Source organism: Streptomyces sp. NPDC029216 (genome assembly GCF_040648015.1).
Lineage (GTDB): Bacteria > Actinomycetota > Actinomycetes > Streptomycetales > Streptomycetaceae > Streptomyces.
Genome location: NZ_JBEZWL010000001.1, coordinates 57,672 through 113,546 on the forward strand (window position 1 = coordinate 57,672; position 55,875 = coordinate 113,546).

52 protein-coding genes and 1 riboswitch (2 of these 53 running past the window's edge) are annotated in these 55,875 nt (G+C 71.3%); of the genes, 24 read left to right on the plus strand and 28 right to left on the minus strand.

The window, feature by feature from the left end; translation table 11 throughout:
- Window positions 1-219, minus strand: the 5' portion of a protein-coding gene (locus AB0F18_RS00255; RefSeq protein ID WP_362052775.1) for a GNAT family N-acetyltransferase. It extends 663 nt beyond the left edge of the window; 219 of the gene's 882 nt are visible here — the first part of the coding sequence; its start codon is at window positions 217-219; the stop codon falls past the left edge of the window.
- Window positions 220-387: 168 nt separating this feature from the next.
- Here AB0F18_RS00255 and AB0F18_RS00260 point away from each other — a divergent pair, with 168 nt between their 5' ends.
- Complete coding sequence (locus AB0F18_RS00260; RefSeq protein WP_362052778.1) at window positions 388-1,011, plus strand: HAD-IB family phosphatase; 624 nt, start codon at window positions 388-390, stop codon at window positions 1,009-1,011.
- 147 nt (window positions 1,012-1,158) lie between these two features.
- Window positions 1,159-2,364: a globin domain-containing protein gene (locus AB0F18_RS00265; protein ID WP_362052781.1), complete on the plus strand. Its 1,206-nt coding sequence runs from the start codon at window positions 1,159-1,161 to the stop codon at window positions 2,362-2,364.
- Between the two features lie 31 nt (window positions 2,365-2,395).
- Here AB0F18_RS00265 and AB0F18_RS00270 read toward each other — a convergent pair whose 3' ends face one another.
- The 4 genes from AB0F18_RS00270 to AB0F18_RS00285 form a co-directional block, all read right to left on the minus strand.
- Complete coding sequence (locus tag AB0F18_RS00270) at window positions 2,396-2,875, minus strand: NUDIX hydrolase (protein ID WP_362052784.1); 480 nt, start codon at window positions 2,873-2,875, stop codon at window positions 2,396-2,398.
- Window positions 2,876-2,936: 61 nt separating this feature from the next.
- Window positions 2,937-3,845 carry a LysR family transcriptional regulator gene (locus AB0F18_RS00275; protein ID WP_362052787.1) on the minus strand — a complete coding sequence of 303 codons (909 nt, stop codon included), beginning with the start codon at window positions 3,843-3,845 and terminating at the stop codon, window positions 2,937-2,939.
- A gap of 176 nt (window positions 3,846-4,021) precedes the next feature.
- Window positions 4,022-5,188 (minus strand): cystathionine gamma-lyase, encoded by a 1,167-nt coding sequence (locus AB0F18_RS00280; protein ID WP_362052790.1) that lies wholly within the window; start codon window positions 5,186-5,188, stop codon window positions 4,022-4,024.
- A gap of 9 nt (window positions 5,189-5,197) precedes the next feature.
- Window positions 5,198-5,578: a phage holin family protein gene (locus AB0F18_RS00285; RefSeq protein WP_362052793.1), complete on the minus strand. Its 381-nt coding sequence runs from the start codon at window positions 5,576-5,578 to the stop codon at window positions 5,198-5,200.
- A gap of 93 nt (window positions 5,579-5,671) precedes the next feature.
- Here AB0F18_RS00285 and AB0F18_RS00290 point away from each other — a divergent pair, with 93 nt between their 5' ends.
- From AB0F18_RS00290 to AB0F18_RS00305, 4 genes are all read left to right on the plus strand, one after another.
- Window positions 5,672-5,989 (plus strand): cupin domain-containing protein, encoded by a 318-nt coding sequence (locus tag AB0F18_RS00290; RefSeq protein WP_042810190.1) that lies wholly within the window; start codon window positions 5,672-5,674, stop codon window positions 5,987-5,989.
- A 167-nt stretch (window positions 5,990-6,156) separates the two neighbouring features.
- Window positions 6,157-6,375, plus strand: a complete 219-nt coding sequence (locus tag AB0F18_RS00295) for a DUF5326 family protein (RefSeq protein ID WP_362053123.1) — start codon at window positions 6,157-6,159, stop codon at window positions 6,373-6,375.
- A gap of 182 nt (window positions 6,376-6,557) precedes the next feature.
- On the plus strand, window positions 6,558-7,304 hold the full coding sequence (locus tag AB0F18_RS00300) for a helix-turn-helix domain-containing protein (protein WP_362052796.1): 747 nt from the start codon (window positions 6,558-6,560) through the stop codon (window positions 7,302-7,304).
- Between the two features lie 97 nt (window positions 7,305-7,401).
- On the plus strand, window positions 7,402-7,854 hold the full coding sequence (locus AB0F18_RS00305) for an SsgA family sporulation/cell division regulator (RefSeq protein WP_362052799.1): 453 nt from the start codon (window positions 7,402-7,404) through the stop codon (window positions 7,852-7,854).
- 42 nt (window positions 7,855-7,896) lie between these two features.
- Here AB0F18_RS00305 and AB0F18_RS00310 read toward each other — a convergent pair whose 3' ends face one another.
- On the minus strand, window positions 7,897-9,303 hold the full coding sequence (locus AB0F18_RS00310) for a YibE/F family protein (protein ID WP_362052802.1): 1,407 nt from the start codon (window positions 9,301-9,303) through the stop codon (window positions 7,897-7,899).
- Window positions 9,304-9,375: 72 nt separating this feature from the next.
- Window positions 9,376-9,520, plus strand: a riboswitch (TPP riboswitch).
- On the opposite strand from AB0F18_RS00310, the gene thiC reads away from it, so the two are divergent.
- Both thiC and AB0F18_RS00320 read left to right on the plus strand, forming a co-directional pair.
- Complete coding sequence (gene thiC, locus AB0F18_RS00315) at window positions 9,515-11,302, plus strand: phosphomethylpyrimidine synthase ThiC (RefSeq protein ID WP_362052805.1); 1,788 nt, start codon at window positions 9,515-9,517, stop codon at window positions 11,300-11,302. It overlaps the preceding riboswitch by 6 nt.
- Window positions 11,303-11,421: 119 nt before the next feature.
- Entirely contained in the window at window positions 11,422-12,471 is a 1,050-nt protein-coding gene (locus AB0F18_RS00320) for an aldo/keto reductase (RefSeq protein ID WP_362053126.1), read from the plus strand.
- 71 nt (window positions 12,472-12,542) lie between these two features.
- Here AB0F18_RS00320 and AB0F18_RS00325 read toward each other — a convergent pair whose 3' ends face one another.
- Window positions 12,543-13,631 carry a glycosyltransferase gene (locus AB0F18_RS00325; RefSeq protein WP_362052808.1) on the minus strand — a complete coding sequence of 363 codons (1,089 nt, stop codon included), beginning with the start codon at window positions 13,629-13,631 and terminating at the stop codon, window positions 12,543-12,545.
- A gap of 508 nt (window positions 13,632-14,139) precedes the next feature.
- The gene (locus tag AB0F18_RS00330; RefSeq protein WP_362052811.1) at window positions 14,140-14,370 is read right to left on the minus strand and encodes a hypothetical protein; all 231 of its coding nucleotides are present in this window, start codon (window positions 14,368-14,370) and stop codon (window positions 14,140-14,142) included.
- Window positions 14,371-14,517: 147 nt separating this feature from the next.
- Here AB0F18_RS00330 and AB0F18_RS00335 point away from each other — a divergent pair, with 147 nt between their 5' ends.
- Window positions 14,518-14,946, plus strand: a complete 429-nt coding sequence (locus AB0F18_RS00335) for a hypothetical protein (RefSeq protein ID WP_362052814.1) — start codon at window positions 14,518-14,520, stop codon at window positions 14,944-14,946.
- On the opposite strand, the gene AB0F18_RS00340 is transcribed toward AB0F18_RS00335, so the two are convergent.
- The 3 genes from AB0F18_RS00340 to AB0F18_RS00350 form a co-directional block, all read right to left on the minus strand.
- Window positions 14,903-15,733, minus strand: a complete 831-nt coding sequence (locus AB0F18_RS00340) for a hypothetical protein (protein WP_362052817.1) — start codon at window positions 15,731-15,733, stop codon at window positions 14,903-14,905. The genes AB0F18_RS00335 and AB0F18_RS00340 overlap by 44 nt on opposite strands.
- A gap of 150 nt (window positions 15,734-15,883) precedes the next feature.
- On the minus strand, window positions 15,884-17,122 hold the full coding sequence (locus AB0F18_RS00345) for a metallophosphoesterase (protein ID WP_362052820.1): 1,239 nt from the start codon (window positions 17,120-17,122) through the stop codon (window positions 15,884-15,886).
- A gap of 232 nt (window positions 17,123-17,354) precedes the next feature.
- Window positions 17,355-18,470: a LacI family DNA-binding transcriptional regulator gene (locus tag AB0F18_RS00350; RefSeq protein WP_362052823.1), complete on the minus strand. Its 1,116-nt coding sequence runs from the start codon at window positions 18,468-18,470 to the stop codon at window positions 17,355-17,357.
- Window positions 18,471-18,832: 362 nt separating this feature from the next.
- On the opposite strand from AB0F18_RS00350, the gene hisC reads away from it, so the two are divergent.
- On the plus strand, window positions 18,833-19,912 hold the full coding sequence (hisC, locus tag AB0F18_RS00355; protein ID WP_362052826.1) for a histidinol-phosphate transaminase: 1,080 nt from the start codon (window positions 18,833-18,835) through the stop codon (window positions 19,910-19,912).
- A 3-nt stretch (window positions 19,913-19,915) separates the two neighbouring features.
- Here the strand turns inward: hisC and AB0F18_RS00360 are convergent, their stop codons facing one another.
- Window positions 19,916-20,284 (minus strand): cyclophilin-like fold protein, encoded by a 369-nt coding sequence (locus AB0F18_RS00360; RefSeq protein WP_362052829.1) that lies wholly within the window; start codon window positions 20,282-20,284, stop codon window positions 19,916-19,918.
- A gap of 214 nt (window positions 20,285-20,498) precedes the next feature.
- Between AB0F18_RS00360 and AB0F18_RS00365 the strand changes: the two genes are divergently transcribed.
- From AB0F18_RS00365 to AB0F18_RS00380, 4 genes are read left to right on the plus strand one after another with little or no spacing between them, the layout of a single operon-like run.
- On the plus strand, window positions 20,499-22,004 hold the full coding sequence (locus tag AB0F18_RS00365) for a cytochrome ubiquinol oxidase subunit I (protein ID WP_362052832.1): 1,506 nt from the start codon (window positions 20,499-20,501) through the stop codon (window positions 22,002-22,004).
- Between the two features lie 18 nt (window positions 22,005-22,022).
- Window positions 22,023-23,024: a cytochrome d ubiquinol oxidase subunit II gene (gene cydB, locus AB0F18_RS00370; RefSeq protein ID WP_362052835.1), complete on the plus strand. Its 1,002-nt coding sequence runs from the start codon at window positions 22,023-22,025 to the stop codon at window positions 23,022-23,024.
- Between the two features lie 46 nt (window positions 23,025-23,070).
- Window positions 23,071-26,610, plus strand: coding sequence for a thiol reductant ABC exporter subunit CydD (gene cydD, locus AB0F18_RS00375; protein ID WP_362052838.1), 3,540 nt, complete (start codon window positions 23,071-23,073; stop codon window positions 26,608-26,610).
- A 37-nt stretch (window positions 26,611-26,647) separates the two neighbouring features.
- Complete coding sequence (locus AB0F18_RS00380; RefSeq protein WP_362052841.1) at window positions 26,648-28,384, plus strand: GAF domain-containing protein; 1,737 nt, start codon at window positions 26,648-26,650, stop codon at window positions 28,382-28,384.
- A 33-nt stretch (window positions 28,385-28,417) separates the two neighbouring features.
- Here AB0F18_RS00380 and AB0F18_RS00385 read toward each other — a convergent pair whose 3' ends face one another.
- Window positions 28,418-29,308 (minus strand): Cof-type HAD-IIB family hydrolase, encoded by an 891-nt coding sequence (locus AB0F18_RS00385; RefSeq protein WP_362052844.1) that lies wholly within the window; start codon window positions 29,306-29,308, stop codon window positions 28,418-28,420.
- Window positions 29,309-29,412: 104 nt separating this feature from the next.
- Between AB0F18_RS00385 and AB0F18_RS00390 the strand changes: the two genes are divergently transcribed.
- Window positions 29,413-30,315: an LLM class flavin-dependent oxidoreductase gene (locus AB0F18_RS00390; RefSeq protein ID WP_362052847.1), complete on the plus strand. Its 903-nt coding sequence runs from the start codon at window positions 29,413-29,415 to the stop codon at window positions 30,313-30,315.
- A gap of 42 nt (window positions 30,316-30,357) precedes the next feature.
- Here AB0F18_RS00390 and AB0F18_RS00395 read toward each other — a convergent pair whose 3' ends face one another.
- The gene (locus tag AB0F18_RS00395; protein WP_362052850.1) at window positions 30,358-30,897 is read right to left on the minus strand and encodes an RNA 2'-phosphotransferase; all 540 of its coding nucleotides are present in this window, start codon (window positions 30,895-30,897) and stop codon (window positions 30,358-30,360) included.
- A gap of 132 nt (window positions 30,898-31,029) precedes the next feature.
- Between AB0F18_RS00395 and AB0F18_RS00400 the strand changes: the two genes are divergently transcribed.
- A complete protein-coding gene (locus tag AB0F18_RS00400) occupies window positions 31,030-31,815 on the plus strand; it encodes an aquaporin (protein WP_362052853.1) in 786 nt (261 codons plus the stop codon).
- Window positions 31,816-31,919: 104 nt separating this feature from the next.
- Here AB0F18_RS00400 and AB0F18_RS00405 read toward each other — a convergent pair whose 3' ends face one another.
- The 3 genes from AB0F18_RS00405 to AB0F18_RS00415 all read right to left on the minus strand — a co-directional run bounded on the left by AB0F18_RS00405 (window position 31,920) and on the right by AB0F18_RS00415 (window position 35,698).
- On the minus strand, window positions 31,920-32,834 hold the full coding sequence (locus AB0F18_RS00405) for a MerR family transcriptional regulator (RefSeq protein WP_362052856.1): 915 nt from the start codon (window positions 32,832-32,834) through the stop codon (window positions 31,920-31,922).
- Window positions 32,835-33,041: 207 nt separating this feature from the next.
- Window positions 33,042-34,817: an SDR family oxidoreductase gene (locus AB0F18_RS00410; protein ID WP_362053129.1), complete on the minus strand. Its 1,776-nt coding sequence runs from the start codon at window positions 34,815-34,817 to the stop codon at window positions 33,042-33,044.
- Window positions 34,818-34,822: 5 nt separating this feature from the next.
- The gene (locus tag AB0F18_RS00415) at window positions 34,823-35,698 is read right to left on the minus strand and encodes a M24 family metallopeptidase (protein WP_362052859.1); all 876 of its coding nucleotides are present in this window, start codon (window positions 35,696-35,698) and stop codon (window positions 34,823-34,825) included.
- A gap of 217 nt (window positions 35,699-35,915) precedes the next feature.
- On the opposite strand from AB0F18_RS00415, the gene AB0F18_RS00420 reads away from it, so the two are divergent.
- The 5 genes from AB0F18_RS00420 to AB0F18_RS00440 all read left to right on the plus strand — a co-directional run bounded on the left by AB0F18_RS00420 (window position 35,916) and on the right by AB0F18_RS00440 (window position 40,169).
- Entirely contained in the window at window positions 35,916-36,911 is a 996-nt protein-coding gene (locus AB0F18_RS00420; RefSeq protein WP_362052862.1) for an ABC transporter ATP-binding protein, read from the plus strand.
- A complete protein-coding gene (locus AB0F18_RS00425; RefSeq protein ID WP_362052865.1) occupies window positions 36,901-37,788 on the plus strand; it encodes an ABC transporter permease subunit in 888 nt (295 codons plus the stop codon). The genes AB0F18_RS00420 and AB0F18_RS00425 overlap by 11 nt, the downstream gene beginning before the upstream one ends.
- Window positions 37,785-38,696, plus strand: a complete 912-nt coding sequence (locus tag AB0F18_RS00430; protein WP_362052867.1) for an ABC transporter ATP-binding protein — start codon at window positions 37,785-37,787, stop codon at window positions 38,694-38,696. Before AB0F18_RS00425 ends, AB0F18_RS00430 begins: the two co-directional genes overlap by 4 nt.
- Window positions 38,697-38,711: 15 nt before the next feature.
- Window positions 38,712-39,431, plus strand: a complete 720-nt coding sequence (locus tag AB0F18_RS00435) for an ABC transporter permease (RefSeq protein WP_362052870.1) — start codon at window positions 38,712-38,714, stop codon at window positions 39,429-39,431.
- Window positions 39,432-39,515: 84 nt separating this feature from the next.
- Window positions 39,516-40,169: a rhomboid-like protein gene (locus AB0F18_RS00440; protein ID WP_362052873.1), complete on the plus strand. Its 654-nt coding sequence runs from the start codon at window positions 39,516-39,518 to the stop codon at window positions 40,167-40,169.
- Window positions 40,170-40,347: 178 nt separating this feature from the next.
- On the opposite strand, the gene AB0F18_RS00445 is transcribed toward AB0F18_RS00440, so the two are convergent.
- From AB0F18_RS00445 to AB0F18_RS00485, 9 genes are all read right to left on the minus strand, one after another.
- Complete coding sequence (locus tag AB0F18_RS00445) at window positions 40,348-41,160, minus strand: HAD family hydrolase (protein ID WP_362052876.1); 813 nt, start codon at window positions 41,158-41,160, stop codon at window positions 40,348-40,350.
- Entirely contained in the window at window positions 41,157-42,434 is a 1,278-nt protein-coding gene (gene serS / locus AB0F18_RS00450) for a serine--tRNA ligase (RefSeq protein ID WP_362052879.1), read from the minus strand. Before serS ends, AB0F18_RS00445 begins: the two co-directional genes overlap by 4 nt.
- 535 nt (window positions 42,435-42,969) lie before the next feature.
- Window positions 42,970-43,905 carry a prephenate dehydratase gene (gene pheA, locus AB0F18_RS00455; protein WP_362052882.1) on the minus strand — a complete coding sequence of 312 codons (936 nt, stop codon included), beginning with the start codon at window positions 43,903-43,905 and terminating at the stop codon, window positions 42,970-42,972.
- A 42-nt stretch (window positions 43,906-43,947) separates the two neighbouring features.
- Window positions 43,948-45,234 carry an iron uptake transporter deferrochelatase/peroxidase subunit gene (efeB, locus tag AB0F18_RS00460; RefSeq protein ID WP_362052885.1) on the minus strand — a complete coding sequence of 429 codons (1,287 nt, stop codon included), beginning with the start codon at window positions 45,232-45,234 and terminating at the stop codon, window positions 43,948-43,950.
- Window positions 45,235-45,239: 5 nt separating this feature from the next.
- On the minus strand, window positions 45,240-47,249 hold the full coding sequence (locus AB0F18_RS00465) for a copper resistance protein CopC (protein WP_362052888.1): 2,010 nt from the start codon (window positions 47,247-47,249) through the stop codon (window positions 45,240-45,242).
- A 22-nt stretch (window positions 47,250-47,271) separates the two neighbouring features.
- A complete protein-coding gene (locus AB0F18_RS00470) occupies window positions 47,272-47,799 on the minus strand; it encodes a copper chaperone PCu(A)C (RefSeq protein WP_362052891.1) in 528 nt (175 codons plus the stop codon).
- Complete coding sequence (locus AB0F18_RS00475) at window positions 47,796-48,449, minus strand: SCO family protein (RefSeq protein ID WP_362052894.1); 654 nt, start codon at window positions 48,447-48,449, stop codon at window positions 47,796-47,798. The genes AB0F18_RS00470 and AB0F18_RS00475 overlap by 4 nt, the downstream gene beginning before the upstream one ends.
- 117 nt (window positions 48,450-48,566) lie before the next feature.
- Window positions 48,567-49,292: a YcnI family protein gene (locus AB0F18_RS00480; protein WP_362052897.1), complete on the minus strand. Its 726-nt coding sequence runs from the start codon at window positions 49,290-49,292 to the stop codon at window positions 48,567-48,569.
- Window positions 49,293-49,406: 114 nt separating this feature from the next.
- On the minus strand, window positions 49,407-50,222 hold the full coding sequence (locus tag AB0F18_RS00485) for a hypothetical protein (protein ID WP_362052900.1): 816 nt from the start codon (window positions 50,220-50,222) through the stop codon (window positions 49,407-49,409).
- Window positions 50,223-50,549: 327 nt separating this feature from the next.
- Here AB0F18_RS00485 and AB0F18_RS00490 point away from each other — a divergent pair, with 327 nt between their 5' ends.
- The gene (locus AB0F18_RS00490) at window positions 50,550-51,029 is read left to right on the plus strand and encodes an ATP-binding protein (RefSeq protein ID WP_362052903.1); all 480 of its coding nucleotides are present in this window, start codon (window positions 50,550-50,552) and stop codon (window positions 51,027-51,029) included.
- A gap of 60 nt (window positions 51,030-51,089) precedes the next feature.
- Here the strand turns inward: AB0F18_RS00490 and AB0F18_RS00495 are convergent, their stop codons facing one another.
- Complete coding sequence (locus AB0F18_RS00495) at window positions 51,090-52,556, minus strand: aminopeptidase P family protein (RefSeq protein WP_362052906.1); 1,467 nt, start codon at window positions 52,554-52,556, stop codon at window positions 51,090-51,092.
- Between the two features lie 170 nt (window positions 52,557-52,726).
- On the minus strand, window positions 52,727-54,325 hold the full coding sequence (locus AB0F18_RS00500; RefSeq protein ID WP_362052909.1) for a PP2C family protein-serine/threonine phosphatase: 1,599 nt from the start codon (window positions 54,323-54,325) through the stop codon (window positions 52,727-52,729).
- 419 nt (window positions 54,326-54,744) lie between these two features.
- Between AB0F18_RS00500 and AB0F18_RS00505 the strand changes: the two genes are divergently transcribed.
- Together AB0F18_RS00505 and AB0F18_RS00510 are read left to right on the plus strand one after the other, a co-directional pair.
- Window positions 54,745-55,473, plus strand: coding sequence for a bifunctional DNA primase/polymerase (locus AB0F18_RS00505; RefSeq protein WP_362052912.1), 729 nt, complete (start codon window positions 54,745-54,747; stop codon window positions 55,471-55,473).
- A 136-nt stretch (window positions 55,474-55,609) separates the two neighbouring features.
- Window positions 55,610-55,875: the 5' end (the start) of a hypothetical protein gene (locus tag AB0F18_RS00510; protein ID WP_362052915.1), read on the plus strand. It continues 295 nt past the right edge of the window; the window shows 266 of its 561 coding nt (coding positions 1-266); the start codon lies at window positions 55,610-55,612; the stop codon falls past the right edge of the window.

Consider the following 55,875-nt stretch of genomic DNA (forward strand, 5'->3'; position numbering starts at 1 on the left):
CTTGGCCAGGGTGTCCCCGTAGCCGGTGACGACACAGGCCGCGGCCAGTCCCCGGCCGTCGGGCGCGTCGACGCCGTATCCGGTTCCGGCGGTGAGGAGCAGCCCCCACTTGTGGTCCTCGCGCGGCCAGCCGCGGTCCTGGGAGAGGTCGGCGCAGTGACGGAGATCGTCCAGGGTCAGCGCGCGGATCGGCAGATCGGTGAGCAGAGGTGGTGTCACCGGCCCAGAGTGGATCATCGGCGCGCGGGGCGTCCAGGGGATTCCGGGATCCGGTCGGTCGATGTTTCTCCCCCAGCTACCGCTGGGAGGTGCCCCCAGTGAAACGGGTCGACGTTTCACGTGAAACATGATGCTTCGCGCCGAACGCAGCGGTTAGCCTCGACGGCTATGACGCTGCTGCACCTGTTCGACCTCGACGGAACCCTGATCCACGGCTCGGCCGCCCCGGTCGAGATCTCCCGGCAGCTCGGTGTGGAGTCCGAGATCGCGGAGCTGGAGAGGGCCTTCGGCGCCCGGGAGATCGGCCCGCAGGAGTTCTCGGTGGCGGCGCGCGCCCTGTGGGCGGACCTGACGCCCGCGCAGGTCCGGGCGGCCTTCGACGGGGCCCCGTGGCTGACGGGGATCCGGGACGTCTGGCGGGAGATCCGGGAACGGGGGGACTACTGCGCGGTGATCTCCCTGTCCCCCTCGTTCTTCGTCGAACTGCTGCTGGAGTGGGGCGCGCACGCCGCTCACGGCTCGGTCTTTCCGGCGGTGCCCTTCACCCGGCCCGTCGACGTGACGGGGATCCTGACACCCGAGGGCAAGCTGCGGGTCGCGGACCGGCTGTGCGAGCGGTTCGCGGTGACCCGGGCCGACTGCGTCGCGTACGGGGACTCGATGACCGACGCGTTCCTCTTCGAGGCGCTTCCGAGGTCGGTGGCGGTGAACGCGCGCCCGCATCTGGCGGCGCGCGCAACCCACGTCTACGAGGGCCTCGACCTCAGGGAGGCATACCAGCTCCTGGGGTAGACGCGCCCGGGAGTCGGAGCATCTTAAGGGGATAGTGGGTTCGAAACGCGGTTTTTCTCCATTCCCCCGCAGCACTCTCGGTCGGCTGGCACGCTGTGAAACCCGGAACCACGGATTCGACGCCGTGGCGTGTGAGACCCGACCGAGATGCTCGAAGCGAGGCACCGCATGGACCTTCCGCCCACCAGATCGGCGAGACCGACGGGCTGGATACCTTCCGGGGGCGGTGCGACCGAACCCTCCCCGGACGCCGTCCTCATCCGCCGGACCCTTGCCGAGATCGCACCCGTCGCCGACAAGGTGGCCTCGTACTTCTACGCCCTGGTCTTCACAGGGCATCCGGAGGTGCGGGAGATGTTCCCCGCGGCCATGGACGCCCAGCGCGACCGGCTGCTGAAGGCGCTGCTGACCGCCGCCGAGCACATCGACGACCCGGCGGTGCTCACCCCCTACCTGCGCCGGCTCGGCACCGGGCACCGCAAGTACGGCACCATGGCCGCGCACTATCCGGTGGTCGGGGAGGCGCTGATCGGGGCGCTGGCCCGGTACGCGGAGCTGACCTGGGGACCGGAGACCGAGGCCGCCTGGGTGCGCGCGTACACCGCGATCTCGCAGACGATGATCGACGCCGCGGCGGAGGACGAGACGAGGGCGCCGGCGTGGTGGCACGCCGAGGTGGTCTCGCACGATCTGCGCACCTCGGACATCGCCGTTCTGACCGTCCGTCCCGACCAGCCGTACCCGTTCCTCGCGGGCCAGTACACGAGCCTGGAGACCCCGTGGTGGCCACGGGTCTGGCGGCACTACTCCTTCGCCTCGGCGCCGCGCGCCGACGGGCTGCTGTCCTTCCACGTCAAGGCCGTGCCGGCCGGCTGGGTCTCCAACGCCCTGGTACGGCACGCCCGCCCGGGCGACGTCCTGCGGCTGGGCCCTCCGGCCGGGTCGATGGTGGTGGACCACAGCACGGACAACGGGATGCTGTGCCTGGGCGGGGGAACCGGCATCGCGCCGATCAAGGCGCTGATCGAGGACGTGGCCGAGCACGGTGAGCGGCGGCCGGTGGAAGTCTTCTTCGGGGCGCGCAGCGACAACGACCTCTACGACAAGGACACCCTGCTGGGCCTGCAGCGCTCCCACCCGTGGCTGTCGGTCCGCCCGGTGATCGGGGAGGGGATGGCGGGGCAGCTGCCGCACGCGGTGGGCGAGCACGGGCCCTGGAGCTCGTACGACGCCTTCATCTCGGGGCCGCCGGCGATGATCCGCAGCGGTGTGGACGAGCTCAAGCGGATCGGGATCCCCGGGGAGCGCATCCGCTACGACGCCCTTGAGGAGCTGGCGGGCGTGGCCGGCTGAGACCGGCTTGGGCCCGCCCGCCCCGGTGTGCTCAGCCCAGGTCGGGGGCGTGCATGGCGCGCACCCCCTCGATGTTGCCGTCGAGGTAGTGGCGCAGCGAGAGCGGGACGAGGTGGACCGCGGCGATGCCGACGCGGCTGAAGGGCACGCGGACGATCTCGTACTCGCCCTGGGGGTCGTCGACTTCGGGGCCGTGCCGTCGGCCCGGGTCCATCGATTCGAGGTGGCAGACGAAGAAGTGCTGCACCTTCACCCCGGTCACTCCCCCGGAGGCGATGTGCTCGACGGTGTCGACGAAACAGGGCACCACATCGGTGATCTTGGCGCCGAGCTCCTCGTCGAGTTCTCTGTGGAGGGCTTCGACGACGGTGGCGTCGGAGGGCTCCACGCCGCCGCCCGGGGTGAGCCAGTACGGATCGACGCCGGGCTTGGTGCGCTTGATGAGGATCAGGTCGTCACCGTCGAGCAGGATCGCGCGAGCGGTGCGTTTGACCACGGGACGTTCGGTCATGGGAGAAGAGTGGCCCGCGTCCGGGCATCTGAAACGCGCCGTCGTCCGAAACACGAGGGGCTCACCAGTGCGCCGCGGCGCGCAGCAGGCGGTCGTGGGCGCGGGCTAGGTGGGCGAGGGCCAGGCTGCCGGTCCGTACGACGAGGAACCAGGTGCGCAGCGGGGGCACGGCGGGCTCCAGCAGGGCGACGACCTGGCCGCGGTCGAGGGCGTCCTGGCACAGGTAGCGGGGCAGGACGGCGAGGCCGGCGCCCGCCCGGACGCACTCCAGCACGGCCCGCAGGTCGGGCGCCACGACCGTGGCGGTGGTGTCGGCCACCGAGCCGGGCACGGAATCGAACACGGCGGCCCAGTAGCGGGAGACCAGCGGCAGGCTCTCGTGGACCTCGACGACGGGGATCCCGTCGAGGGCCTCGGGGCCCTTGGTGAGCGGTTCGCCCGGGCCGGCGAGGGCTGCCCAGTAGGGCGCGGCCACCAGCACCTGTTCCTCGTCACAGAGGGCGTCGGCCGTGAACGGTCCGCCGCGCGGCCGGGAGGTGGTGACGACCAGGTCGTGCTGTCCGGCGGCGAGCCCGGCGAGGTTCTCCTGCGTGTCGGCCGCGAAGACCGTGCGCAGGGTCTGCCCGTGGCCGACGAGGGGTGCGAGGGCGGGGAGCACCCGCAGGCTCAGGAACTCGGGCGGCCCGGCGAGGTGCAGGGTGCGCAGGGCTCCGGCGGCCTGCCGCTCGGTCTCGGCGATCCGCAGCAGGGCGTCCAGGTGCGGGGCGGCCTTGTGGGCCAGTTCGTCACCGACGGCGGTGGGGGTGACGCCGCGGGCGCGCCGGTGGAACAGGGGACGGCCGAGCTGCCGCTCCAGGGTGCGGATCTGGGAGGTGACGGCGGGCTGGGACAGCCCGAGGAGCGTGGCGGCCCGGGTGAACGAGCCGGCCCGGTGCACGGCGACGAAGGTGCGCAGCAGGGCCAGGTCCATGGCGGCCCCTCTCAGTGGGGGCCTTCAACTATAAATATGCCGATAGGTTCCTGTCGTTACCGTGATTGGACTCTGACGCTGAGTCAACTAGCCTTGACCGCGTGGTTCTTGCGGGCAGGGAACCCGGGCGGTCCGAGCCACCAGGGGGGAGGCTCGGACCGCTGCCCCGCGGCCGGTCAGGCCCCGGAACCAGCGTGATCAAGGGCCCGGAGCACGTCCGCGACCAGGTCCCGGGGGTCCTCGGCGCCGGCGGAGAACCGGATGAAGCCCTCCGGCACGGCGTCGCCGCCCCAGCGTCCGCGCCGCTCCGCGGTGGAGCGCACCCCGCCGAAGCTCGTGGCGTCCTCGACCAGGTGCAGAGCGGTCATGAAACGTTCCGCGTGCGCGCGGTCGGGCAGGGTGAAGGAGACCACCGACCCGAAGCCGCTCATCTGCGCGGCCGCCGTCTTGTGGGAGGGGTCCGAGGGGAGGCCGGGGTAGCGCAGCCCGGTCACCTCGGCGCGGTCGGCCAGTGCCCCGGCGACCGCCAGCGCGTTGGCCCACTGGCGCTCGGCCCGCAACTGGAGGGTGGCCAGGGAGCGGTGGGCCAGCCAGGCCTCCATCGGGCCGGGGACAGCGCCGACGATCTTGCGCCAGCGCCGGATGCCCGCGGCGAGTCCGGGGTCGCGGCAGACGACGTAGCCGAGCAGCAGGTCCCCGTGGCCGGTGAGCCCCTTGGTGCCGCTGGCGACGGAGAAGTCCGCGCCCAGCTCCAGCGGCCGCTGCCCGAGCGGGGTCGCGAGGGTGTTGTCGACGGCGACCAGGGAGCCCGCCGCGTGCGCCGCCTCGACGAGGCGCCGTACGTCGCACACGTCGAGCCCCGGGTTGGAGGGGGTCTCGATCCACAGCAGCCGGGCCCCGTCGAGGGCGGCGAGCTGCGCGTCCCCGCCGGTCGGCGCGGTGCGCACCCGTACCCCGTACGCCTCCAGCTGCTCCCGGACCAGGGGCAGCGCCTGGTAGCCGTCGTCGGGCAGGACGACGGTGTCCCCGGCGCGGGCCTGCGACAGGAGGACGGCGGAGACCGCGGCCATGCCCGAGGCGAAGACGATCGTGTCCACGTCCTGGCGGCCGGGCGCCTCCAGTTCGCCGATCGCTCGTTCCAGCAGGGTCCAGGTGGGGTTGGTGTCGCGGCCGTAGGTGTACGGGCCGGCCACCTCGCCGGGGAGGTGGAAGTGGGCGGCGAAGACGGGTCCGGGCAGCGGCGGCTCGTTCTTGACGGGTTCGGGCAGCCCGGCGCGCACGGCCCGGGTCCCCTCGCCGTACCGGACCGATGCGTCCGCTTCGCCCGCGGGGTGTCCGTTCACGGGGCTCACTCAGTCCTTGTCGGGCAGGACCAGGTTCAGGGCCCAGGAGACGATGGAGATGATCAGCCCGCCGAGGACGGCGGTCCAGAAGCCGTCGACGTGGAAGCTGAGGTCGACCTGCTTGGCGACCCAGGAGGTCAGCAGCAGCATCAGGGCGTTCACCACGAGGGTGAAAAGGCCCAGGGTCAGGATGAAGAGCGGGAACGAGAGCAGCTTCACCACGGGCTTGACGATCAGGTTGACCAGGCCGAACACGAGCGCGACCAGGATCAGTGTCAGGGTGCGGCGCCCGAGGCTGCTGCCGTCGTCGAGCGTGATGCCGGAGAGCAGCCAGATGGCGACGGCCAGGGCCCCCGCATTGGCGAGCGTCTTGACTACGAAATTCGTCATGTGTCTGATCGTGGCAGAGAACACTCGGCTCGGGCATCAGCAGATCAGCGGATCCCGGGGCACCACTGGGCAAGGGCAAGGGGCACAGCGAACATGAAGGCCTTCCGGCTGGACGAGCTCGAAGCGGAGCGGGCCGCCAACGACGGCGCCTACCTGCAGTTCCTGCGTGAGCGGAACATGTCGGTCGGGCTCTACTCGCTCGACGCGGGGCAGAGCGACCCGCAGCAGCCGCACCGCCAGGACGAGGTGTACTTCGTGGTGAGCGGCCGCGCCTCGATCACGGTCGGGGAGGAGACGACGACGGTGGCCAACGGCAGCGTGGTCTACGTCCCGGCGGGAGTGCCGCACAAGTTCCACCACATCACCGAGCCCCTGAAGGTGATGGTCGTCTTCTCCCCGCCGGAGGCCTGAGGACCCCGGAGCCCTGAGGGTCGGCCCCCCGGTCCCCCTAGGGGGAGGGTCAGGGGCTTCCGGGGGCTCGTGGACCCCCGGCCCGTTCTTCCGCCTCCTAAGCTCGAAACCAAGGAAGACGCCGGGGAAACGGGCGCGGACGAGGAAGAGGTAGGGACATGGACGGGATCCGAGCGATGTTCGCGGGCACGCCGTGGTGGGTCAAGTGGGTCGCCGTTCCGCTGCTGGCACTCTTCGTCTTCGGCGGCATCATCACCACGATCATCGGCACGCTGATCGGTTTCGCCTTCAAGGTGCTGCTGTTCGCGGCCCTCGTCGGCGGCCTGGTCTTCGTGGTCAAGAAGTTCACGGGCAACGGCGCGAAGAGCTCCACCGACGGCTGGTAGGCCGCCGCGCCCGAGGGGCACGGACATTGCGCCAGGCGGGCGAACATGGCCCCCCAAACCCCTCACCCTGCGGCAATCGGTGGATAGGCTGGCAATCCGTGCCGTTCCCTGGGCGCCGGCGGGCCCCCGGGCCCGCCGCCACGCCTGGGGGGTGAGCTTTGTCTCCGGTCCACAATGCCGGTGTGCCGACGCTGATCGGATCGGTGCAGAGGGCTCTCAGGCTGCTGGAAGCGGCGGCCTCCCATAGTGGGGGAGCCCCGGCGAAACAGCTGGCGCGCGAGGCCGGGCTCCCGCTCCCCACCGCGTACCACCTGCTGCGCACCCTGACGCACGAGGGCTATCTGCGCCGGGAGGGCGGGGTGTTCCTCCTCGGCGACGCCGCCGCCCGGTTGGGGCACGGGGGACTTCAGCAGAAACGTCGCAGCATGATCCTCGACTCGCTCGCGCACTTCCGCGACGTGGTCGGGGCCCCCGTCTACTTCGCGGTCTACCGCGAGGGTGAGATCGAGGTCGTGGGTGTCTCGGACACCCCGGCGAACCCCGCCTGCGAGGAATGGGCCGACTTCCGCGCCACCGCCCACGCGCACGCCATCGGCCAGTGCCTGCTGGGGCAGTTGGACGAGAAGACGCGCAGGGACCACTACGACCGCCACCCGGTCGAGAGCATCACGCCCTACACGGTGCGGGACATGCACGCCCTGGAAGAGCGGATCGGCGCCCTGGAGCGGATGCAGCCGGTGATCGAACGTCAGGAGTACGCCCTGGGCACGGTGTGCGCGGCCATCCCGATCACCGCCGGCGACACCGCCGCGACGATGGCCATTTCTCTACCTGTGCACCAGGAATCTCGCTTGCTGTGTGTAGTCGATCGACTACGGAGTGAAGTAGGCGCGCTGTTGAGCACCCTCTCCTTCTCTATCAGTATCTGAAAACTCACTCCTTGTGATCTGCTTGCGCTTCCACCACCCTTGTCAAGAGGGCCCTGGGGGATCATTCCTGGCCACTTCCACTACAGCGGGGTAGGCAATGCGCGAGTCGGTACAGGCAGAGGTCATGATGAGCTTCCTCGTTTCCGAGGAGCTCGCGTTCCGGATCCCGGTGGAACTCCGGTACGACGCCCGTGACCCCTATGCCGTACGCCTGACCTTCCACCTTCCCGGAGACGCCCCGGTGACCTGGGCGTTCGGCCGGGAGCTGCTCCTCGACGGCATCAACAGGCCGTGCGGCGACGGCGATGTGCACATCGCCCCGACCGAGCCGGGAGAGCTCTCCGACGTCCACATCCGCCTCCAGGTCGGCGGCGACCGGGCCCTCTTCCGGGCCGGCGCGGCCCCGCTCGTCGCGTTCCTCGACCGGACCGACCGGCTCGTTCCGCTCGGTCAGGAGCGCAGCCTCGGCGACTTCGAGGAGACCCTCGACGAGGAGCTCGGCAGGATCCTCGCCGAGGCGCAGCAGCAGAACGAGCAGAACGCGGGCTGAGCGGCTCCGATCCGGAGCCCCTCCTTGCCCCGCCCCGCCCCGTCAGCGCTTGCGCCGCCGGCCCCGGCCGCCGCGGGCCGGCGCCGCGGCGGCGGCGGGGCCGGGCCGGTCCGCGGAGACCACCAGAGCGGCCAGCGCCGTGGTCACGGGCACCGAGGCCACGAGTCCGATCGAGCCCACGAGGGTCCGTACGATCTCCTCCGCCACCAGCTCGCTGTTGGCCACGGTCCCCATACTGCTGTTCGCGATGGAGAACAGGAGGAGCAGGGGCAAAGCCGCGCCCGCGTAGGCCAGTACGAGCGTGTTGACGACGGACGCGATGTGGTCGCGTCCGATCCGGATGGCGGCCCGGTACAGGGCGCGCGGGCCCATGTCGGGGTCGGCCTGGTGGAGTTCCCAGACGGCCGAGGTCTGAGTGACGGTCACGTCGTCGAGTACGCCGAGCGATCCGATGATCACGCCTGCGAGCAGCAAACCGCTCATGTCGATGTCCGGGTAGAGCCCGTGGATCAGGCCGGTGTTGTCGTCTGTGTTCCCGCTCAGGAAGGCCCAGCCGATGAACAGTGAGCCCAGCAGGCCGATCAGCAGCAGCGAGACCAGGGTGCCGAGCACGGCGACCGAGGTGCGCGCGGTCAGTCCGTGGCACATGTAGAGCGCGATCAGCATGATCGCGCTGGCCCCGACGACCGCGACGACCAGGGGATTCGAACCCTGCAGGATCGCCGGGAGGATGAAGAGGGTCAGCACCCCGAAGCTGACCACGAGGGCGATGAGCGCGAACAGCCCGCGCATCCGGCCGACGACCACCACCGCGACCGCGAAGATCCCCGCGAGCAGGGCCACCGGGAACTTCCGGTTCAGGTCGATCACGGAGTACTGGAGGTCGCGCGGAGCGTCCGGCGCGAAGGCGACCACCACCTCCTGGTCCCTCTCCAGCTGCCGTGGCGCACCCGGCTGGACGATCTCGAAGAAGACGCGGCCCTTCTCCGGCCCGGTGGTGACCTCGACGGTGGCCCTCTTGCACGCGCCGGTCTGCCCCGGCCGCGCCTCGCGCCCCTCGGGGGTGGAGGTGCCGCCGGTCGGCGGTGCCTGGGCGGCGTTCACCGCCTTGCAGTCGACCTCCGAGAGGGCGACGACCCGGCCCTGCTGGGTCTGGCGGTCGAAGCCCACCCCGGTGCGCTCGTGCGCCGGGGCGCCGCCGGGCCACAGCACCACCAGGCCGACGAACACGGCGACGGCGAAGGGGATCAGGACGGCGGAAATCACCTTGCGCAGGTGCTTGGAGACCGGGGCCGCCGGCCCGTGGCCGTGCCCATGGCCGTGGCCATGCCCGTGGCTGTGGGAGGGACCCTGTGGAACGCCGGCCGCGTGCCCGTGGGCCGCGTGATCGTGACCGGTGTGGCCGAAGGGCTCTGTGGGCTCGTTGGGGGGCTGCGGCGAGGTCGTCACCGGCAGATCATCGCAACAGATGAGGGGGCCCACTATTCAGCACGCCACAGATGACGCTAGCGTGGGGGCTACTTTGCACAACGCGGGAGCTCGGAGCACCGGGCTGAGAGGGCGCTGATCACCGTACGCGCAGGAGATTGCGTACGGGAGGAGGCTGCGTCGACCGCCGAACCTGTTACCGGGTAATGCCGGCGTAGGGAGATCAGGTCTCATGACCATTCAGGACGCACGCACGCCTGCCGCCGGCCAGAACGCCGACGGCCAGACCGAGCGCCAGCCCGGCTGGCACAAGGGATACCTGGCGGGTTCCCGCCCGGACATCCGGGTGCCGGTCCGCCAGGTCCACCTCACCAACGGCAAGGACGTCACGCTCTACGACACGTCCGGTCCGTACACCGACCCGCAGATCGAGACCGACGTACGCCGCGGCCTGCCGCCGCTGCGCGAGAACTGGATCATCGGCCGCGGTGACACCGAGGAGTACGCGGGTCGCCCCGTCCGCCCCGAGGACGACGGCATCAAGCACACCTCGCCCCGCGGCGGCCTCAAGAACCTCGACGCGGTCTTCCCCGGCCGCCCGCGCCTGCCGCGCCGGGGCCGTGGCGGCCAGGCCGTCACGCAGCTCGCGTACGCCCGCCGGGGCGAGATCACCCCGGAGATGGAGTACGTCGCGATCCGCGAGAACGTCTCCCCCGAGGTCGTCCGCGAGGAGATCGCCGCGGGCCGCGCGGTGCTTCCGGCCAACGTGAACCACCCGGAGATCGAGCCGATGATCATCGGCAAGAGGTTCCTGGTGAAGGTCAACGCCAACATCGGCAACTCGGCCGTCACCTCCTCCATCGAGGAGGAGGTCGACAAGATGACCTGGGCCACCAAGTGGGGCGCCGACACGGTCATGGACCTCTCGACCGGCCGCAACATCCACACCACGCGTGAGTGGGTCCTGCGCAACTCCCCCGTACCGATCGGCACCGTGCCGCTCTACCAGGCGCTGGAGAAGGTCGACGGCCGTGCCGAGGACCTGACCTGGGAGATCTACAAGGACACCGTCATCGAGCAGGCCGAGCAGGGCGTCGACTACATGACGGTCCACGCCGGCGTGCTGCTCCCGTACGTGCCGCTGACGGCCCGCCGCAAGACCGGCATCGTCTCGCGCGGCGGCTCGATCATGGCCGCGTGGTGCCTGGCGCACCACAAGGAGAACTTCCTCTACACGAACTTCGAGGAGCTCTGCGAGATCCTCGCGGCGTACGACGTCACCTACTCGCTGGGTGACGGCCTGCGCCCCGGCTCCATCGCCGACGCCAACGACGCGGCGCAGTTCGCGGAGCTGAAGACGCTGGGCGAGCTCAACACGATCGCCAAGCGGCACAACGTGCAGACGATGATCGAGGGCCCGGGCCACGTCCCGATGCACAAGATCAAGGAGAACATCGACCTCCAGCAGGAGATCTGCGAGGAGGCGCCGTTCTACACGCTCGGCCCGCTGACCACGGACGTCGCTCCCGCGTACGACCACATCACCTCCGGCATCGGCGCCGCGATGATCGCCTGGTGGGGCACCGCGATGCTCTGCTACGTGACGCCCAAGGAGCACCTGGGCCTGCCCAACCGGGACGACGTGAAGACCGGCGTCATCACGTACAAGATCGCTGCCCACGCGGCGGACCTGGCGAAGGGCCACCCGGGCGCCCAGGAGTGGGACGACGCCCTGTCGGACGCGCGGTTCGAGTTCCGCTGGGAGGACCAGTTCAACCTGGCCCTCGACCCGGACACGGCCCGTGAGTTCCACGACGAGACGCTCCCGGCCGAGCCGGCCAAGACCGCCCACTTCTGCTCCATGTGCGGTCCGAAGTTCTGCTCGATGAAGATCTCCCAGGACATCCGCCGTGAGCACGGCGGCGACCTGAAGGCCGAGGAGATCGAGGCGGGCATGGCGGAGAAGTCCGCCGAGTTCGCCGCGTCCGGGAACCGCGTCTACCTGCCGCTGGCGGACTGAGCCGGCCGGAGGGACCGGCCCGAGACCTCATGGGGGGAGTCGCGGGCCGGTCCTGACGGGCTGCCGGAAAGGTCTTGCGTTGAAGTGCACTCCAGCTCCTAGAGTGCGGCCGCATGACCATGCGATACCGGAATTTGGGCGGGACCGGCATAGAGGTGAGTGCCCACTGCCTCGGCACGATGATGTTCGGGGCGGTGGGTAACCCGGACCACGAGGACTGCGCGCGGATCATCCACGCCGCGCTCGATCAGGGCATCAACTTCGTGGACACCGCGGACATGTACTCCGCGGGCGAGTCCGAGGTGATCGTCGGCAAGGCGCTCAAGGGGCGGCGTGACGACGTCGTGCTCGCCACCAAGGTCCACTTCCAGATGGGGGAGGGCCGCAACCGCAGCGGGAACTCGCGGCGTTGGATCGTCCGCGCCGTCGAGGACAGCCTGCGCCGGCTGGACACGGACTGGATCGACCTCTACCAGGTGCACCGGCCCGACCATTCGACCGATGTCGAGGAGACGCTGTCCGTCCTCGGCGACCTCGTCCGCGCCGGAAAGATCCGCGCCTTCGGGTGCTCGACCTTCCCCGCCGAGGAACTGGCCGAGGCCCACCACGTCGCCGAGCGCCGGGCTCTCCCCCGGTTCCGGACCGAGCAGCCGCCGTACTCGATCCTCGCGCGCGGCATCGAGGCCGACGTACTGCCGGTCGCCCGGCGGTACGGGATGGGCGTGCTGACCTGGAGCCCCCTGGCCTCGGGCTTCCTGAGCGGGAAGTACCGGCTCGGCGGGCCGGTCGACCTGACCTCGGGGCGGGCCAAGCTGACCCCGGCCCGCTTCGACCCGGCCATCCCGGGCAACGTGGCCAAGCTGGAGGCGGTGGAGAAGCTCGTCGAGATCGCCGACGATCTCGGCTGCACCCTGCCGGAGCTGGCCGTGGCGTTCCCCGTCGCGCATCCGGCGGTCACCTCGGTGATCATCGGCCCGCGCACCATGGAGCAGTTCGAATCGCTGGTGAAGGGGGCCGGGCTGGTCCTCGACGACGAGGCGCTCGACCGGATCGACGCGGTCGTGCCGCCGGGTACGAATCTCTACCACCCGGACGGTGTCTGGCTCCCGCCGGCCCTCACGGACGCCACCCAGCGGCGGCGCCCGCTCGGAGAACGGGCCGCGGGCTAGGTCGGCGTCGGGCGGGATGTTTCACGTGAAACGCCGGGGGTGTTTCACGTGAAACATCGGACGGTGGGTGGTCAGGTCCTCACCAGGTCCCGCGAGCCCAGCTTGCTCCGCGCGAAATCCAGGTTCCCGGAGACGCGCTCGCGGTGTTCGTCGGGCAATTTGCCCTCACTCAGCAGACGCTCACAGCACTCCAGGGACTCCCGGTACTCGCCGATCCAGTAGGCGGCGATGGCGAGCTCGTCGAGGGCCCGCCACTCGTGCCAGGCGTACTCCACGAACAGGATGTCCTCGGGGTAGGGGATGCCGGCTGCCGTCTTGGCGAACATGTAGGCCAGCGGCCAGCGCCGCTCCACCCGGCAGATGCCGGCGAGGTCCCCGATCGCCTCGGCGCGTGAGGGCCGGCTCTCGTACGCGCGGAGGTAGCGGTTCATCACCTCGGCCGCCGGCCGGCCCAGGGTCGCGGCGGCCCGTGCGGCGTAGACCTGGGCCAGGTATGTCTCCTCGTAGAAGCCGACCATGCCCGCCCGGCGGTCGTAGGCGGCGAGGGACTTCTCCGGCTCTCCCGCGTCACGCCAGCTCTGGCCGAGGTAGAACATGTAGCGGGAGTTCTCGGGTTCCTTGATGAGCCCCTGTTCGAGGACTGCCGCGTCGCGCAGGTACTTCTGCCGCTGGCCGCCCTCCCGGAGGCGGGCTCCGCCTCCGATGCTGAGGATGTTGGCTCCTTCGAGCAGCCCGAGGCTGTACTGGGCGCCGCAGTCGATGTACTCGTGGAGCACGCCGACGTACCGCCAGGGCAGCCGGGTGGCGACGAGCGCCGACCGGTAGTGGATGATCGGCCCGTCGTGCAGGGCGATCTGGTATGCGTCGAGGGTCAGTTCGGGCATCCGGAACCCGGGCTTTACCTCCATCGCGTCGTCGGCATCGATGAACAGCAGGTAGTCGGCGCTGGAGCGGGCGAGTTCGATCGCCTCGGTCCGGCTGCCGTCGAACCCCTTCCAGGGGCGCTCGTAGAGGGTGCCGGGGATGTCGCTGAAGCAGTCCCGGATGACGTCCTGGGTGCCGTCCGTCGAGCCGGTGTCCACGATCACCCAGGTGTCGATCAGGGGACGTACCGAGTCGAGGCACTTCCGGATGGTCGGAGCCTCGTTCTTGACGATCATGTTCAGACAGACTGTTGGTTTCACGGGTCCCGTCCGCTGGTGTGGGCCGTACGTTGTGGCGGATGGCCGGGTCGGATGGATCGTCCGGGACTCTAGGGAGCGGGCGCGGCGCGCCGGTGGGCGGCGCGCCGGTGGGCGCGGGGGAATTCGCAGTCGGCAACGGGACCTGGGGTCTGGGACCTGTTCTCGGTGGCCGCTGAAATGATCAGTAAGGCCGCGGTCCGGCGGGGGCAAGCCGACTTGGACCGGTTGGCGGCACTGGGTAGGCCGATCTGCTGATAACGGGGGGCGTGTCCAAGGGGTTGCGTAGGCGATCCATGATCACCGGGGGAAGCTCGACCCCGCGACCGGGACCCGATTGTCCCAATTTGGCCTACTTCCCTCAAGGAGCGCTCTTTGAGTCGTGAGCACCGGCCCAAGGCCATCCTCCTCGGCCCCCTGCCCCGGAGCCGGGCCTGGATGGCGGGAGGCGCCCTGGCCTCGCTCTCCCTCGTGCTGGCAGGCGTCGTCAGTCCTGTCGCCGCCTTATGCGCAGCAGGTCAGACCTGCGGTGACGGCGGCCGGTCCGGCCGCCCGCGGTGGCGGTGACGACTGCGAGGAGGGGTCGCACGACCACGACCACGGCAGGCCGCTGCACGTCCAGCTGCTGGACCGGTACCTCGGTGGCGGTGGCGGTGACGACGACGGCGACGGCCGCGACCACGACCACGACCACGTGCAAGCCCGGTAACGGCGCCACGGGCCCCACCGGCCCGACGGGCCCGACCGGCCCCACGGGTCCGAAGGGTGACACCGGCGCGACGGGGCGACCGGCGCGACGGGTGCGACGGGTGCCACGGGTGCGACCGGTGCCACGGGTGCGACCGGCGGGTGCACGGGCGTCTCCGTGTACAAGCCCAGCGCCACCGAAGAGGTCAAGGGAGTCATCATCGACGGCCAGGCGTGGGCCGGAATCCGCAGCCTCACTCCCACTCCGCCGTCCGACTTCGAGTGGAACGAGCTGTCTGACAACGACGGTTACCCCGCCGGGGCGTGCGGCATCGCGGTCAGCGACCACAACAACATGACCCACGTCGAGGTCGTGGCTCCCGACCCGGACACGGGCCTCACGACGGTCTACGAGACGGACTGCGACGTGGTCCCCGGCGACCTGCCCACCCTGACGTGCGACAACGCCTGGACCAAGGCCCCGCACACCGCATGGGCTGACCCCGGCGGAACGAACGCGGTAACCCAGCACCAACCCACGCGGCCCGGCCCGCCCCCGGACATCAGTCCGGGCGGTGGTCCGGGCCGCCGAAGTCCGGGCTCGTGAAGTCTGGGCTGGAGTAGCCCGGCCTCGGGGCGGGCGTCCCGTCGGACGGGCTGGTGAAGTCGGGCCGGGTGTACCCCAGGTGCGGGATGCGCCCGGCCCCCGGCGTACGGGGCACCGGATAGCCCGTCCCGGCGGTCGGATCGGCCAGCGCGTCGCGCAGGAACGGCATGATCCCCCGCTCCAGCAGCGCGTTGCGCCAGGCCTCCCGGGCCCGCGCGAGCTCCTCGGGTATCGGCACGCTCTCCTCCGCGGCCACCTCCGTGGAGCTGTTGCGGAGGGCCGCCACCAGCAGCGAGATCACCGCGAAGACCAGCGCGACCACGGTGAGCCCGCCGAAGAGCCAACCCGCCGTCAGCATGGTCTGGGCAAAGGCCGGTTCGGGCTCGATCGTCGCCTTCAGGCTGTACCCCACCAGCAGGAAGATCAGCATGGCGGTGCCCGCCAGGACCGGCGCGAGGACGGCCACCACGGCGCTCACCCCCGCCCCGGTGCCGTCCTCCCGGGTGCCGTCCTCAGCGGTGTCCTCGTCGGTGTTCCCTCGGCCCGACAGGACGCCGTCGCGCAGTTCCTCCCGGACCTTCACGTAGTGGGCGTACTCGGCGGCCGCCGCGGCGGTCAGCAGCGCGATGGCGCTCAAGGCCATGGTGCGCAGCTGTTCGGCGTTCAGCCGTTCGCCGAGGGCGGCGAGCTCGGGCCGTTCGTCCGCCGTGCGCAGCGCCTCGTCGAGGAGCCGGTCGAACTCGGGTCGGTCTTCGGTGAGCAGGTGCGGACCGCTGGTCATGTGCATCCCCCGATGCTCCGTACGAGCCGGTATGCCCGCGTAGACCCCGGGCGCCGGCCCAAAACGGAGGAGAGCCTGCTACGGATAGGGCGATGGTAGAGCGACCCGGCCATGGGGTGACAGGGACTTTCGGGAAATACCCCGCTCGGTGAACGCTCAGTCGCGCAGCGGCAGTTGTTGGACCAGCAGTTTGCCCGCCATCGTCACGCCGCCGTCCATCGCGATGGCCAGTCCGTCCGCGTACACGTGCGGACCGTCGACGTCCTCCGGCCCGTGCCCCTCGTCGCCGTCCTCGGTGCCCACCTCGCCGAGCAGGTACGGGATGGGGCTGTGGCCGTGCACGACGCGGCTGCCGCCGTAGGTGGCGAGGAGCTCGCGTACGGCCTGCGGGCCCGTCTCCTCGTCGCGGAAGGCGAAGCGCTTGGTGAACTTGCGGAACAGGTCCCAGGTGATGTCCGCGTCGTGGCGGTTGAGGAGCTCGTGGATGGTGTCGTTGACGTCCTCGATGGAGTCGCCGTAGTCCAGGTACGCGGTGGTGTCGGAGTGCAGCAGCAGGTGTCCGTCCGCGAGGGTGGCCGCGTCCAGCCGGGACATCCACTGCAGGTGGACGTCCTCCAGGCGCTCCATGTCGGTGCGCTGGCCGCCGTTGAGCAGCCAGGCGGCCTGGAAGGTGGCGGTGCCGGCACCGGAGTTCACGGGGGTGTCACCGAACCGCTTGGCGCCGATGAGCAGCAGCTCGTGATTGCCCATCAGGGCCTTGCAGTAGCCCCCGGCGGCGGCCGCCTCGGCGGACAGCCGCATGACGAGGTCGATGACCCCGATGCCGTCGGGGCCGCGGTCGGTGAAGTCGCCGAGGAACCAGATCCGGGCGTTGCCGGCGGACCAGTGGCAGTCGGCGTCGATGAGGTTCTGCGCCTGCAGCTCGTGGATGAGCTCGTCGAGGTAGCCGTGTACGTCGCCCACGACGTAGAGGGGGCCGGGGCCGTCGCCCGGGGCCTCCTGGGGGACGTACTGGACCTGGACGGTGTCCCCGGGGCCTCCCGTCGCGCCGCGGCCGATGATGGGCAGGTCGCGCTGGGTGGGCGTGTAGCCGTCGTCGTCGGCGGGACCGTCGGCGGGGAAGTCCGCCTGCTCGGCCTGACGCTGCTGCGGGACGGTGTCCGGCGCCGGGTACGCCGCGGGGGGCGCGGCCGGGTAGTCGGCGTGCTCCGCGGTGTAGCGGGGCCGCGGGTCGGCGGGCGCCTCCTCGTAGTACGCGGGGTACTCGCCGTACACGGGCGCCTCGCCGGGCAGGCCGGCGGACACGGCGTACGGCGCGGGTTCGTTGACGGGCACCCGGAAGTCCCGCAGCGTGTCCGTCCGCATCGCGGGTCCCTGACCGGCCCCCTGAGTCATCGACCCCTCCACCACCGTCGCGCTGCCGTACACCTGCGGACCCTGCTCACCTCCGGGGCGGAGGGTCCGTGATGTCGTGCGCCCATCATAGGAATGCGGCTCGCGCTCTGTGACGCACCAGGGGTGGTGAATCCTGGGCGGAACCAAACCTTCCTGATGTTTTCGCCCGATATGAGCGTTGTTGAAATCCGTCGGCGGGGCTGTCGGCCCCGCCGGTACGGCGGTCCGGCGGTCAGTCCTGGGAGGGCGAACGGGGCGGGCTGACGGTGGTCCGGGGGGTTCTGCGCTGCGAGGACGTACGGATGATCAGCTCGGTGGGGACGACCTGTTCGACCGGGCGCCCGGTGTCGACCCCCTCGATCGCGTCGATCAGCAGCTGCACGACGGCGGTTCCGATGCGGCGCGGCTTGAGCGAGAGCGTGGTGATGGGCGGCTCGGTGTTCGCGTAGACGGTGGACTCGCTGCAGCAGACGAGGAGCAGGTCCTCGGGGACCCGCAGCCCGTAGCGGCGGGCGGCGGCGAGGAGGTCGGTGCCGTTCGGGTCGAAGAGCCCGTAGACGGCGTCGGGGCGGTCGGGCCGGGCGAGGAGGCGGTCGGCGGCGACGGCGCCCGCGCAGGGGTCGTGGGCGGGGTAGGACTCGTAGACGGGGTCCTGGCCGACCCGCTCGCACCAGTTGAGGTAGGCGGTCGTGGAGAGCCGGGTGTAGGTGTCGGTGGTGGTGCCGGTCAGCAGCCCGATACGGCGGGCTCCGGCGGCGGCGAGGTGGTCGAGCAGGCCGAGGACGGCGGCCTCGTGGTCGTTGTCGACCCAGGCGGTGACGGGGAGGGTGCCGGCGGGCCGGCCGTCGGAGACCACGGGCAGGCCCTGGCGGACGAGCTCGCTGACGACGGGGTCGTGGTCGGAGGGGTCGATGACGACGGTCCCGTCGAGGGCCACGTTCGACCAGACGTCATGGCGTGAGGTGGCCGGGAGGATGACGAGGGCGTAGCCGCGGGCGAGTGCTGCGGAGGTCGCGGCCCGCGCCATCTCGGCGAAGTACGCGAATTCGGTGAAGGTGAAAGGTTCATCCCCGTACGTCGTCACGGTCAGGCCGATGAGGCCCGACTTGCCCGTACGGAGGGTGCGGGCGGCGGCGGAGGGGCGATAGCCCAGCCGGTCGGCCACCTCGCGAACGTGGCGGCGGGTGGCGTCCGGCAGCCGTCCCTTGCCATTGAGCGCGTCGGAGACGGTGGTGATGGACACGCCCGCCGCGGCGGCCACGTCCCTGATGCCGGCCCGGCCCTGTCGGCCGCCGGCCCGCCGGCTGGTCTCGGTCCGGCTCACGTGATGCTTCCCTGCTGCTGTCATGGCGAGCCGATAGTAGGGCTCGGAGGGCTGGGCGGTTCAGGTGCATATGCACGGGTTGACAGGCACGATTCTGCTTGGTTCGCCACCCCCAATGACCTTGGAATTGAAGGTATTTGGCGATTTGGGCTAAGGGTGGGGCCTGTCGGCGGGTACGAGCATGCCAAAACGCGGCTGTCCGGGGCCGGTCGCAACTCACCTGCACGAGGGACGCGCGCCACGGCGCAGGCCACCGGCGCGCGCATATATGCGCGCGCTCCCCCTGTGTTCCTGGCGCCCGCCATTCTCGGATCGGCGGAATCCTCATAAGGTGAGCAGTATTGAGTCGACGGAGACGTCGACGGGACGGTCGAGGAGGACCTGCGGTGAGCGAGAAGAGCCCGAAGCTGCGCGCCGAGCTGGACGGCATCCCCACCTACAAGCCCGGCAAGCCCGCCGCCGCGGGCGGGGCCGTCGCTTTCAAGCTGTCCTCGAACGAGAACCCCTACCCGCCGCTGCCGGGGGTCCTGGAGACGGCGGTGGCGGCCGCGGGCCGGTTCAACCGCTACCCGGACATGGCGTGCACCGGCCTGGTGAACGAGCTGGCCGAGCGGTTCGGGGTGCCGGCCGAGCACATCGCCACGGGTACGGGCTCGGTGGGCGTGGCCCAGTCGCTGATCCAGTCGACGGCCGGCCCGGGCGACGAGGTCATCTACGCCTGGCGGTCCTTCGAGGCCTACCCGATCATCACGCAGATCTCGGGCGCGACCTCGGTTCAGGTGCCGCTGACCGACGGGGACGTGCACGACCTGGACGCGATGGCCGCCGCGATCACCGACCGGACGCGGCTGATCTTCGTTTGCAATCCCAACAACCCGACCGGCACCGCGGTGCGCCGCGCCGAGCTGGAGCGCTTCCTGGACCGCGTCCCCTCGGACGTCCTGGTGGTGCTGGACGAGGCGTACCGCGAGTTCGTCCGCGACTCCGACGTGCCGGACGGCATCGAGCTCTACCGCAACCGCCCCAACGTCGCCGTGCTGCGTACGTTCTCCAAGGCCTACGGCCTGGCCGGCCTGCGCGTCGGCTTCGCGGTGGCGCACGAGCCGGTCGCCGCGGCGCTGCGCAAGACCGCGGTGCCCTTCGGTGTCAGCCAGCTGGCGCAGGACGCGGCGGTCGCCTCGCTCCGCGCCGAGGACGAGCTGATGGGCCGGGTCGGGGCGCTCGTGTGCGAGCGCAACCGGGTGCACGAGACGCTGCTCGCGCAGGGCTGGACGGTCCCGGACACCCAGGCCAACTTCGTCTGGATGCGGCTGGGGGAGCGGACCGCCGAGTTCGCGGCGGCCTGCGAGAAGGCCGGTGTGGTGGTCCGGCCCTTCGCGGGCGAGGGCCTGCGGGTCACGATCGGTGAGACCGAGGCGAACGACCTCTTCCTGCACACGGCGGAGGCCTTCTTCAAGGAGCTGTAGTCGTCAGACCAGTTCCACGCGGATGGGGTCGCCTTCACGGATGGTGGCCAGGAGGCGGGGGTCGCCGTCGAACGAGCCGAGCACGTTGCAGGGGCTCGCCAGGCGGCACTCGCCTCCGCGCGAGATGGGCGTGGGGCCGTAGGGCAGCGCGAGCGCGTCGCCCTCGGTCCAGAAGGCGACCGTGCCGGGCTCCACGACCTGCCGGGCGTCGTGTTCCAGCCCCACGGAGACGCCCGTGTCGAAGTAGACCTCCTCGCCCCAGGTGTTCGCCGAGGCGGAGATCGGCAGGGCCGCGGCCAGAGCCTTGCTGGTCGGCGTGTCGTCGAGGGTTGCGGTGAGCAGGCCCGCAGGCCAGGAGATTCGAATCTGCATGGCCATATTCAACAATCTGTTGAATTTCTTGGCTAGGGGTCTGGGGTGCGGGTCCATGAGGGACCCCCCGCCCGTTTCCGGCCGGAGCTCGTAGGACATAATGCTTGTGAATGTGAACGCGTTCACAAGCGTGTCCTGCTTCCTCCCGGTATAGGGGGGAACCCGCCAGGCAGACTGCCCGCTGTGACCACGGCGACGACAAGGAGCAGACGACGTGGACCTAGCTTTGGCGCCTGAGACATTGGCGCGCTGGCAGTTCGGCATCACCACCGTCTACCACTTCCTCTTCGTTCCACTCACGATCTCGCTCGCCGCGCTGACCGCCGGCCTGCAGACCGCCTGGGTGCGTACCGAGAAGGAGAAATACCTCAGAGCCACGAAGTTCTGGGGCAAGCTTTTCTTGATCAATATCGCGATGGGTGTCGTCACCGGCATCGTCCAGGAGTTCCAGTTCGGCATGAACTGGTCCGACTACTCGCGATTCGTGGGAGACATCTTCGGGGCGCCACTGGCCTTCGAAGCGCTGATCGCCTTCTTCTTCGAGTCCACCTTCATCGGGCTGTGGATCTTCGGCTGGGACAAGCTGCCGAAGAAGATCCACCTGGCCTGCATCTGGATGGTCTCCCTCGGCACCGTCCTGTCCGCGTACTTCATCCTCGCGGCGAACTCCTGGATGCAGCACCCGGTCGGCTACCGCATGAACGAGGAGCGGGGCCGGGCCGAGCTCACCGACTTCTGGCGCGTCCTCACCCAGGACACCGCGCTCACCCAGTTCTTCCACACCATCACGGCCGCCTTCCTGGTCGGCGGCGCCTTCATGGTCGGCATCTCCGCCTTCCACCTGGCGCGCAAGAAGCACATCCCCGTGATGCGCAGCTCGCTGCGGGTCGGCCTGGTCGTCATGATCATCGCCGGCATGGGCACCGCCCTCAGCGGAGACATGCTCGGCAAGGTGATGTTCAAGCAGCAGCCGATGAAGATGGCCGCCGCCGAGGCCCTCTGGGACGGCGAGGCCCCCGCGCCCTTCTCCGTCTTCGCCTACGGCGACGTCGACAAGGGCCACAACAAGGTGGCCATAGAGATCCCGGGCGTGCTGTCCTTCCTCGCCAACAACGACTTCGACTCCTTCGTCCCGGGCATCAACGACGTCAACAAGGCCGAGCAGGAGAAGTTCGGCCCCGGCGACTACCGCCCCAACATCCCGGTCGCCTACTGGGGCTTCCGCTGGATGATCGGCTTCGGGATGGCCTCCCTCGGCATCGGCGTGCTGGGGCTGTGGCTGACCCGTAAGCGGTTCCTGCTGCCGCCCGCGCTGCGCACCGGAGAGGACGAGGTCCCCCATCTCGTCCTCTTCAAGAAGGCGCTCAGCCCGAGGTTCTCCCAGCTCTACTGGCTCGTCGCGCTCTGGACCATGTGCTTCCCGCTGCTCGCCAACTCCTGGGGCTGGATCTTCACCGAGATGGGCCGCCAGCCGTGGGTGGTCTACGGAGTGCTGCGCACCCGGGACGCCGTCTCGCCGAACGTCTCGCAGGGCGAGGTGCTCACCTCGATGATCGGCTTCACGCTGCTCTACGCCGTCCTCGCCGTGATCGAGGTCAGGCTCCTCGTGAAGTACGTCAAGGCCGGCCCGCCCGAGCTGACCGAGGCCGACCTCAACCCGCCCACCAAGGTCGGCGGGGACGACAGGAACGCCGACCGGCCCATGGCCTTCTCGTACTGAGACAGGAGGGAGAACACCATGCAACTGCACGACGTCTGGTTCGTACTCATCGCCGTTCTGTGGATCGGCTACTTCTTCCTGGAGGGCTTCGACTTCGGAATCGGCGTACTCACCAAGCTCCTCGCGCGCGACCGCGCCGAGAAGCGGGTCCTGATCAACACGATCGGTCCCGTCTGGGACGGCAACGAGGTCTGGCTGCTCACCGCGGGCGGTGCCACCTTCGCCGCCTTCCCGGAGTGGTACGCCACCCTCTTCTCCGGCTTCTACCTGCCGCTGCTGCTCATCCTGGTCTGCCTCATCGTCCGCGGTGTCGCCTTCGAGTACCGGCACAAGCGGTCCGAGGACCGGTGGCAGACCAACTGGGAACACGCCATCTTCTGGACCTCGCTGATCCCCGCCTTCCTGTGGGGCGTGGCCTTCGCCAACATCGTGCGCGGAGTGAAGATCGACCAGAACATGGAGTACGTCGGAAGCCTCTTCGACCTGCTCAACGTGTACTCGCTCCTCGGCGGGCTGGTCACCCTCACCCTGTTTACCTTCCACGGCGCGGTGTTCGCCTCGCTCAAGACGGTCGGTGACATCCGGGACCGCTCGCGCACGCTGGCGACCCGGCTGGGCGTGGTGACGGCCGTGCTGGCCCTGGCCTTCCTCATCTGGACCCAGGCCTCGCGCGGAGACGGCCGGAGCCTGATCGCGATGGCCGTCACCGTGCTCGCGCTGATCGCCGCCATCGCCTTCAACCTGGCGGGCCGTGAGGGCTGGTCGTTCGCCCTGTCCGGGATCACCATCGCGGCAGCAGTCGCGATGCTCTTCCTGACGCTGTTCCCGAACGTCATGCCGTCCTCGCTGAACGAGGCCTGGAGCCTCACGGTCACCAACGCCTCGTCCACCCCGTACACCCTGAAGATCATGACCTGGTGCGCCGGTGTGGCCGCTCCGCTCGTGATGCTCTACCAGGGCTGGACGTACTGGGTGTTCCGCAAGCGGATCGGTACGCAGCACATCGCCGACGCGCACTGAGCCGCGCGCGTCACCCCTGTCCGACCCTGCCGAGGGGATGTTTCACGTGAAACCGATCGACCCGCGCCTGCTCCGGTACGCCCGTTCCACCCGTCTCTTCCTGGGGGCGGTGGTGGCCCTCGGGCTCGCCGGGGCGGGGCTGGTCGTCGGTCAGGCGATGCTGATCGCCGAGATCGTGGTCGGCGCCTTCGAGCAGGGCCTCGACGCCGGCGCGCTCCGGACGCCACTGCTGCTGCTCGCGGCGGTGGCGCTCGGGCGTGCGCTGGTCGTCTGGCTCACGGAACTGGCCGCTCACCGGGCCGGCGCGGCGGTCAAGTCGGAGCTGCGCGGCCGACTGCTGGACCGGGCCGCCGATCTGGGACCCGGCTGGCTCGGCGGCCAGCGGACCGGATCGCTCGTGTCGCTGGCCACCCGGGGGGTGGACGCGCTCGACGACTACTTCTCCCGCTACCTGCCCCAGCTGGGACTCGCGGTGGTGGTGCCGGTGGCGGTCCTCGCCCGGATCGTCACCGAGGACTGGGTGTCGGCGGCCATCATCGTCGTCACCCTTCCGCTGATCCCGCTGTTCATGATCCTCATCGGCATGGCCACACAGAGCCGGATGGACCGCCAGTGGCGGCTGCTGTCCCGGCTGTCGGGACACTTCCTCGACGTCGTGGCGGGGCTCCCCACGCTGAAGGTCTTCGGACGGGCCAAGGCGCAGGCCGAGTCCATCCGCAAGATCACCGACGACTACCGTCAGGCCACGATGCGCACGCTGCGCATCGCCTTCCTGTCCTCCTTCGCCCTCGAACTGCTCGCCACCCTGTCCGTGGCGCTCGTCGCGGTGACCATCGGCATGCGCCTCGTGCACGGGGAACTGGACCTGTACACGGGGCTCGTCATCCTCATCCTCGCGCCCGAGGCCTACCTGCCACTGCGCCAGGTGGGGGCGCAGTACCACGCGGCCGCCGAGGGGCTGGCCGCCGCGGAGGAGATCTTCGCGGTCCTGGAGACACCGGCCCCCGCGGCGGGCGGCGGGGCCGCCGTACCCGCCGCCGGACCGCTCATCGAACTCGACGCGGTCGAGGTCCGCTACGAGGGGCGGGGTGCCGCCTCCCCCGGCCCCGTGTCCCTCGCCGTCGGGCCGGGCGAGTGCGTGGCCCTCACCGGGCCCAGCGGGGCGGGCAAGTCCACCCTGCTGAACGTGCTGCTCGGGTTCGTCTCGCCGACGGCCGGGCGGGTACGGATCAGCGGTACGGACCTGGCCGATCTCTCCCTCGAACAGTGGCGGGAGCGGATCGCCTGGGTGCCGCAGCGTCCCCACCTGTTCGCCGGAACCATCGCCGAGAACGTCCGCCTGGCCCGTCCGGAGGCCGGGGACGAGGCGCTGGAGGCGGCATTGCGGGACGCCGGGGCCTGGGAGTTCGTCTCCGCCCTGCCGCGCGGGACGCGGACTCCGCTTGGTGAGGGCGGGACCGGCCTCTCTGCCGGTCAGCGCCAGCGGCTGGCCCTGGCGCGGGCGTTCCTCGCGGACCGGCCGGTGCTGCTGCTGGACGAGCCGACGGCGGCCCTGGACGGGGAGACCGAGGCTGAGGTCGTGGAGGCCGTACGACGCCTCGCGGTCGGGCGGACCGTGCTCCTCGTGGTGCACCGGCCCGCCTTGCTGGCGGTCGCCGACCGGGTGGTGGCGGTGGGCGAGGGCGCGGGGGACGGCGCGGCGCGGGCCGCGGCCCCGGTCCCGGCCGCCGCGCCCGCCCCGTCCGCGTCAGCGGGGATGTCCGACCCCGGGGAGTGGATCCTCGGAGCCGCCCGGGAACGGGCCGCCGGTGAGGGCGCGGACTCGGGCGGCGGCGATCCGCTGCGCCGGGTCCGGGCCGTGGCCTCGGCCTGGCAGGGCCGGTTCCGGCTCGGGCTGCTGCTGGGGGCGCTGGCCGTCGGGTGCAGCGTCGGGCTGATGGCCGTGTCCGGGTGGCTGATCTCCCGGGCGTCCGAACAGCCGCCGGTGCTGTACCTGATGGTGGCCGTCACGGCGACGCGGGCCTTCGGCCTGGGGCGGGCCGTCTTCCGCTACGCCGAGCGCCTGGTGTCGCACGACGCCGTCCTGCGGATGCTCGCCGACCTGCGGGTGGCGGTGTACCGGCGGCTGGAGCGGATCGCGCCTGCCGGACTGCGCGAGCAGCGGCGCGGGGACCTGCTGTCCCGGCTCGTGGCCGACGCCGACGCCCTCCAGGACTACTGGCTGCGCTGGCTGCTGCCGGTGGGCACCGCGGTGCTCGTCGGTACCGGATCGGTGGCCTTCACGGCCTGGCTGCTGCCCGGGGCGGGCGCGGCGCTCGCGGTGGGGCTGCTCGTGGCCGGGGTCGGGGTGCCGCTGGTCAGCGGAGCCTGCGCGCGCAGCGCCGAGCGGCGGCTCGCGCCCGCCCGGGGTGAGCTCGCCACCCGGGCGGCCGATCTGCTGACGGGTACCGCCGAACTCACCGTCGCCGGCGCCCTCGCCGGCCGGAAGGGCCGGGCGCGGGAAGCCGACGGGGTGCTCACGCGGATCGCCTCGCGGGGGGCCGCGGCCGCCGGACTGGGCGGCGGGCTGTCGGCCCTGGTCTGCGGGCTCACCGTGGTCGGCGCCGCGCTCGCCGGTGCGGGCGCGGTCGCGGACGGACGGCTGTCCGGGGTGGCCATGGCGGTCGTGGTACTGACCCCGCTCGCCGCGTTCGAGGCGGTCAGCGGACTTCCGTTGGCGGTCCAGTACCGGCAGCGGGTACGCCGTAGCGCCGAGCGGGTGTACGAGGTCCTGGACGCGCCCGTGCCCGTCGAGGAGCCGGCCGAGCCCTGTGAACTGCCCTCCTCTCCGTTCCCGCTGCGGCTGGCGGGACTCGCCGCCCGACACGGCGGCCAGGAGCGGGACGCCCTCCACGGCCTGGACCTGACCCTGGAGGCCGGCCGGCGCATCGCGGTCATCGGGCCCTCCGGTTCGGGCAAGACCACGCTGGCGCAGGTCCTGCTGCGGTTCCTGGATCCGCGCGACGGCACGTACACCCTGGGCGGGACGGACGCACGCACCCTGGACGGCGACGACGTGCGCCGTGTCGTGGGCCTGTGTGCCCAGGACGCCCACCTCTTCGACAGCTCGGTGCGCGAGAACCTCCGACTCGCCCGCACCGGTGCGAGCGAGGAGCAGTTGCGGGAGGCGCTCGCCGCGGCGCGGCTGCTGGAGTGGGCCGACGGTCTCCCGGACGGGCTCGACACCCTGGTCGGGGAGCACGGGCAGCGGCTCTCGGGCGGTCAGCGCCAGCGGCTCGCCCTGGCCCGGGCCCTGCTCGCGGACTTCCCCGTCCTCGTCCTGGACGAGCCAGCCGAGCACCTGGACCTCGCGACCGCGGACGCCCTGACGGCGGACCTGCTGGCGGCGACCGAAGGCCGGGCCACCGTGCTGATCACCCACCGGCTCGCCGGGCTGGAGGCGGTCGACGAGGTCGTCGTTCTGGACCGGGGCGCGGTCGTGCAGCGGGGCGCCTACGCGGAGCTGGCGGCCGTCGAGGGCCCGCTGCGGAGCCTGCTGGAGCGGGAACGGCGGGCAGGTGCGATTCCGGCCGACTCCACGGGCTGACTTTCCCTCCTAAACAGGACTAACTAGGCTCAAGAGCATGTCAGTGCAGGAGTCCCAGGAATCGCCGGAGCCCGCCAGGGAAGCACAGGACCCGATGGAGGCCGCCACCCAGGCCACCCGCAGTCTGCAGGGACTGTCCACCGAGCTGACCGCCCGCGTGCCGCAACTGCTGGAGGCCATGCGCTCCGTCGGGACCGGTCTCGAACTGCACTCCACGCTCGACCGCATCTGTGAGACGGCCGCCGAGCTCGCGGACGCCCGCTACGCGGCGATCGGGGTCGTCGACACGGACGGCCCCGGACTGTCGGACTTCGTGACCTTCGGACTCGGCCCCGAGCAGGCGGCGAGGATCGGCCATCGTCCCGACGGCAAGAGAGGTCTGCTCGGTGCGCTGATCTCCCATCCCGACACGGTGCGGCTCGCCGATCTGACGAAGGATCCGCGCTCGGCGGGCTTCCCCCCGCACCACCCGCCGATGAAGACCTTCCTCGGAGTGCCCATCAGGGTGCAGGGGGAGATCTTCGGGAACCTCTACCTCGCCGAGAAGAACGGCGGCGGCGAGTTCAACGACTACGACGTCCACATGGTCCGCGTGCTGGCCACGGAGGCGGGCATCGCCATCGGCAACGCCCGGCTGTACGAGGCCGCCACCCAGCGGGAGCGCTGGATCGACGGGTCGGTGGCCGTCACCACCGCCCTGCTCTCTGGCGGGGACGCGGACGACGCCCTCGCGGTCGTCGCCGAACAGGCCCGCCATCTGGCCGACTCGGCGGCCGGGATCGTCATGCTGCCGGCGGAGGAGGGCGGTATGGAGATCGTCGCCGTCTCCGCCGACGACCCGGCCACCTCGCTCGGTGTGGTGGTGCCCGCGGAGAGCCCGGTCGTGGTCCGTCTCCTCCAGGGCGAGCCGGTCTTCGTGGAGGACGTCTCCGCCGACCCCCGCATGATCAGCAGGCTCACGACCCAATACGGGCCCTGCATGATGCTGCCGCTGCACAGTGGCGGTCGGGTGCTGGGCGCGCTCGTCACCCCGAGGGCCCGGGGCAAGAGGCCCTTCACCGAGGCCGAGCGGACCCTGGCCACGCAGTTCGCCTCGCAGGCAGCCCTCGCGCTGATGATGGCCGAGGCCCAGCGTGACCGGGAACGGCTCGCGGTGTTCGAGGACCGCGACCGGATCGCCCGTGATCTGCACGACCTGGTCATCCAGCGGCTGTTCGCCACCGGGATGATGCTGGAGGGCGCGCAGCGCCGCTCCATCGTCCCGGAGGTCCGCGACGGGGTGGGGAAGGCCGTGGACGAGCTGGACGTGACGATCCAGGAGATCCGTACCGCGATCTTCGCGCTCCAGCAGGGCCCGGCGGAGGCCCCGTCGGGGTTGCGCACCCGCGTCCTGCGGGAGATCAACATGGCCGCCGTCCCGCTGGGCTTCAAGCCCGCGCACCGGTTCATCGGACCGGTTGACGCGGCCGTCGGCGAGCTGGTCGGCAAGAACCTGATCGCCGCCCTGCGCGAGGCCCTGTCGAACGCGTTCCGGCACGCGGACGCGTCCCGGATCGAGGTGGTGGTCGACTCCACCGTCAGTCTGTCCGACGGGCGGCCGGGGGTACGGCTGGAGGTCGCCGACGACGGGGTGGGCATCCCGGAGGGCGGGCGGCGCAGCGGTCTGCGGAACCTGCGCCGCAGGGCCGAGTCCCTGGGCGGCTCCAGCTGGTACGGCCCCGGTATCGGCGAGGACGGAGGCGGGACCGCCCTGGTGTGGGAGGCCCCGCTCTAGGCCTGTCTTCGCGGGGCCCTCCGGTCGGTCCGGTCAGGCGCGCGCGGCGCGCTCGGCGCGCTCGGCGAGGATGCGCTCGATGATGATGGCGACCCCGTCCTCGTTGTTGGCGACCGTGCGGCCGGAGGCCGCCGCGATCACGTCCGGATGGGCGTTGCCCATCGCGTACGAGGTCCCGGCCCAGCGGAGCATCTCCACGTCGTTCGGCATGTCGCCGAAGGCGACCACCTCGGCCGGGGAGATGCCGCGCTCGGCGCAGCACAGCTCCAGGGTGCTGGCCTTGGAGACGCCGAGCTCGCTGATCTCCAGCAGGGCGGTCGGGCTGGAGCGCGTGATGGAGGCGTAGGCGCCGGCGGCGGAGCGGGCCAGGGCGAGGAACTCGTCAGGGGCCAGTTCGGCGTGGTGTGCCAGCAGCTTCAGCACCGGTGCGGCACTCTCGTCCGACTCCTCGCGCAGCAGCTTCTCGGCGGTGGCGACCGTGGCCCCCGGGTCCTGGAAGAAGGGCGGGTAGGCGGGCTCGTAGTTGATGCCGGCGGTCGTCTCGACCGCGAAGGAGGTGCCGGGGACGGCCGCGCGCAGGGTGTTGACGACGGTGAGCGCCGTGGCCCGGGGCAGAGCCCGTACCTCGACGAATTCGCGGCCGGCGTGCAGGTCGACGACGGCGGCGCCGTTCGCGCAGATCGCCAGGCCGTGACCGTGAACGTGATCGCTGACCACGTCCATCCAGCGGGCCGGGCGGCCGGTGACGAAGAAGACCTCGATCCCGGCCTCCTCGGCGGCGGCGAGTGCGGCGACCGTGCGCGGCGAGACGGATTTGTCGTCGCGCAGCAGGGTGCCGTCGAGGTCGGTGGCGATGAGCCGGGGTGCGGGGAAGGGCCCGTCCGGGCGCTGAGGAGCCGAGGTCACCGCTCCATCTTCGCCCATGGGTTCCCACCCGTTCACCATGATCGCCCGGACACGTTTTACGTGAAACCACGCGGTCAGCCAGGTTTCACGTGAAACATGGCTCACACCGTACGCTCGGTGCCATGAGTCTTCGCTTGAGCACCGTGATCCTGCCGGTCCGTCCGTGGCACGACGGCGGCCGCGACCAGTGGGAGCGGGCCGAGCGCCTCGGGTTCCACACCGCGTACACCTATGACCACCTGACCTGGCGGACCTTCCGCGACGGCCCCTGGTTCGGTGCGGTGCCCACCCTGACCGCCGCGGCCGCCGTCACCGAGCGGCTCCGTCTGGGCACGCTGGTCACCTCCCCGAACTTCCGGCACCCGGTGACCCTGGCCAAGGACCTGATGTCCCTGGACGACATCTCCGGCGGCCGGATCACCCTCGGTATCGGGGCGGGCGGCAACGGCTTCGACGCGACCGCGCTGGGGCAGGAGGAGTGGAGCCCGCGTGAGCGTGCGGACCGCTTCGCCGAGTTCGTCCCGCTGCTGGACCGGCTGCTGACCGAGAGCGCGGTGACCCACCACGGCACTTTCTACTCCGCCGAAGAGGCCCGCAACATCCCCGGATGCGTGCAGGGCCCGCGTCTGCCGTTCGCGGTCGCCGCTACCGGCCCCCGGGGTGTGAAGCTCGCGGCGAGGCATGGCCAGGCCTGGGTGACCGCCGGTGACCCCAAGGTCGCCGAGGGCACGCCCGAGCAGTCTCTGGAGGCGCTGCGCAGCCAGGTCGAGAAGCTGGAGAAGGCCCTGGCGGAGATCGGGCGGGCGCCCGAGTCCATCGAGCGGGTGTTGCTGACCGGGTTCACCCCGGAGCGCGCCACCATGCTGGAGTCCGTGGATGCGTTCGTCGACTTCGCCGGCCGCCACCGCGAGCTGGGCTTCACCGAGCTGGTCATCCACGCCCCGATCCCGAACTCCGACTTCGCGGCCGACGAGGCCGTCTTCGAGCGGATCGCCACCGAGGCCCTCTCCCAGCTGGGTGCCTGACAGCCGGTTCCGTTTGATCTCCCCGCCGGGGTTCCCGCGCCGCTAGCGGAAGCGCAGGAACTCCGGCGGTACTGCGTTCGTGAGCCAGACGCCGTTGGTGCTGAGCAGGAAGACGTGCCCGGCCGCGCGCATCGCCCCGGCGTCCACCGCGAGCACCACCGGGCGGCCCCGGCGCGCCCCCACGCGGGTCGCCGTCTCGCGGTCGGGTGAAAGGTGCACGTGGTGGCGGGCCATGGGCCGCAGGCCCTCGGCCCGGATCGCGTCCAGGGCCGTGGCGACCGTGCCGTGGTAGAGGTACGCGGGCGGTTCGGCCTCCGGCAGTCCCAGGTCCACCGCCACGGTGTGGCCCTGGTTGGCCCTGATACGGGTTCCGTCGACGGCGAAGCGCTGTTTGTCGTTCGCCGCGACCACGTGGTCCAGCTCGGCCCGGCTGAACGGAAAGCCGTGGGCCGCAGCGGCGTGCAGTAGATCGTCGATCTCCACCCAGCCCTGCGGATCGAGCGTCAGTCCGATGCGTTCCGGTTGATGCCGCAGGTGTTTCGAGACGTATTTGGACACCTTCACGGTGCGTTTCGCGTCCATGTGCCCAGCGTGCCGCCTCGATCGGGTCTCCGGCAGGCAATTTCCTCGCTCGGCAGCGGGTGGGCTCCCTCTATCGCCATTCCAAGATACGGAATACATTTTCCGCTGTACGGCTACTCAGAGGGAGAAACTATGACAAATAAGGCTTCACTGCTCCGGCGCACGGCTGCTGAGCTCATCGGCACCGCGAGCCTGCTCGTGGTGGTGATCGGCTCCGGCATCCAGGCCGAGGCCCTCAGCCACGACACCGGTGTCGCCCTCGTCGCCAACTCGCTGGCCTCCGCCATCGGCCTCGGTCTGATCATCACCCTGTTCGGGCCCCTGTCCGGCGCCCACCTCAACCCCGTCGTCACCCTCACCGCATGGTGGGCACGCCGCGCCGGCGGCGAGGGACTAGACGCCCGTGAGGCCTTCGCCTACGCCGCGGCGCAGACCGCCGGGGCCATCGGCGGCGCCGTCCTGGCCGAGACGATGTTCGGCCGCACGCCCGGAACCTTCTCCACGCAGGTCCGCGGCGGCGGCCACCTGCTGATCGGCGAGATCGTCGCCACCGCCGGACTGGTCCTGGTCATCCAGGGCCTCGGCCGCATCGGCCGCCCGAGGCTCGTACCGGCCGCGGTCGCCGCGTACATCGCCGCCGCGATCTGGTTCACCTCCTCGGGTTCCTTCGCCAATCCGGCGGGCACCATCGGCCGCGCCTTCAGCGACTCGTTCACCGGCATCGCCCCGCAGTCGCTGCCCGGCTTCGTCGCGGCGCAGCTGATCGGCGGCGTCCTCGGCCTCGCCCTGGCCACGCTGCTCTACGGACGCGAGCTCCATGGCGCGGAAGCGGAGCCAGCGTCGGGCAGCCCGGAGGAGCGGGAGGTGCCGGTGGCCGATATGCCCCGTACCGGTGCTGCGTTCGAGGCCGTCGTCTGAGCGCACACCCGTGTTCCCCACAGGAAAAACGGACTTGTCCACAGCCGTTTCGACGGATTTCAGCGGCAAGTGTGTGATTCGCCCTGTGGACTACTGATCGAGCACTATCGGCCGCCCCGGCTCGCCAGCTCGTTCATCGTCCGGGCCTGGAGCTCGCGCTCCGTCGCGGCCCGGACGAACTCCGCCACGTGGGCGGGCCCCACCAGCTCCTGTACCGCCCGGACGGTCTCGGCGGGCAGGGCCACGGGTGCGGGCCCCGCCGGCTGCGCCGCGCCCGCGGCCCCCAGGTGGCGCTGCAGGTGCCGGGTCGCGAACAGCCGCATCGCCCGCGCCAGTTCGGCGTCGACCGTCTGCTGGGCCAGCGGCCGGAGCCTGCGCACCATCGTGGCCGCCTCCGCCGCGTCCGAGTCCGTCGGCGGCACGTGCCCCAGGTAGCGGGCGAAGACGTGCTCGGTGGTGAACTCCAGGAAGCGCGAGGCGATGTGTTCCACCTGCCCGCGCAGCTCCCGCAGATGACCGGTGATCGCCGCGAGGGGGACCCCGGCCGCGTACAGCTCGGCCGCGACCGCCAGTTCCTGCGGGGAGGGCACCAGGAACTCGTCCGGGCGGCCCGGGATGCGCTCCAGCACCCCGAGCTCGCAGGCCTCGTCCACCGCGTCGTCGTCGGGCAGACCGCCGAACCGCGCGTTGAGGTCCTCCCGGCTGATCCGGTCGGCCTCCTCGTCGGTCCACGGCCCGTGGACCTCCGCGACCAGGCCGAGGACGCCGCCCAGTCCGCGTCCCGCGTCCCAGGCTTCCAGCAGCTCCTTGATGGAGGCCAGGGTGTAGCCGCGGTCCAGCAGGTCCGCGATCTGCCGCAGCCGCGCCAGATGCGTGGGCCGGTACACGTTGGACCGGCCCCGTCGCTCCGGCTTCGGCAGCAGGCCACGGTCCTGGTACGCGCGGATCGTGCGCACGGTCGCCCCGCTGTGGTGGGCCAGATCCTCGATCCGGTACTCGGCTTGCGCCTGATCGGACAATCCCGGCTCCCTACGACATGGCGGCTCGGCCGACCGCGCCCGCCGCGGCCCGGGCGGCAGGAGACGCCGCCAGGTACTCGACCGCCTTGAGCAGCGAGCCCTCCTGCGAGGGATGGTACGACCGCCGGATGGAGCGGGGTATGTCCGTGCCCGGCTCCGTGCGCAGCGGAACCGGAGCCGGACCGCCCGGTCCCCCGCCGGCCCGGCTCACAGCCGGGGCTCCAGCCTCGCCACCCGCCGCAGCGTGCCCGGCATGAACCGGGACATCCACAGGGCGCCCTTGGACTCGGGGGTCACCGGCACCACGGCCCGGTTCTCCACCACCGCCCGCAAGATCGCGTCGGCGACCTTCTCCGGCGGGAAGTTGCGCAGCCCGTACAGCCGCGAGGACCGCTCCTGGCGGCGCTTCTCCTCGGCCGCGTCCACCCCCGCGAACCGGGAGGTGGCGGTGATGTTGGTGTTCACGATGCCCGGGCATATCGCCGAGACCCCGATGGACTTGGAGGCGAGCTCCGCGCGCAGGCACTCGCTCAGCATCAGTACCGCGGCCTTGGAGGTGCTGTACGCCGGCAGGGTCCGGGAGGGGAGGTAGGCGGCGGCGGAGGCGGTGTTGACGATGTGTCCGCCCTGACCGCGCTCGGCCATCTGCTTCCCGAAGATCCGGCAGCCGTGGATGACCCCCCACAGGTTCACGTCGAGGACCTTCCTCCAGTCCTCGGACGAGGTCTCCAGGAAGGAGCCCGACAGCCCGATGCCGGCGTTGTTGACCAGCACGTCGACGATGCCGTACTCGGCTGCGACCTTCGCCGCGAGCTTCTCCATCGCCTGCTCGTCGCTGACGTCGACGCACTCCCCCCAGGCGTCGGCGGCGCCGACGAGCCGGGCCATCTCGGCGGTGCGCGCCGCCCCCTCCGCGTCCCGGTCCACGGCCACGACGCGGGCTCCCGCCTCGGCGAACGCGAAGGCGGTGGCCCGTCCGATGCCGCTGGCGGCGCCGGTGACCAGCACCAGCTGCCCGGCGAACCGGTCGGCGTACTTCCCGGGGGCCTTCTGCTCCGGGGCCTTCGCCGTGGGCTCCTCCCGGGCGGTGACGAACTCGCCGATCCAGGCCGCCACCTGGTCGGGACGGGTCCTGGGGATCCAGTGCTTCGCGGGCAGGGTGCGCCGGACCAGGCCCGGGGCCCAGTGCTCCAGGTCGTCGTAGAGGCGCTCGGAGAGGAAGGCGTCCCCGGTCGGGGTGATCAGCTGCACCGGCACGTGCGCGTACGCGTCGGCGCGCGGCCGGCGCAGGCGCGGCCGGACGTTGTCGCGGTAGAGCCAGGCGCCGTGTGCCGCGTCCGAGGGCAGCGAGGCCGTCGGATAGGCGGAGCCGGCGGGGACGTCCTCCAGGCGGGCGAGGATCTTCGGCCAGCGCTTGCCCAGCGGGCCGCGCCAGGCGAGCTCCGGCAGCAGCGGGGTGTGCAGCATACCGACGTACCAGGACTTCGAGCCCTGGCTCAGCAGCTGGGCGGCCCGGCGCGGGGTGGGCCGCGTCATCCGCTTCTTGATCCAGTGCCCGAAGTGGTCGAGGGAGGGACCGGACATGGAGGTGAAGGAGGCGATCCGGCCCTCGGTACGGGCGACCGTCGCGAACTCCCAGCCCTGGACGGAACCCCAGTCGTGGCCCACGAGGTGCACGGGCCGGTCCGGGCTGACGGCGTCCGCGACGGCCAGGAAGTCGTCGGTCAGCTTCTCCAGGGTGAAGCCCCCGCGCAGCGGGACCGGAGCCGAGGACCGGCCGTGGCCGCGCACGTCGTACAGCACCACGTGGAACCGGGCCGCGAGCCGCTCGGCGACCTCCGACCAGACCTCCTTGCTGTCCGGATAGCCGTGCACCAGCAGCACGGTGGGCCGGTCCGGCTCACCGAGTTCGACGACGCACAGCTCGATCCCGCCCGTACTCACCCAACGTTCGCGCGCGCCCGCCGGTGCCGTACCGCTCATCCCGCTCATGCCGCCTTCTCCTCGGTCCAGCGCCGCACGTGCGGCAGGTCGTCGTCCAGCCAGAACGCGCTCTCCTCGGGATCCCGGGAGTCGGTGACGACCAGGATCTCCTCGAACTTCGCACCCGTGCCCCGGAAGCCCAGGTGCGGCTCCACCGCCCACAGGCCGGGCTGCGGCGGGTGGTCGGAGAAGTGGTACGGGCTCCACAGCGGGGACCAGCCCTCGCGGTGACCGTGCAGGGCGTCGGAGGCCAGGCCCTTGAGGGACTGGACGCCGAACCCGAACACGGTCGGGGACCAGCGGCGCTCGCGGACCCGGTCTATCTTGTGGGCGATGACGCCGAAGGGGTAGGCCCGGTGCCGGTTGGCGTACCCCTGGCGGGTCATCAGCCGCTCGACGTTCTCGTAGATCTCGCGCAGCGGGCGGCGCTCGCGCACCTGCTCCAGGATCAGCGCGCGGTGCGGCCGCAGGTCGGACATCAGCCGGTCCTGCACCGGATTGAGGCCGAGGCTGCCGGAGTAGCCGATGTCTGCCGCGTACCCCCGGTAGACGGGCGCCATGTCGAGGATGAACGGCATCCCCGGCTCAAGCTTCCGGTTGGTCGGGAAGAACTGGAGCGGGATCTTGAAGTTCGCGAAGGCGGTGCGGTCCCCGAACCAGGCGAAGGGCAGGTGGAACCAGTCCCGCACCCCGCGCTCGCGCAGCCACTCGCGCTGCATCCGGGCCGCCTCGCGCTCGGTCACACCAGGGCGCAGCTGTGCCGCCACGGTCTCGGCGCACTCGTAGGCGAGGCGCTGGACCTCCCTGAAGCCGCGCAGTTCGGCGGTGAGCCGCGCGGAGCCGTGCGCGGTGCGTTCCCTGGTGCCCGTGTCCCCAGCCATGCCAGCCGTCCGTCCTGTTAGCCGTACGCGCCGAAAGTTGACACTGATGAATGTGACAATGACCGTAGGCCACGTCAAGGGTCGTGCACGGACCTGTGGACAACTCGCGCCCCACCCGGCGTCAGCCTTCCGTCGGGGTCCGTAGTCCTCAAGGCGGATACGGGATCCCGCTCCAGGTCTGACGATCCGCCTGGACCGCGGGACTAACGTCGAACCCGTGACTGTCATCGCGACCGAAAGCCTGAGCAAGCGGTACCCCCGAGTGACCGCCCTCGACCGGCTCTCCATGGACATCGGCCCCGGAGTGACCGGGCTCGTGGGCGCCAACGGAGCCGGCAAGTCCACGCTGATCAAGATCCTGCTCGGGTTGTCCCCCGCCACCGAGGGGCGCGCCGCCGTGCTCGGACTGGACGTCGCCACGCACGGCAGTGCCATCCGCGAGCGCGTCGGCTACATGCCCGAGCACGACTGCCTGCCGCCCGACGTCTCGGCCACCGAGTTCGTCGTCCACATGGCGCGCATGTCCGGACTGCCCCCGACGGCCGCCCGCGAGCGGACCGCCGACACGCTGCGCCACGTCGGACTGTACGAGGAGCGCTACCGCCCCATCGGCGGCTACTCCACCGGCATGAAGCAGCGCGTCAAGCTGGCCCAGGCGCTCGTCCACGACCCGCAGCTGGTCCTCCTCGACGAGCCGACCAACGGCCTCGACCCGGTGGGCCGCGACGAGATGCTCGGCCTGATCCGCCGCGTCCACACCGACTTCGGCATCTCGGTCCTGGTCACCTCCCACCTCCTCGGCGAGCTGGAGCGGACCTGCGACCACGTCGTCGTCATCGACGGCGGCAAGCTGCTGCGCTCCAGCTCGACCAGCGACTTCACCCAGACCACGACCACCCTGGCGGTCGAGGTCACCGACTCCGACGCGCACCCGGACGGAACGGCCGCCCTGCGCAAGGCGCTCACCGCGGTGGGGATCACCCTCCACGAGGGCGAGGAGCAGGGCCTGCCCGGAGCCGGCCACATCCTCCTCGTCGAGGCGACGGGGGAGGACACGTACGACACCATCCGCGACACCGTCGCCGACCTCGGCATCGGCCTGGTCCGCATGGAGCAGCGCCGCCACCACATCGCGGAGGTCTTCCGCGAGAGCGACCAGTCCGCGCAGCGGATCCAGATCCAGCAGAAGGGAGCCGGTACCGATGGCGCCTGAGACCTCGACCCAGATCCACAACATCGGCTACCGGTCCTACGACGGCCCCCGGCTCGGCCGCTCCTACGCCCGCACCTCGCTGTTCTCGCAGTCGCTGCGCGGCGCGTACGGGCTCGGCCGCTCGGCCAAGTCCAAGGTCCTGCCGATGATCCTCTTCGCGGTGATGTGCGTCCCCGCGCTGATCATCGTCGCCGTGGCCATCGCCGTGCCCGGCTCCAGCGACTTGCCGGTCAAGTACACGAACTACGCCCTGCTCACCCAGCTGGTCATCGGCCTCTACCTGGCCTCCCAGGCACCCCAGTCGGTCTCGCGGGACCTGCGCTTCAAGACGGTGCCCCTGTACTTCTCGCGGCCGATCGAGCGGGTCGACTACGTCGTGGCCAAGTTCGCCGCCATGGCCTCGGCCCTCTTCATCCTCACCGCCACCCCGCTGCTGATCATGTGGATCGGCTCGCTGCTGGCGAAGTTCGACTTCGGTCACCAGACCAAGGGATTCGGGCAGGGCATCGTGTCGGTCCTTCTGCTGTCGCTGCTCTTCGCCGGCCTCGGGCTGGTCATGGCCGCGCTCACCCCGCGCCGCGGGTTCGGCGTGGCCGCGGTCATCGCCATGATGCTCATCCCCTACGGCGCCGTCTCCGCCGTGCAGGCCGTCGCCTACGGGACCGGGAACACCGGAGCCATCGAGTGGCTGGGCCTCTTCTCCCCGATCACCCTGATCGACGGCGTGCAGACCGCGTTCCTCGGTGCGACCTCCAACTTCCCTGGCGGCGGGAGCCTCTCGGCCGGCACCGGCACCGTCTACCTGCTCGTCATCCTCGGCCTCATCGCCGGCTCCTACGCCGCGCTGATGGCCCGCTACCGGAAGGCCGGGCTGTGACAATCATCGACATCGACCACGCCTCTCGCTGGTTCGGGAACGTCGTCGCCGTCAACGACGTGACCATGCGCATCGGCCCCGGCGTCACCGGACTCCTCGGCCCCAACGGCGCGGGCAAGTCCACCCTCATCAACATGATGGGCGGCTTCCTCGCTCCCTCCACGGGCACCGTCACCCTCGACGGCGCGCCGATCTGGCGCAACGAGCAGGTCTACCGGCAGATCGGCGTGGTCCCCGAGCGCGAGGCCATGTACGACTTCCTCACCGGCCGGGAGTTCGTCGTCGCCAACGCCGAACTGCACGGGCTCGACGACGCGGCGGCCCAGCGGGCGCTGGCGACCGTCGAGATGGAGTACGCCCAGGACCGCAAGATCTCCACGTACTCCAAGGGCATGCGCCAGCGCGTGAAGATGGCCTCCGCGCTCGTCCACGAGCCGTCGGTGCTGCTGCTGGACGAGCCCTTCAACGGTATGGATCCGCGCCAGCGCATGCAGCTCATGGACCTGCTGCGGCGGATGGGCGACGAGGGCCGCACCGTCCTGTTCTCCTCCCACATCCTGGAGGAGGTCGAGCAGCTCGCTTCCCACATCGAGGTGGTCGTCGCCGGCCGGCACGCCGCGTCCGGTGACTTCCGTAAGATCCGCCGCCTGATGACGGACCGCCCGCACCGCTACCTCGTCCGCTCCTCCGACGACCGGGCCCTCGCCGCGGCCCTGATCGCCGACCCGTCGACCGCCGGCATCGAGGTCGACCTCCAGGAAGGCGCCCTGCGCATCCAGGCCGTGGACTTCGGGCGCTTCACCGAGCTGCTGCCCCGCGTCGCCCGCGCGCACGGCATCCGGCTGCTGACGGTCTCGCCCTCCGACGAGTCCCTCGAATCGGTCTTCTCCTACCTCGTCGCGGCCTGAAAGGAGCTGGCAACCATGTACAACCCCACCGTCGCCCGGCTCACCTACCGGGCCCTCCTCGGCCGTCGCCGCGCCGCGATCCTCTTCGCGCTGCCCGCCCTGCTGATCGTCATCTCCCTCGCCGTCCGCTTCCTCACCGGGGTGGACGACAAGGTCGCCGCCGACCTGCTCGGCGGGTTCGCGCTCGCCACCATGGTTCCGCTGATCGGCGTCATCGCCGGCACCGGAGCGATCGGGCCCGAGATCGACGACGGCTCGATCGTCTACCTGCTCTCCAAGCCGGTGAAGCGCCCGACGATCATCATGACCAAGCTGATCGTCGCAATCGCCGTCACCATGGCCTTCTCCGCCATCCCCACCCTGATCGCCGGCTTCATCCTCAACGGCAACGGACAGCAGATCGCCGTCGCCTACACCGTCGCCGCCCTCGTCGCCTCGATCGCCTACAGCGCGCTCTTCCTGCTGCTGGGCACCGTCAGCCGGCACGCGGTCGTCTTCGGCCTGGTCTACGCCCTGATCTGGGAGTCCCTCTTCGGCAGCCTCGTCTCCGGCGCCAAGACCCTCAGCGTCCAGCAGTGGGCCCTGGCCCTGGCCGAGGAGGTCGCCGGACCGGGATACGTCGACTCCAGCGTGGGCCTGACCACCGCCGCGCTCCTGCTCCTCGCGGTCACCGTCGGAGCCACCGCCTACGCGGGCCAGAAGCTGCGCCGCCTCACCCTGGCCGGCGAGGAATAGACTCACCGCCCACGGCTCCGCACACCGTGCCCCGCCCGGCCCACCGGCCAGGCGGGGCACGGCCGTACGGGGCATCATCGGGGCATGATCGAGCACACCGGACCCGAGCCTTCCAGGCCTCTGCGGGCCTGGATACGCTCCTCGCCCGGCACGCACATATGGCTGCTGATCGTGGCCGTGACCAGCGTTGTCGTGGCGATCGCCCCGGACCGGCTCGACCACGTGCTGCTCCACCGCAACAGCAGCAACATCCACCAGCTGGTCAAGTACCCCTTGCGGGCCCTGCTCAGCAGCGCCTTCTGGATCGAGAACCCGGCCTCGCTCGCCCTCTACACCCTGCTCTTCGAGTGCTTCCACGCCACCGTCGAACGCTGGCTGGGCACCCTGCGCTGGCTCGTCATCGTCGCGACCGCCCACATCGTCGCCACCCTCGCCAGCCAGAAGGTCCTCCTGATGGCCATCCAGGACAACCGCGCGCCGCACAGCATGACCCACGTCGTGGACATAGGCGTCAGCTACGGGCTCGCGGCCTCCATCGGCGTCCTGACCTACCGGCTCCCAGACCCCTGGAGATGGCTCTACCTGGCCGGCGCCGTGGCCTTTTTCGGGATCCCCCTCCTCACAGGCGGCACCTTCACCGACCTCGGCCACGCCATCTCGCTGGCCGTCGGGCTGCTGGCCTGGCCGCTGACCCTCCACCCCGACCCGCACGGGGCCCACGTTTCACGTGAAACATGAGCCGCCCTGCCCGTCGCCCCTGTGAGCGCCGGGAAATTCGCTGGTAAGGGGTGTGCGGCACCGGCAGAGTGGGAGGTGCGGGGAGCAACAAAAAGGTCCGGGACAGCCACTTCGAGCGCGCCTCACGGCGCGGGCTGTTCCGGACCTTCTTTCTCCCTGCGGAGATGTCTGCGCGTGCTCAGGCGGCGCCCAGCAGGCGTTCCAGCACCACGGCGATGCCGTCTTCCTGGTTGGAGGTGGTCACCTCGTCGGCCACGGCCTTCAGGTCGGCGTGGGCGTTGGCCATCGCGACACCGTGCGCCGCCCAGCCGAACATGGGGATGTCGTTGGGCATGTCACCGAAGGCGATCGTCTCGGCCGCCTTCACCTTCAGCCGCCGGGCGGCGAGCGAGAGCCCCGTGGCCTTGCTCAGCCCCAGCGGCAGGATCTCCACTATCCCCGGGCCGGCCATCACGATGTCGACCAGGCTGCCGACGATCTCCCGGGCCACCTTGACCAGCTCGTCCTCGCCCATCCCCGGGTGCTGGATGTACAGCTTGTTGAGCGGAGCGCTCCAGACGGCCGCCGTGTCCTCCAGGTAGAGCGCCGGGAGGCCCTCCTGCACCTGGTAGCCGGGGCCGAACAGGACCTCGCCGTCCACCCCGTCCCGGCTGGCGGCCAGCGCCAGCGGACCCACCTCGGCCTCGATCTTCGACAGCGCCAGACCGGCCAGCTGCCGGTCCAGCGTCACCGAGGTCAGCAGCCGGTGCGCCCCCGCGTCGTAGACCTGAGCGCCCTGCCCGCACACGGCGATCCCCTTGTAGCCGAGGTCGTCCAGCACGCTCCGGGTCCAGGGCACGGCCCGGCCGGTGACGATGATGTGGGCCGCGCCCGCCGCGGTGGCCGCGGCGAGCGCCTCACGGGTGCGCTCCGAGACGGTGTCGTCGTCACGCAGGAGCGTGCCATCGAGATCCGTCGCGACGAGCTTGTACGGGAACGGGGCCGGACTCACTTGGCGATCGGCTCCAGGAGCTCGCGGCCGCCCAGGTAGGGGCGGAGCACCGGCGGGACCCGAACGGAGCCGTCGGCCTGCTGGTGGTTCTCCAGGATGGCGACGATGGTGCGCGGGACGGCGCACAGAGTGCCGTTCAGCGTGGACAGCGGAGCGGTCTTCTTGTCCTCGCGGTAGCGGATCTGCAGGCGGCGGGCCTGGAAGCCGTCACAGTTCGAGGCGGAGGTCAGCTCGCGGTACTTGCCCTGGGTCGGGATCCAGGCCTCGCAGTCGAACTTGCGCGAGGCGGAGGAGCCCAGGTCGCCGGTGGCGACGTCGATGACCTGGAACGGCAGCTCCAGGCTGGTCAGCCACTGCTTCTCCCACTCCAGGAGCCGCTGGTGCTCGGCCTCGGCGTCCTCCGGCGCGACGTACGAGAACATCTCGACCTTGTCGAACTGGTGGACGCGGAAGATGCCGCGGGTGTCCTTGCCGTAGGTGCCGGCCTCGCGGCGGAAGCACGGCGAGAAGCCGGCGTACCGCAGGGGCAGCTTGTCGGCGTCGATGATCTCGTCCATGTGGTACGCGGCGAGCGGGACCTCGGAGGTGCCGACCAGGTAGAAGTCGTCCTTCTCCAGGTGGTACACGTTCTCCGCGGCCTGACCGAGGAAGCCGGTGCCCTCCATGGCGCGCGGGCGGACCAGCGCGGGGGTGAGCATCGGGATGAAGCCGGCTTCGGTGGCCTGCGCGATCGCCGCGTTGACGAGGGCGAGTTCCAGCAGGGCGCCGACGCCCGTCAGGTAGTAGAAGCGCGAGCCGGACACCTTGGCGCCGCGCTCGACGTCGATGGCGCCCAGCAGCTCGCCGAGCTCCAGGTGGTCCTTGGGCTCGAAGCCCTCGGCGCCGAAGTCGCGGATCGTGCCGTGCGTCTCCAGGACGGTGAAGTCCTCTTCGCCGCCGACGGGGACGTCCTCGTGGACGATGTTGCCGAGCTTGAGCAGAAGCTGCTTGGCAGCCTCGTCCGCCTCGTTCTGCTCCGCCTCCGCCGCCTTGACGTCGGCCTTGAGCTGCTCGGCCTTGGCCAGCAGCTCGGCCCGCTCCTCGGGAGTGGCCTTGGGGATGAGCTTGCCGAGGGACTTCTGCTCATTGCGCAGTTCGTCGAAGCGCATGCCGGAGGACCTGCGGCGCTCGTCGGCGGAGAGCAGTTCGTCGACGAGGTCGACGTCTTCTCCACGGGCGCGCTGCGAGGCGCGGACACGGTCAGGGTCTTCACGGAGCAGCCGAAGGTCAATCACCCCTCCAGGCTACCGGTCTGGGCTTCCTGGGATCACACCGATATCACGCTGCGTGTCATTATGTCCCGATTGGGATGAATGGAAATCTCTTGTTCCGGTGGCTGGAAGAGGCTGCTCGGGGCGGCCGATAAACCCGGCCCGATTCCCCGAAAAGGGGCACGCCGGGAGCCGGTCGGCGGGGTCTGAGCAGCGCCGGGGGCTCGGCCTTGTCCACAGGAATTCCCCCGGGGGCCCCCTTATCCACAGGCTGTGTGCCGGATCTGTGGACACAGAATCAGATCAATAGAGGTCCGCGAGCGGTCGGGCCTTCCATGGTTCAAACCGCCCTCACACACTCATTCGGGTGGGAATAACTCGCTCCAAAGAGTTGATCGGTGATACGGGGGTGACGCCGTTCACCTGCCGCTTCCCAGAGCGAAACCTGAGCCGCCCGGCCGATTTGTCGACCTTGTCGTGCCGCTCTGTCGACTTGTCCCCAGGTCCCCATCTCGCCCTGTGGATAACTCTGTGGACAAGTGGAAGAGGTGGGGACGGACTACGCCCGGCCGTCGAGGCAGCGCGCCAGCCAGTCGGAGGCCTCGGTGAAGTCGCCATCCGAGGTGCCCGGCCGCGCCGCACGCACCTCACTCAGCGCGACGCCCGCGCGCGGGTACGAGCCCAGGAAGCGGACCTGCGGACAAGTGCGGCGCAGCCCCATCAGGGCCTCGCTCACCCGGCGGTCGGAGATGTGCCCCTCGGCGTCCACCGCGAAGCAGTAGTTGCCGATCCCCTCGCCGGTCGGCCGGGACTGGATCAGCATCAGGTTCACGCCCCGGACGGCGAACTCCTGCAGGAGCTCCAGCAGGGCGCCGGGGTGGTCGTCGCCGAGCCACAGCACCACGGAGGTCTTGTCGGCGCCCGTGGGGGCGGCCGGCCGGGCGGGCCGCCCGACCAGCACGAACCGGGTCTCGGCGTTCTGCGCGTCGTGGATCTCGGTGACCAGCGCCTCCAGCCCGTACGTGGCGGCGGCGAACTCACCCGCGAAGGCGGCGTCGAACCGGCCCTCCTGGACCAGCCGGGCGCCGTCGGCGTTGGAGGCGGCCGACTCCCACACCGCGTCGGGCAGGTGCGTCCGCAGCCAGTTGCGCACCTGCGGCTGGGCGACCGGGTGGCCGGTGACGGTCTTGATGTCCGACAGCTTGGTCCCGGGCCGCACCAGCAGTGCGAACGCGATGGGCAGCAGCACCTCGCGGTAGATCATCAGCGGCTCGCCGGAGGCCAGCTCGTCGAGGGTGGCGGTGACCCCGCCCTCCACCGAGTTCTCGATCGGCACCAGCGCGGCCGCGGCCTCGCCGTTGCGCACGGCGTCCAGGGCGGCCGGGACCGACACCATCGGGACGAGCTCCCGGGTGGCGGCTTCCGGCAGGGTGCGGAGGGCCGCTTCGGTGAACGTGCCCTCGGGACCGAGATAGGTGAAGCGCGTGGCCGACATGCGATCAGCCTAATGCCGGTCAGGCCGCCGCCGCGGGGCCGTTCACCCTTCGAGCAGGCGCTGCCCGACGTACTCTCCGGCGCGCGGGCCGGGCGGTACGGCGTACAGGCCGCTCGACTCGTGCCGGATGAACTCCGACAGCGCGTCGCCGCGGTCGAGCTTGCGCTGGACCGGCACGAACCCGCGCAGCGGGTCGGCCTGCCAGCAGATGAAGAGCAGACCCGCGTCCGGGGTGCCGTCGGGGGCGATTCCGTCGTGGAAGGAGAACGGCCGCCGAAGCATGGCGGCGCCCCCGTTCTGCGCCGGCGCGGAGATCCGCGCGTGCGCGTTGGACGGGATCACCGGCTTGCCGTCGGGGCCCAGCTTGTCCAGGGCCAGGGCGGTGGTCTCGCTGCCGCCGGTCAGGGGCGCGCCATTGGACTTCGTCCGGCCGATCACCTGTTCCTGCTGCGCCAGGGACTGCTTGTCCCAGTCGTCCAGCAGCATCCGGATCCGGCGGACGACCGCGTACGAGCCCCCGGCCATCCAGGCGTGCTCCGCGGGGCCGGGCCCTGCGGCCGGAACGAAGATCCGCTTGTCGAAGTCGCGGTCCGCGGGCTTCGGGTTGCCGGTGCCGTCGATCTGCCCCATGAGGTTGCGAGCGGTCATCGGGGAGGCGGTGGCGCCGGGGGAACGGTTGAAGCCGTTCATCTGCCAGCGCACCCGGGCGGCCTCCCCGGCGTCCTTCTGGAGGGCGCGCAGGGCGTGGAAGGCCACGAGGCCGTCGTTCGCGCCGATCTGCACCCACAGGTCGCCGTTGCTGCGCTGGGCGTCGAGCCGGTCCGAGGAGAAGTCGGGCAGCGGGTCGAGGGCGACCGGCCGGCGGGCGGTGAGGCCCGTGCGCTCGAAGAAGGAGTGACCGAAGCCGAAGGTGACGGTGAGGGAGGACGGCCCCGCGTCGAGGGCGATCCCGCTGTCCGTGGTCGGAGCGGTCTCCCCCGCCATGAGCCGCCGGGCGGTCTCGGACCAGCGGCGCATCAGCGCCGCGGCCTCCGTGCGCCCGGCGCCCGGCGCCAGGTCGAAAGCGAGGACGTGGCCCTTGGCCTGGAGCGGGGTGGTGATGCCCGCTTGGTGGTCCCCCTCGAAGGCCACCTCCGTGGAGCCCAGGGAGGCGAGGGATCCGGCCGCGCCGGGGGTGCCGGCCGGGGAGTCGGTGACCGTCGAGTGGACGAGGGCGCCGCCGGTGGCGCCGAGCGCGAGGCCGACGGCGCCTGCGGCGCCGACCGTGCCCAGCAGCCGGCGCCGGGAGATCTCGATGTCGGGGTTGCTCGCGGTGGTGCTGTCGGTCACGCTGTTCAGCCGATCTTCACGTTCTTCTGGACGGTCGTCTGGTCGATGTCGGAGGTGCGGACGGTCACGTCGATGCGCCACTCGCCCGCGAGGGGGAGCTGGACCCCGGACGCCGTCCAGTGTCCGGGAGCGTCGCGGTCCGGGGCCACCGGAAGCGGGCCGATCTCCTTGGCCGGGAGGGTGAAGGAGACCTTGATCTCCGGAAGGTCGGCGGGCTTGCCGTCGGCGCCGTCCGCCCACAGGTGGAGGGTGTTGGCGCCGACCCGGCCCGGGTCCAGCTCCAGCCGGACGGTGCCCTTGCCGTTCTGGCCGCCGGTGTCGTACGGCAGGGTGATCTTGATGGCGCGATTGGGCACCGCGGTGGCGGCCGAGCCCCGGCCGGCCTCCTGCTCCACGGCCCGACCCGGCTCGGTGCTGGTCAGGACCGTGGTGACGGCCAGCAGGACGACGGCCACCGCGGCTTCGGCGAGCACGGAGCGGCGCAAGCCCGCGCGGCCCGGGTCGGCGTCGCGGACCTGGTTCTCCAGGGCCTTCTCACGGGCCGCGCGCTGCCGGGCGAGCTGCGCCGCCCGCTTCGGGTCGGCGGGCTCTCCGAGCTCGGTGGTCTCGGCGGACTCGGAGGTCTCGGAGGTCTCGGCGGTGTCGACGGATCCGGTCGGCGTTTCACGTGAAACATCGCCGGCGGCCCCGACCGCGACCGGCTCGGCCACCCTGTCCTCCACCGCGACGTCGGCCAGCCGGGCGGTCCACTTGCGGGAGAGGTAGGCGATGCCGACGAGGACGGCCACCAGGGCGACCTTGATCAGCAGCAGACGCCCGTAGCTGGTGCCGGTGAGCGCCGACCAGCTGCCGAGCTGGCGCCAGGACTGGTAGACGCCGGTGACCGTGAGGACCAGGACGCTGATGAAGGCGACCCGGGAGAAGCGCTGGACGGCGGTCCGCTCGATGTCGGGCACCTTGCGGAGGGCGACGAGCAGGGCGGCGAGTCCGCCGAGCCAGGTGGCCACGGCCAGCAGGTGCAGGATGTCGGCCGGCATGGCGATGCCGGGCTGGATGCCGGTGGAGGCGTGCTCGGCGAGGGCCCAGGTGGCGGCGATGCCGGCGGCCACGACCGTGCCGCCGATGCCGAGCCCGAAGGCCAGGTCGCTGGTGTCCTTCGTCTGCTCGGAGGTCTGCGATCCGGAGTCCTTCTGGCGGCGCGCGTAGGCACCGAAGAGCACGGCGATGAACAGCGCGGCCGCGCCGAGCAGCAGCAGCCGGGACAGGAAGGAGGCGCCGGTCTTGGTCTCCAGGACGGCCTTGAGCCCGTCGAGGTCGAAGGCGTCCGCGAACTTGCCCGACCCGGTGTAGGGGGTGCGGAGCACCAGCATCGCCAGCGTCGCGGCGGTCAGGGTGACCCAGCCCCGGACGACCAGCTTCTGCAGCGGCCGCTCGGCGGAACCCCGGCGCCAGCACAGCAGGATGAAGGCGGAGCCGCCGACGAGGACGGTGAACCCGGCATAGGCGGCGTAACGGGCGATGCCGTACGCGATGCCGACGGGGCCGCCGCCCACCTTCTGCGTGGGCAGGGCGACGGACGTGGCCGAGGGTGCGCCGACGGAGAAGGTGAAGGCACCGGAGACCGGGTGGCTGTCGGCGGAGACGGCCTGCCAGGCGACGGTGTAGGTGCCGTTGGGCAGCCCGGAGTGCAGGGCGGTCCCGTAGCGGATGGTCGATCCGCTGCACATGTTCCGCAGCTCGCCGGTGTCGACGCGCTTGCCCTGTGGGTCCATGACGCGGATGGAGTCGTCACCCATGGCGACCTCCTCCGAGAAGGAGAGGGTCACCTGGGCGGGCGCCGTGGCGACCACCGCCCCGTCCTGGGGGTCGCTCGCGGTGAGTGCGGCGTGCGCCGTGGCCGGGGCGGCCGCGGTGAACAGGGCTGCCAGCAGGGCTGCGAGAACCAGCGCCAGCCGCGGCAGGGATGCCGTGGCGCGGACGCGGAAAGGAGGAGGAGCGGGGGCGGTGGCCGTCATGGCGTGTCAGTTCCTCGGTCCGTCAGTGGGCAGTGGAGTTCTGGGCGTTGTACGTCCGTTCCTTGACGTCCAGCTCGACCTTGACCGGATCGGCCTTCTCGAAACGCAGCTCGATGGTGACCTTGTCGCCCACGTTCGGCTTGTTCTTGAGGCCCATGAACATGATGTGGTTGCCGCCGCGCTCCAGCTTGAGCTCGCCGCCCGCGGGCAGGTCCATCGACTGGACCTGCTGCATCTTCTGGTCCTTGGTCTCGTGGATCTGCAGATCGTCCGAGAGCGGGCTGGTGACCGCGACCAACTTGTCGGCGGTCTTCGAGTCGTTCTTGATGACCATGAAAGCGCCGGCCATCTTGTCGTTGACCGGCTCGGGCATGTAGGCCCCGCTGACGGCCGGCTGCGGCTTGGCCGCGTCCCCCGCCTTCGTACCGACGCTCGCGTTCGACGAGGATTCCGCGTCCGAGGAGGAGGAAGAGGAGGAGCAGCCGGATATGGCGAGCGCGGCCGTCAGGGAGAGGGCGGCGGCGAGGGTGCGGGTGGTGCGGGCGTTCACGGGTTCTCTCCCTTGATGAGCTTCGGCAGGTCCTTGGTGTAGTCGTCGACGGTCGTGCCCTCGCCGTAGAGGACGTAGCCCTCGTCGGTCTTGGGCGAGAACGCGATGACCTGGGCCCCGTGCATGGAGACGATGCTGCCGTCCGCCTCCTTCTTCGGGGCCTCGATACCGATGCCGAGGGAGCGGGCGGCGGCCTGGATGGTGGAGAAGTCGCCGGTCAGTCCGGTGAAGGCCGGGTCCTGGGCCCTGAGCCAGGCGCCGAGGGACTCGGGGGTGTCGCGCTCGGGGTCCGTGGTGACGAAGACGACCCGGAGCTTGTCCTGGTCCTCCTTGGGGAGGGCCTTCTTGGCGACGGCGATGTTGCTCATCGTCAGAGGGCACACGTCGGGGCAGTTGGTGTAGCCGAAGTAGATGAGCGTCGGCCGGCCCTTGGTCTGCTCGCGCAGGTTCCACGGCTTGCCGGTGGTGTCCGTGAGGACGAGCTCCGGCTTGTCGAAGGGGCGGTCGAGGACGGTCGCGGCTCCGGTCTTCTGCTGGCCGGTGAGCTGCGTGACCGACCCGGTGTCCTTGGCCGGCTCACCGCCGCAGGCGGTGAGGGTGAGCGCGGCCGCCACCGCGAGGGCGACGGCTGCCACACGTGAGGTGCGCATATCGAAATGTCCCTGAGATCGGGGATGGTGCGGATGTTCGTGGGAGGGCCCGGGGGTGGGGCCGGTGGACGGGCCCCGGAGGGCCCGTCGACGCACACGGGCCCGCGGGCCGGTGGATCAGGCGGAACGGCGGCGCGAGGCGATGCCGAAGGCCACCCCGCCGAGGCCGAGGACGATGCCGGCGATGCCGAGGGCGCGCGCGGTCGTGTCCGAGCCGCTCTTGGCGGCGGCCTCGTCGTGCTTCTCGTCCTGGCCGCTGTTCTTGGAGTCCTTGGCGTCGGCCGGCTTGGCGTCGTCGTGGTGGTCGTCCGCGCCCTTGGCGGCGGTCAGCTTCAGCGTGGGCGCGGGGGTCTGCGGCTCGGGGGCGCCTTCCTTGGCCTCCTCGATCCAGCGGACGACCTCGTTGTTGTCGTACGTCTGGATGGCCTTGAAGACCATCTTGTCGGCGTTCTCGGGGAGCTTGCCGACGGAGACCGGGAACTGCTGGAACTTGCCGGGTTCGATCTTGCCGCCGGTCCAGGTCACCTTGGTGACGACCTCGTTGACCTGCTTGCCGTGCACGCTCAGCGGCTTGTCGAGCTTGGTCTTCTCGACGGTGGACGTCCAGCCGGGGATGTCCTGCGGCATGACGGAGGTCAGCGGCTGGTCGGCCGGGAAGTTGACCTCCAGCTGGGTGGTCGAGGCGTTGTCGCGCTCGTTCGGGACCTTGAAGCTGATCGTCGCGTAGCCGCCCTTGGTGGCCTCGCCGGGCTGCACGCTGACGTGCGCGAAGGCGGTGCCGGACAGGGCGAGGACGGCGCCGGCGGCGAGGGCGGCGGCGAAGGAGACGCGCGAGGTCTTCATGACAGGAACACTCCACGGAAGCAGTGGTGAACGGTGGATCCGGACGCGCGGGCGCGCGCGGATTTCACGGCACCGGTGCTCCCGCCGTGTGTCCCGGGGAGTGGAGGTGCCGCGTCAGGCTGCGAGGACGAGCGCAGCCGGCGGTCCACGCCGGATCACGGTGTGCAGGAGTGCGTCCCGGCCGATCGTCGCGGCGGGCGCGGCAGCGGTCCGGCGGGCCCGGGGGCCGCGCGCGGGGGCGCCGAGGAGCCCGGCCGTGAGGACCCGTACGAAGGCCAGCGCCGCGCGCAGCGGACGTATGGGGTCGGCTTCGGCGGAGAGCCGGGACAGTTCGACGAGGCGGAACAGCGCGGCGTCACCCCGGCCCAGGAGCCAGCCGGCCGCGAGCGCGGCCAGCAGGTGGCCGAGCAGCATGGCCGGGCTGAACAGTCCGATCGCGGGGGCGCCGGTCTGCGCTTCGGCCAGGTGCACGTGGCCCATGTGGCCCGACGAGGCCGCCTGCGCGGCCAGGGCCGCCGGGTCCAGCCCGGCGGTCTCCAGGATCCGCCGGGCGTCGGCCTGGCTCAGCGGTACGGAGTTGCCCCCGCAGATCAGCTGGGCGGCCAGCGCCGCGAGCGAGGTGTCGGAGCCCGCGGCCGGCGCCTGCGCGGCGGCGGCACCGTGCTGGCCGAGGCCGAACAGGGTGTGCAGCCCGAGCTGGCCCACGGCCAGCCCGGCGGCGATGGCGGGCCGCGGGCGGCGGCGCCCCGCGAGGGGGGCCGCGACCGCGAAGACCGCGACGAAGGCCAGGGCCAGCGCCCACCACGGCACGGTCGCGCAGGAGGCCACGGCGTGGCCGGCTGCGGACAGCACGACGCAGACCGCGGTGAACACCGCGGCCCGGGTCGTCCGGAGGCCTGCTCCGGCTCGTGTCGTATGGGTGGCAGTCATGGCCGGGCCATCATCGCACTGGGCCCCTGCCCTGCCTACGGCAGGTACTGGAGGGACCCTATGGTTCCGGTGTGCGGTGGGTGCAGCGTCAGCGGCGCGTCAGCCTGCGATCAGGCCCCGGACCAGGGCCTCACGGCGCCCGCCCGCCGGGCGCCGGCCGCAGGCTGACCGTGCTCTGACGTGCGCGCTCGGGCGGCTCCCCGGCCGTCGGAGTCCGTGTGCCTACGCGCCCGATACACGCCGGACGCACATGCCGCATCGGCCGAATGAGGGCTGTGCAGGCCGCCGGGGGCTTACGCCCCACCCTGGGCGGCAATAGGTAACCGTATGAGTATCTGGTGGTCTCTCCACTTGCGGCGCGAAGCCGCGAGCGTGCCGCTCGCCCGGCGACTGCTGCTGGGGACGATGGAGACCGCGGGGGTGGATCCGGACATCTCCTACGAGCTGTCGGTCGCGCTGAGCGAGGCGTGCGCGAACGCCGTGGAGCACGGCGGCCGGGGCGGCCCGTCCGGAGGTCCCGTCGGCGTCCCCGCCGACGAGGTCGTGGACGGCACCGAGGCGTACCACGTCACCGCCTACCTCGACGGGGACCGCTGCCGCATCGAGGTCGCCGATTCGGGTCCGGGTTTCCCGCCCTCGACGGTGGCCCGTCGCAGACCCTCCCTGGCCGAGAGCGGCCGGGGCCTGCACCTGATCGGGGAGCTCGCCGACCACGTCCGCCTGCGCAACCGGCCGGGCCGGGGGGCCGTGGTGAGCTTCGAGCGGATGCTGAAGTGGCGTGACGACGCGCTGCTGACGGTGTCCTAGGAACACCGATGGGCGGGGGAACCGGCTCCGGCTCCCCCGCCCGCCGTCACAGCGCGGGCGTCAGCCCTTGAGCCGCGCCATCCAGGCCTCGACCTCGACCGAGGTGCGCGGCAGGCCCGCCGACAGGTTCCGGTTGCCGTCCTCGGTGACGAGGATGTCGTCCTCGATCCGGACGCCGATGCCCCGGTACTCCTCGGGCACGGTCAGGTCGTCGGCCTGGAAGTACAGACCGGGCTCGACGGTCAGGCACATGCCCGGCTCCAGCGTGCCGTCGACGTACGCCTCGGTGCGGGCGGCGGCGCAGTCGTGGACGTCCATGCCCAGCATGTGACCGGTGCCGTGCAGGGTCCAGCGGCGCTGCAGCCCGAGCTCCAGGACACGCTCGACCGGGCCCTCCAGCAGGCCCCACTCCACGAGCTTCTCGGCCAGCACGTGCTGGGCGGCGTCGTGGAAGTCGCGGTACTTCGCACCCGGCTTGACGGCGGCGATGCCGGCTTCCTGGGACTCGTAGACCGCGTCGTAGATCTTGCGCTGGATGTCGGTGTACGTGCCGCTGATCGGCAGCGTGCGCGTGACGTCGGCGGTGTAGAGGGAGTGGGTCTCCACGCCGGCGTCGAGCAGCAGCAGGTCGCCGGAGCGGACGGCGCCGTCGTTGCGGACCCAGTGCAGGGTGCAGGCGTGGGCGCCGGCGGCGGCGATGGTGCCGTAGCCGACGTCGTTGCCCTCGACGCGGGCGCGCAGGAAGAAGGTGCCCTCGATGTAGCGCTCGGAGGTGGCCTCCGCCTTGTCGAGGACCTTCACGACGTCCTCGAAGCCGCGGACGGTGGAGTCCACGGCCTTCTGCAGCTCGCCGATCTCGAAGGCGTCCTTCACGGCGCGGGCCTCGGAGAGGTAGACGCGCAGCTCCTCGTCGCGCTCCTTGGTCACCTTGTCGGTGAGCGCGGACTCGATGACGGAGTCGTGGCCGCGGACGGCGCGGACCGGGCCGGTGGCCTCGGTGAGGGCCTCGGGCAGCTCGCGGACGTCCTTGGCCGGGATGCCCAGGACCTGCTCGGCCTCGGCGAGGGAGTGGCGGCGGCCGACCCAGAGCTCGCCCTGGCCCGACAGCCAGAACTCGCCGTTCTCGCGGTCCGAGCGGGGCAGCAGGTAGACGGTGGCCTCGTGGCCGGTCTCCCCGGTGGGCTCCAGGACCAGGACGCCGTTCTCGGTCTGGTCGCCGGTGAGGTACGCGTACTCGGTGGAGGCGCGGAAGGGGTACTCGGTGTCGTTCGAGCGGGTCTTCAGGCGGCCAGCCGGGATCACCAGGCGCTCGCCGGGGAAGCGCGCGGACAGCGCGGCGCGGCGGTCGGCGGTGTGACCGGCCTGGGCGATGGGCTCCAGGCCGTGCAGCTCGGTGTCGGCCCAGCCGGTGCGCATGCTCTCCGCGAGTTCCTCGCTGACGCCCGGGTACAGCCCGTTCTTGCGCTGCTTGTGCTTCTTCTGGGGCTGCTCTTCTTCCGGGGTCTCCGGGGTGAGCTCGTCAGCCACGTCATCTCCTCAGCCGCTACGACACGCACGGGTCCGGGTGCGAACCCCGTTCATCGTATGTGTGAGGAGGCGGGGCCCGGCCAGTCTTGTGACATACAAGTCAAAACGGGCGCCCGCCACCGGGCCTCGGCCGGTCGGTCGAATCCGTGGGATCCGTCGGATCCGTCCGATCAGTCGAACCGGGCCGCGAGCAGCACGACGTCCTCGGTGTCCCGGTACGGGTCGGAGGAGGAGACCGGTCCCGGTCCGTCCTCGGGGAGCACCGTGCGCAGGATGTGGTCGCAGAGGGCCGCCGGGTCCTCCCGGGCGCTGCGCGGAACCCCCGCCGCCGCCGCGTGCAGCCGGGCGTAGGCCCGGTCCATGGGGTCGCCGGTCCGCCGCAGCAGCCCGTCCGTGTACAGCAGCACCGTTTCTCCGGATGCGGGCTCGATCTCCACGCTGGGGGCTTCCCAGCAGGCCAGCATCCCCAGCGGCGCCGAGAGGGAGGTCTCGACGTACTCGGTGCGCCGCTCGCCGATGAGCAGCGGCGGGGTGTGGCCCGCACCGGCCAGGATGATCTTGCGGGTGGCGGGTTCGCAGTACGCGAAGAGCGCGGTGGCCGAACGCGCGGGTTCGGTCAGGCGCAGCAGCAGCTCCAGGTCGGACAGGACCGCGACGGGGTCCTCCCCCTCCATGACGGCGTACGCGCGCAGCGAGGCCCGCAGCCGGCCCATCGCGGCGACGGCGCTCGGCCCGGATCCGGTGACCGATCCGACGGCCAGCCCCATGGCGCCCTCGGGCAGCGGCAGGGCGTCGTACCAGTCGCCGCCGCCCAGCGGTCCGGTGCGGTGCCGGGAGGCGAGCTGGACCCCGGGGATCCGGGGCAGCCGGCTGGGCAGCAGTTCCTCGGAGACGGTGGCCAGCCGGGTGCGGGAGCGGTCCACCTCCAGCATCCGGGCCAGGTGCTCGGCGGCGTGCCGGACGTAGAGGCCGACGAGGTCGCGCTGGCGGTCGCTCGGCTCGGCCTGTTCGTCGTAGAGCCAGACGGCGGCGCCGAGCCGGCCGGTGGCGTCGGCGGTGAGCGGCAGCGCGTAGCTGGCGGCGTAGCCGAGGCGGGCCGCGACCTCGCGGTGGCGGGGGTCGACGGGGGGCTCGTAGCCCCCGGCTCCGGGGGCGGCCGCGGCCGGGCCGGGTTCGGGGAGCACCTCGGAGCCGCCGTGGGCGTCGGGGAGTCCGTCGAGGATGCGGCCGTACGAGGTCGCGCTGCGCGGCACGGTCTCGATGTGGCCGAGCTCGGCGCGGCCCAGGCCCAGGCCGATGGTGGCGGTGGGGCCGAGCCCGTCGGAGGGCTCCAGGACGATCAGTCCGCGGCGGGCGCCGACGAGGGCGGCGCCGGCGCGCAGGAACTCGCGCAGGGAGGTGTCGAGGTCACTGGCCCGGGCGAGGCGCTCGGTCAGTTCGTGGAGGGTGGTGAGGTCGGAGACCATGCCCGCCAGCCGGTCCTGGATGACACTGCTCGCGGCAGGCGGGGCGGCTGGGGCGGGAGCGGTCCGGGAGGACGCGGCCGCGGCGGCGGACAGGGGGTTGGTCGTGGGTGTGGGCGCGGCAGTGTGCGCTGACGCTGTAACTGCTGGATCGATTCCAGCCACTTTCGGCAGATGCGGGGCGCTCATGGCGTCCGCCTTTCCACCTGGTGCGATTCGCCATATAGCATCGCAAACCCCCAGATCGTGCTGCGCCGCCATCAATGGATCCACATCTACACGCACCCGAGGATCGATGTCCAGCATTGTCCCGGTGGGAATACTGGTGTCCGTGGGACGGCAACTCACTGTCCAGCCGGGGCTAAAACTTGGCTGGAAAAAGCGGGAAGCGGACGGTTTTTGCGATCGACTGGACGGGCGCTCCAAGGGGTCCGGGTACGTAGTCGGTAGTGCCCGGGGCCAGTTGGCGCCCCCGGCACCGCCGGGAACCGCCCGGCCCGGGCCGTCGTCCTTAGCGGCGGCAGCCGGTCTCGACACCGGTGCGGGCCGCTCGGACCAGTCGCTCCGGGCCCCCGCCGGACGTTTGACGGACCCGTAAGAAAACTGCACGAACCGTGTGAACCTGCTTCTGGCGGACTAGTGACGCGAAACGTGTACGTGTGGTGAAACACCGCTCACGTGGTGTGATGTGGCCCTCGACGTTCAACGGAAAGGAACGAGCGCTGATGCGCGAGATCCTCGGAAGGCGTCTCCAGCGGCTCCGCGATCGCTTGAAGTTCCCGCGCGCCGCCTCCCGCTCCGCCGCGGAGGCCGCGGGCGGCGCGGGTCCGTCCCTCCTCGACGCGGCGCTGACCTGCGCCACCGTCCGGCAGTGGCCCGTACTGCCGGGCGTGGGCCGGGCCGGCGCCGACAGTACGCGCTGTGCCTGCCCCGACCCCGACTGCGTGGTGCCCGGAGCCCATCCCTTCGACCCCGGGCTGCTCGCCGCCACCACCGACGCCCGGATGGTGGCCTGGTGGTGGGCCAGGCGGCCCACGGCCCCGGTGCTGCTGGCCACCGGCGGGGACGCCCCGTGCGCGGTGAGCCTGCCGGCGAAGGCGGCCGCGCGTGCCCTCGTACGGCTGGACGCGCAGGGCATGCGGCTCGGCCCGGTCGTCGCCACGCCCACCCGGTGGTCCCTGCTGGTGGCGCCGTACTCGCTGGAACGGCTCGGCGAACTCCTGTACGCCAAGGACCACGTGCCCTCCTCGCTGCGCTTCCACGGCGAGGGCGGCTACCTGCTGCTGCCGCCCTCCCCGGCGTCCGGCGGCGGACAGGTCCGCTGGGAGCGGGAGCCCGAGCCGCTGCACCCCGGCTCCGAGGGGCTGTGGCTGCCGGAGGTGGAGGCGGTCGTGGACGCGCTCGTGGAGGCGAGCAGCAGCGCTCCGGGCGGCGGCAGCCGACTGGCGTACTGAGACGTCGCGGAGCCGGTCCGCTACGGAGCCTCCCGCGGCCGGACCGTCACTCGTACGGGTGCCAGCACGGCCGGTTTCCAAGGGAATTGGGCGCGGGGATCTCCGCGCCCCTTTCCCGCGTCGCTATCTTCGGCGAATGAATCTCCGCCTGATCGGTATCGGCGCCGGTGTGCTGATCATCTTGTCGCTTCCCCTGGCCGGAGCGATCGCCGGGCCGGATTTCGCCGGTCAGGGCGACGGAAAAGGCGGGGGACTGCTCTCCTCGCTCGGCCTTTCCCACCCCTCCCGTACGTCGGACGGGGCGCGGCCCGCCACCGGCCCCGCGCGGCCCGGTCCGCCCGAGCAGCCCCGCACGGACTCCCGCTGTGGTCCCGAACTCTCCGCCCCCCAGGGCCTGGAGGC

Excerpts from the sequence above, each read along its gene's own strand:
- AB0F18_RS00260 (WP_362052778.1), top strand. The coding sequence starts at position 388 with ATGACGCTGCTGCACCTGTTCGACCTCGACGGAACCCTGATCCACGGC.
- AB0F18_RS00265 (WP_362052781.1), top strand. The coding sequence starts at position 1,159 with ATGCTCGAAGCGAGGCACCGCATGGACCTTCCGCCCACCAGATCGGCG.
- AB0F18_RS00270 (WP_362052784.1), bottom strand. The coding sequence starts at position 2,875 with ATGACCGAACGTCCCGTGGTCAAACGCACCGCTCGCGCGATCCTGCTC.
- AB0F18_RS00275 (WP_362052787.1), bottom strand. The coding sequence starts at position 3,845 with ATGGACCTGGCCCTGCTGCGCACCTTCGTCGCCGTGCACCGGGCCGGC.
- AB0F18_RS00285 (WP_362052793.1), bottom strand. The coding sequence starts at position 5,578 with ATGACGAATTTCGTAGTCAAGACGCTCGCCAATGCGGGGGCCCTGGCC.
- AB0F18_RS00290 (WP_042810190.1), top strand. The coding sequence starts at position 5,672 with ATGAAGGCCTTCCGGCTGGACGAGCTCGAAGCGGAGCGGGCCGCCAAC.
- AB0F18_RS00305 (WP_362052799.1), top strand. The coding sequence starts at position 7,402 with ATGCGCGAGTCGGTACAGGCAGAGGTCATGATGAGCTTCCTCGTTTCC.
- thiC (WP_362052805.1), top strand. The coding sequence starts at position 9,515 with ATGACCATTCAGGACGCACGCACGCCTGCCGCCGGCCAGAACGCCGAC.
- AB0F18_RS00320 (WP_362053126.1), top strand. The coding sequence starts at position 11,422 with ATGCGATACCGGAATTTGGGCGGGACCGGCATAGAGGTGAGTGCCCAC.
- AB0F18_RS00325 (WP_362052808.1), bottom strand. The coding sequence starts at position 13,631 with ATGATCGTCAAGAACGAGGCTCCGACCATCCGGAAGTGCCTCGACTCG.
- AB0F18_RS00340 (WP_362052817.1), bottom strand. The coding sequence starts at position 15,733 with ATGCACATGACCAGCGGTCCGCACCTGCTCACCGAAGACCGACCCGAG.
- AB0F18_RS00345 (WP_362052820.1), bottom strand. The coding sequence starts at position 17,122 with ATGACTCAGGGGGCCGGTCAGGGACCCGCGATGCGGACGGACACGCTG.
- AB0F18_RS00350 (WP_362052823.1), bottom strand. The coding sequence starts at position 18,470 with ATGACAGCAGCAGGGAAGCATCACGTGAGCCGGACCGAGACCAGCCGG.
- AB0F18_RS00360 (WP_362052829.1), bottom strand. The coding sequence starts at position 20,284 with ATGCAGATTCGAATCTCCTGGCCTGCGGGCCTGCTCACCGCAACCCTC.
- cydB (WP_362052835.1), top strand. The coding sequence starts at position 22,023 with ATGCAACTGCACGACGTCTGGTTCGTACTCATCGCCGTTCTGTGGATC.
- AB0F18_RS00380 (WP_362052841.1), top strand. The coding sequence starts at position 26,648 with ATGTCAGTGCAGGAGTCCCAGGAATCGCCGGAGCCCGCCAGGGAAGCA.
- AB0F18_RS00385 (WP_362052844.1), bottom strand. The coding sequence starts at position 29,308 with ATGGGCGAAGATGGAGCGGTGACCTCGGCTCCTCAGCGCCCGGACGGG.
- AB0F18_RS00390 (WP_362052847.1), top strand. The coding sequence starts at position 29,413 with ATGAGTCTTCGCTTGAGCACCGTGATCCTGCCGGTCCGTCCGTGGCAC.
- AB0F18_RS00395 (WP_362052850.1), bottom strand. The coding sequence starts at position 30,897 with ATGGACGCGAAACGCACCGTGAAGGTGTCCAAATACGTCTCGAAACAC.
- AB0F18_RS00400 (WP_362052853.1), top strand. The coding sequence starts at position 31,030 with ATGACAAATAAGGCTTCACTGCTCCGGCGCACGGCTGCTGAGCTCATC.
- AB0F18_RS00410 (WP_362053129.1), bottom strand. The coding sequence starts at position 34,817 with ATGAGCGGTACGGCACCGGCGGGCGCGCGCGAACGTTGGGTGAGTACG.
- AB0F18_RS00415 (WP_362052859.1), bottom strand. The coding sequence starts at position 35,698 with ATGGCTGGGGACACGGGCACCAGGGAACGCACCGCGCACGGCTCCGCG.
- AB0F18_RS00425 (WP_362052865.1), top strand. The coding sequence starts at position 36,901 with ATGGCGCCTGAGACCTCGACCCAGATCCACAACATCGGCTACCGGTCC.
- AB0F18_RS00435 (WP_362052870.1), top strand. The coding sequence starts at position 38,712 with ATGTACAACCCCACCGTCGCCCGGCTCACCTACCGGGCCCTCCTCGGC.
- AB0F18_RS00440 (WP_362052873.1), top strand. The coding sequence starts at position 39,516 with ATGATCGAGCACACCGGACCCGAGCCTTCCAGGCCTCTGCGGGCCTGG.
- pheA (WP_362052882.1), bottom strand. The coding sequence starts at position 43,905 with ATGTCGGCCACGCGCTTCACCTATCTCGGTCCCGAGGGCACGTTCACC.
- AB0F18_RS00465 (WP_362052888.1), bottom strand. The coding sequence starts at position 47,249 with ATGACGGCCACCGCCCCCGCTCCTCCTCCTTTCCGCGTCCGCGCCACG.
- AB0F18_RS00475 (WP_362052894.1), bottom strand. The coding sequence starts at position 48,449 with ATGCGCACCTCACGTGTGGCAGCCGTCGCCCTCGCGGTGGCGGCCGCG.
- AB0F18_RS00480 (WP_362052897.1), bottom strand. The coding sequence starts at position 49,292 with ATGAAGACCTCGCGCGTCTCCTTCGCCGCCGCCCTCGCCGCCGGCGCC.
- AB0F18_RS00485 (WP_362052900.1), bottom strand. The coding sequence starts at position 50,222 with ATGACTGCCACCCATACGACACGAGCCGGAGCAGGCCTCCGGACGACC.
- AB0F18_RS00490 (WP_362052903.1), top strand. The coding sequence starts at position 50,550 with ATGAGTATCTGGTGGTCTCTCCACTTGCGGCGCGAAGCCGCGAGCGTG.
- AB0F18_RS00500 (WP_362052909.1), bottom strand. The coding sequence starts at position 54,325 with ATGCTGGACATCGATCCTCGGGTGCGTGTAGATGTGGATCCATTGATG.
- AB0F18_RS00505 (WP_362052912.1), top strand. The coding sequence starts at position 54,745 with ATGCGCGAGATCCTCGGAAGGCGTCTCCAGCGGCTCCGCGATCGCTTG.